General features: G+C 38.9%; 55 protein-coding genes, 1 tRNA gene and 13 pseudogenes (1 of these 69 running past the window's edge). 51 read left to right on the top strand and 18 right to left on the bottom strand.

Annotated elements, in window-relative coordinates; translation table 11 throughout:
* Nucleotides 1–200 precede the first annotated feature (200 nt).
* From JCM19043_RS06865 to JCM19043_RS18375, 10 genes are all read left to right on the top strand, one after another.
* Entirely contained in the window at nucleotides 201–1142 is a 942-nt protein-coding gene (locus JCM19043_RS06865; RefSeq protein ID WP_062321172.1) for a VOC family protein, read from the top strand.
* Nucleotides 1143–1219: 77 nt separating this feature from the next.
* Nucleotides 1220–1843, top strand: coding sequence for a nitroreductase family protein (locus JCM19043_RS06870; protein WP_062321174.1), 624 nt, complete (start codon nucleotides 1220–1222; stop codon nucleotides 1841–1843).
* A gap of 143 nt (nucleotides 1844–1986) precedes the next feature.
* The gene (locus tag JCM19043_RS06875) at nucleotides 1987–2415 is read left to right on the top strand and encodes a LacI family DNA-binding transcriptional regulator (protein ID WP_062321176.1); all 429 of its coding nucleotides are present in this window, start codon (nucleotides 1987–1989) and stop codon (nucleotides 2413–2415) included.
* Nucleotides 2397–2975 carry a trehalose repressor gene (locus JCM19043_RS06880; protein WP_062321178.1) on the top strand — a complete coding sequence of 193 codons (579 nt, stop codon included), beginning with the start codon at nucleotides 2397–2399 and terminating at the stop codon, nucleotides 2973–2975. The genes JCM19043_RS06875 and JCM19043_RS06880 overlap by 19 nt, the downstream gene beginning before the upstream one ends.
* 137 nt (nucleotides 2976–3112) lie before the next feature.
* Nucleotides 3113–4489 carry a PTS transporter subunit EIIC gene (locus JCM19043_RS06885; RefSeq protein ID WP_062321179.1) on the top strand — a complete coding sequence of 459 codons (1377 nt, stop codon included), beginning with the start codon at nucleotides 3113–3115 and terminating at the stop codon, nucleotides 4487–4489.
* 203 nt (nucleotides 4490–4692) lie between these two features.
* Entirely contained in the window at nucleotides 4693–5655 is a 963-nt protein-coding gene (locus JCM19043_RS06890; RefSeq protein WP_062321285.1) for a carbohydrate kinase, read from the top strand.
* A gap of 29 nt (nucleotides 5656–5684) precedes the next feature.
* Nucleotides 5685–6296, top strand: coding sequence for a hypothetical protein (locus tag JCM19043_RS18135; protein ID WP_062321181.1), 612 nt, complete (start codon nucleotides 5685–5687; stop codon nucleotides 6294–6296).
* A complete protein-coding gene (locus JCM19043_RS18140; RefSeq protein ID WP_062321182.1) occupies nucleotides 6272–7120 on the top strand; it encodes a GH32 C-terminal domain-containing protein in 849 nt (282 codons plus the stop codon). Before JCM19043_RS18135 ends, JCM19043_RS18140 begins: the two co-directional genes overlap by 25 nt.
* Nucleotides 7121–7304: 184 nt before the next feature.
* Nucleotides 7305–8036 carry a type I 3-dehydroquinate dehydratase gene (gene aroD / locus JCM19043_RS06905; RefSeq protein ID WP_062321184.1) on the top strand — a complete coding sequence of 244 codons (732 nt, stop codon included), beginning with the start codon at nucleotides 7305–7307 and terminating at the stop codon, nucleotides 8034–8036.
* 368 nt (nucleotides 8037–8404) lie between these two features.
* On the top strand, nucleotides 8405–9613 hold the full coding sequence (locus JCM19043_RS18375; protein ID WP_062321186.1) for a C40 family peptidase: 1209 nt from the start codon (nucleotides 8405–8407) through the stop codon (nucleotides 9611–9613).
* Nucleotides 9614–9745: 132 nt separating this feature from the next.
* Here the strand turns inward: JCM19043_RS18375 and JCM19043_RS06915 are convergent, their stop codons facing one another.
* On the bottom strand, nucleotides 9746–10606 hold the full coding sequence (locus JCM19043_RS06915) for a DegV family protein (protein WP_062321188.1): 861 nt from the start codon (nucleotides 10604–10606) through the stop codon (nucleotides 9746–9748).
* 177 nt (nucleotides 10607–10783) lie between these two features.
* Here JCM19043_RS06915 and JCM19043_RS06920 point away from each other — a divergent pair.
* From JCM19043_RS06920 to JCM19043_RS06935, 4 genes and pseudogenes are all read left to right on the top strand, one after another.
* A pseudogene (locus JCM19043_RS06920) lies at nucleotides 10784–11628 on the top strand (YitT family protein).
* A gap of 336 nt (nucleotides 11629–11964) precedes the next feature.
* Nucleotides 11965–12282: a PDZ domain-containing protein gene (locus tag JCM19043_RS06925; RefSeq protein ID WP_062321190.1), complete on the top strand. Its 318-nt coding sequence runs from the start codon at nucleotides 11965–11967 to the stop codon at nucleotides 12280–12282.
* Nucleotides 12283–12374: 92 nt separating this feature from the next.
* Nucleotides 12375–14249 (top strand): sensor histidine kinase, encoded by a 1875-nt coding sequence (locus JCM19043_RS06930; protein ID WP_197274763.1) that lies wholly within the window; start codon nucleotides 12375–12377, stop codon nucleotides 14247–14249.
* A 10-nt stretch (nucleotides 14250–14259) separates the two neighbouring features.
* Nucleotides 14260–14907 carry a response regulator transcription factor gene (locus JCM19043_RS06935; protein ID WP_062321194.1) on the top strand — a complete coding sequence of 216 codons (648 nt, stop codon included), beginning with the start codon at nucleotides 14260–14262 and terminating at the stop codon, nucleotides 14905–14907.
* 51 nt (nucleotides 14908–14958) lie between these two features.
* Here the strand turns inward: JCM19043_RS06935 and JCM19043_RS17445 are convergent, their stop codons facing one another.
* From JCM19043_RS17445 to JCM19043_RS18755, 3 genes are all read right to left on the bottom strand, one after another.
* Complete coding sequence (locus JCM19043_RS17445) at nucleotides 14959–15120, bottom strand: NifU N-terminal domain-containing protein (RefSeq protein WP_231631436.1); 162 nt, start codon at nucleotides 15118–15120, stop codon at nucleotides 14959–14961.
* 123 nt (nucleotides 15121–15243) lie between these two features.
* Complete coding sequence (locus JCM19043_RS18750; RefSeq protein WP_369813801.1) at nucleotides 15244–15747, bottom strand: HAD hydrolase family protein; 504 nt, start codon at nucleotides 15745–15747, stop codon at nucleotides 15244–15246.
* A gap of 53 nt (nucleotides 15748–15800) precedes the next feature.
* Nucleotides 15801–16064: an HAD-IIB family hydrolase gene (locus tag JCM19043_RS18755; RefSeq protein ID WP_369813802.1), complete on the bottom strand. Its 264-nt coding sequence runs from the start codon at nucleotides 16062–16064 to the stop codon at nucleotides 15801–15803.
* A gap of 166 nt (nucleotides 16065–16230) precedes the next feature.
* On the opposite strand from JCM19043_RS18755, the gene JCM19043_RS06950 reads away from it, so the two are divergent.
* The 3 genes and pseudogenes from JCM19043_RS06950 (at nucleotide 16231) to JCM19043_RS06960 (ending at nucleotide 17395) form a co-directional block, all read left to right on the top strand.
* Complete coding sequence (locus JCM19043_RS06950) at nucleotides 16231–16485, top strand: alpha/beta hydrolase (RefSeq protein WP_062321196.1); 255 nt, start codon at nucleotides 16231–16233, stop codon at nucleotides 16483–16485.
* Nucleotides 16482–16979, top strand: a complete 498-nt coding sequence (locus tag JCM19043_RS06955; RefSeq protein ID WP_062321198.1) for a prolyl oligopeptidase family serine peptidase — start codon at nucleotides 16482–16484, stop codon at nucleotides 16977–16979. The genes JCM19043_RS06950 and JCM19043_RS06955 overlap by 4 nt, the downstream gene beginning before the upstream one ends.
* 105 nt (nucleotides 16980–17084) lie before the next feature.
* Nucleotides 17085–17395 (top strand): annotated as a pseudogene (locus JCM19043_RS06960) (metal-sulfur cluster assembly factor).
* Between the two features lie 71 nt (nucleotides 17396–17466).
* Here the strand turns inward: JCM19043_RS06960 and JCM19043_RS06965 are convergent.
* Nucleotides 17467–18162: a Crp/Fnr family transcriptional regulator gene (locus JCM19043_RS06965; protein WP_062321287.1), complete on the bottom strand. Its 696-nt coding sequence runs from the start codon at nucleotides 18160–18162 to the stop codon at nucleotides 17467–17469.
* A 53-nt stretch (nucleotides 18163–18215) separates the two neighbouring features.
* Nucleotides 18216–19033, bottom strand: a pseudogene (locus JCM19043_RS06970) (undecaprenyl-diphosphate phosphatase).
* A gap of 72 nt (nucleotides 19034–19105) precedes the next feature.
* Here JCM19043_RS06970 and JCM19043_RS18380 point away from each other — a divergent pair.
* Nucleotides 19106–19465 carry a hypothetical protein gene (locus JCM19043_RS18380; RefSeq protein ID WP_156321357.1) on the top strand — a complete coding sequence of 120 codons (360 nt, stop codon included), beginning with the start codon at nucleotides 19106–19108 and terminating at the stop codon, nucleotides 19463–19465.
* Nucleotides 19466–19544: 79 nt separating this feature from the next.
* Here the strand turns inward: JCM19043_RS18380 and JCM19043_RS15980 are convergent, their stop codons facing one another.
* The gene (locus tag JCM19043_RS15980) at nucleotides 19545–19712 is read right to left on the bottom strand and encodes a DUF2929 family protein (RefSeq protein WP_082394462.1); all 168 of its coding nucleotides are present in this window, start codon (nucleotides 19710–19712) and stop codon (nucleotides 19545–19547) included.
* A 207-nt stretch (nucleotides 19713–19919) separates the two neighbouring features.
* Between JCM19043_RS15980 and JCM19043_RS06975 the strand changes: the two genes are divergently transcribed.
* The 4 genes from JCM19043_RS06975 (at nucleotide 19920) to JCM19043_RS06990 (ending at nucleotide 23348) form a co-directional block, all read left to right on the top strand.
* Nucleotides 19920–20861, top strand: coding sequence for a beta-ketoacyl-ACP synthase III (locus tag JCM19043_RS06975; RefSeq protein WP_062321200.1), 942 nt, complete (start codon nucleotides 19920–19922; stop codon nucleotides 20859–20861).
* A 127-nt stretch (nucleotides 20862–20988) separates the two neighbouring features.
* Nucleotides 20989–22230, top strand: coding sequence for a beta-ketoacyl-ACP synthase II (gene fabF, locus JCM19043_RS06980; RefSeq protein WP_062321202.1), 1242 nt, complete (start codon nucleotides 20989–20991; stop codon nucleotides 22228–22230).
* A 140-nt stretch (nucleotides 22231–22370) separates the two neighbouring features.
* On the top strand, nucleotides 22371–22574 hold the full coding sequence (locus JCM19043_RS06985; RefSeq protein WP_231631431.1) for a hypothetical protein: 204 nt from the start codon (nucleotides 22371–22373) through the stop codon (nucleotides 22572–22574).
* A gap of 45 nt (nucleotides 22575–22619) precedes the next feature.
* Nucleotides 22620–23348 (top strand): DUF3603 family protein, encoded by a 729-nt coding sequence (locus JCM19043_RS06990; RefSeq protein WP_062321204.1) that lies wholly within the window; start codon nucleotides 22620–22622, stop codon nucleotides 23346–23348.
* A gap of 98 nt (nucleotides 23349–23446) precedes the next feature.
* Here the strand turns inward: JCM19043_RS06990 and trpS are convergent, their stop codons facing one another.
* Nucleotides 23447–24442 (bottom strand): tryptophan--tRNA ligase, encoded by a 996-nt coding sequence (trpS, locus tag JCM19043_RS06995; protein WP_062321206.1) that lies wholly within the window; start codon nucleotides 24440–24442, stop codon nucleotides 23447–23449.
* Nucleotides 24443–24966: 524 nt separating this feature from the next.
* On the opposite strand from trpS, the gene JCM19043_RS07000 reads away from it, so the two are divergent.
* The 3 genes from JCM19043_RS07000 to JCM19043_RS07010 are packed head-to-tail and all read left to right on the top strand — an operon-like array spanning nucleotide 24967 to nucleotide 26616.
* A complete protein-coding gene (locus JCM19043_RS07000) occupies nucleotides 24967–25332 on the top strand; it encodes a helix-turn-helix transcriptional regulator (RefSeq protein WP_062321208.1) in 366 nt (121 codons plus the stop codon).
* Entirely contained in the window at nucleotides 25332–26318 is a 987-nt protein-coding gene (locus tag JCM19043_RS07005; RefSeq protein WP_062321210.1) for a permease, read from the top strand. Before JCM19043_RS07000 ends, JCM19043_RS07005 begins: the two co-directional genes overlap by 1 nt.
* A 58-nt stretch (nucleotides 26319–26376) precedes the next feature.
* A complete protein-coding gene (locus JCM19043_RS07010; protein WP_062321211.1) occupies nucleotides 26377–26616 on the top strand; it encodes a thioredoxin family protein in 240 nt (79 codons plus the stop codon).
* A gap of 187 nt (nucleotides 26617–26803) precedes the next feature.
* Here the strand turns inward: JCM19043_RS07010 and JCM19043_RS07015 are convergent, their stop codons facing one another.
* Entirely contained in the window at nucleotides 26804–27157 is a 354-nt protein-coding gene (locus JCM19043_RS07015) for a DUF3899 domain-containing protein (protein ID WP_062321214.1), read from the bottom strand.
* A gap of 351 nt (nucleotides 27158–27508) precedes the next feature.
* On the opposite strand from JCM19043_RS07015, the gene JCM19043_RS07020 reads away from it, so the two are divergent.
* From JCM19043_RS07020 to pepF, 11 genes and pseudogenes are all read left to right on the top strand, one after another.
* Nucleotides 27509–28675, top strand: a complete 1167-nt coding sequence (locus JCM19043_RS07020; protein WP_369813803.1) for a peptide ABC transporter substrate-binding protein — start codon at nucleotides 27509–27511, stop codon at nucleotides 28673–28675.
* A complete protein-coding gene (locus JCM19043_RS18760; RefSeq protein WP_369813812.1) occupies nucleotides 28654–29223 on the top strand; it encodes an ABC transporter substrate-binding protein in 570 nt (189 codons plus the stop codon). Before JCM19043_RS07020 ends, JCM19043_RS18760 begins: the two co-directional genes overlap by 22 nt.
* Before the next feature lie 153 nt (nucleotides 29224–29376).
* Complete coding sequence (locus JCM19043_RS07025; protein ID WP_062321216.1) at nucleotides 29377–30306, top strand: ABC transporter permease; 930 nt, start codon at nucleotides 29377–29379, stop codon at nucleotides 30304–30306.
* Nucleotides 30306–31450, top strand: a pseudogene (gene opp3C, locus JCM19043_RS07030) (oligopeptide ABC transporter permease). Before JCM19043_RS07025 ends, opp3C begins: the two are co-directional and overlap by 1 nt.
* Before the next feature lie 16 nt (nucleotides 31451–31466).
* Nucleotides 31467–32537, top strand: a complete 1071-nt coding sequence (locus JCM19043_RS07035) for an ABC transporter ATP-binding protein (protein ID WP_062321217.1) — start codon at nucleotides 31467–31469, stop codon at nucleotides 32535–32537.
* Nucleotides 32534–33465: pseudogene (locus JCM19043_RS07040) on the top strand (ABC transporter ATP-binding protein). Before JCM19043_RS07035 ends, JCM19043_RS07040 begins: the two are co-directional and overlap by 4 nt.
* A gap of 181 nt (nucleotides 33466–33646) precedes the next feature.
* Nucleotides 33647–34896 (top strand): annotated as a pseudogene (locus JCM19043_RS07045) (putative glycoside hydrolase).
* A 189-nt stretch (nucleotides 34897–35085) separates the two neighbouring features.
* Nucleotides 35086–35664 (top strand): GNAT family N-acetyltransferase, encoded by a 579-nt coding sequence (locus tag JCM19043_RS07050; RefSeq protein WP_062321219.1) that lies wholly within the window; start codon nucleotides 35086–35088, stop codon nucleotides 35662–35664.
* A gap of 399 nt (nucleotides 35665–36063) precedes the next feature.
* Nucleotides 36064–36459 carry a transcriptional regulator SpxA gene (gene spxA / locus JCM19043_RS07055; protein WP_062321221.1) on the top strand — a complete coding sequence of 132 codons (396 nt, stop codon included), beginning with the start codon at nucleotides 36064–36066 and terminating at the stop codon, nucleotides 36457–36459.
* 197 nt (nucleotides 36460–36656) lie between these two features.
* Nucleotides 36657–37337: an adaptor protein MecA gene (mecA, locus tag JCM19043_RS07060; RefSeq protein ID WP_062321223.1), complete on the top strand. Its 681-nt coding sequence runs from the start codon at nucleotides 36657–36659 to the stop codon at nucleotides 37335–37337.
* Nucleotides 37338–37589: 252 nt separating this feature from the next.
* A complete protein-coding gene (gene pepF / locus JCM19043_RS07065; RefSeq protein ID WP_062321225.1) occupies nucleotides 37590–39401 on the top strand; it encodes an oligoendopeptidase F in 1812 nt (603 codons plus the stop codon).
* A gap of 424 nt (nucleotides 39402–39825) precedes the next feature.
* On the opposite strand, the gene JCM19043_RS18765 is transcribed toward pepF, so the two are convergent.
* The 3 genes from JCM19043_RS18765 to JCM19043_RS07075 all read right to left on the bottom strand — a co-directional run bounded on the left by JCM19043_RS18765 (nucleotide 39826) and on the right by JCM19043_RS07075 (nucleotide 41399).
* Nucleotides 39826–40011: a hypothetical protein gene (locus tag JCM19043_RS18765; protein ID WP_369813804.1), complete on the bottom strand. Its 186-nt coding sequence runs from the start codon at nucleotides 40009–40011 to the stop codon at nucleotides 39826–39828.
* A 29-nt stretch (nucleotides 40012–40040) separates the two neighbouring features.
* Nucleotides 40041–40721: a ClpXP adapter SpxH family protein gene (locus tag JCM19043_RS07070; protein ID WP_369813806.1), complete on the bottom strand. Its 681-nt coding sequence runs from the start codon at nucleotides 40719–40721 to the stop codon at nucleotides 40041–40043.
* 114 nt (nucleotides 40722–40835) lie between these two features.
* Nucleotides 40836–41399 (bottom strand): CYTH domain-containing protein, encoded by a 564-nt coding sequence (locus JCM19043_RS07075; RefSeq protein WP_062321227.1) that lies wholly within the window; start codon nucleotides 41397–41399, stop codon nucleotides 40836–40838.
* Between the two features lie 141 nt (nucleotides 41400–41540).
* On the opposite strand from JCM19043_RS07075, the pseudogene JCM19043_RS07080 reads away from it, so the two are divergent.
* The 4 genes and pseudogenes from JCM19043_RS07080 to JCM19043_RS16370 all read left to right on the top strand — a co-directional run bounded on the left by JCM19043_RS07080 (nucleotide 41541) and on the right by JCM19043_RS16370 (nucleotide 43885).
* Nucleotides 41541–42181, top strand: a pseudogene (locus JCM19043_RS07080) (GTP pyrophosphokinase family protein).
* Nucleotides 42178–42982 (top strand): annotated as a pseudogene (locus tag JCM19043_RS07085) (NAD kinase). The pseudogenes JCM19043_RS07080 and JCM19043_RS07085 overlap by 4 nt, the downstream one beginning before the upstream one ends.
* Nucleotides 42954–43403 carry a hypothetical protein gene (locus JCM19043_RS16365; RefSeq protein ID WP_156321358.1) on the top strand — a complete coding sequence of 150 codons (450 nt, stop codon included), beginning with the start codon at nucleotides 42954–42956 and terminating at the stop codon, nucleotides 43401–43403. Before JCM19043_RS07085 ends, JCM19043_RS16365 begins: the two are co-directional and overlap by 29 nt.
* 44 nt (nucleotides 43404–43447) lie before the next feature.
* Nucleotides 43448–43885, top strand: a complete 438-nt coding sequence (locus JCM19043_RS16370; protein ID WP_062321229.1) for an RluA family pseudouridine synthase — start codon at nucleotides 43448–43450, stop codon at nucleotides 43883–43885.
* A gap of 155 nt (nucleotides 43886–44040) precedes the next feature.
* Here JCM19043_RS16370 and prpE read toward each other — a convergent pair whose 3' ends face one another.
* Nucleotides 44041–44793 carry a bis(5'-nucleosyl)-tetraphosphatase PrpE gene (gene prpE, locus JCM19043_RS07095; RefSeq protein ID WP_062321232.1) on the bottom strand — a complete coding sequence of 251 codons (753 nt, stop codon included), beginning with the start codon at nucleotides 44791–44793 and terminating at the stop codon, nucleotides 44041–44043.
* 287 nt (nucleotides 44794–45080) lie between these two features.
* On the opposite strand from prpE, the pseudogene JCM19043_RS17455 reads away from it, so the two are divergent.
* From JCM19043_RS17455 to JCM19043_RS07125, 5 genes and pseudogenes are all read left to right on the top strand, one after another.
* Nucleotides 45081–46786 (top strand): annotated as a pseudogene (locus JCM19043_RS17455) (DegV family protein).
* Nucleotides 46787–46860: 74 nt separating this feature from the next.
* Entirely contained in the window at nucleotides 46861–47256 is a 396-nt protein-coding gene (locus JCM19043_RS07110; protein ID WP_062321238.1) for a DUF2177 family protein, read from the top strand.
* A 275-nt stretch (nucleotides 47257–47531) separates the two neighbouring features.
* Nucleotides 47532–48846, top strand: a pseudogene (gene mgtE, locus JCM19043_RS07115) (magnesium transporter).
* Between the two features lie 151 nt (nucleotides 48847–48997).
* Entirely contained in the window at nucleotides 48998–49777 is a 780-nt protein-coding gene (gene fabI, locus JCM19043_RS07120) for an enoyl-ACP reductase FabI (RefSeq protein WP_062321240.1), read from the top strand.
* A gap of 186 nt (nucleotides 49778–49963) precedes the next feature.
* Complete coding sequence (locus JCM19043_RS07125) at nucleotides 49964–50263, top strand: hypothetical protein (RefSeq protein ID WP_062321242.1); 300 nt, start codon at nucleotides 49964–49966, stop codon at nucleotides 50261–50263.
* Between the two features lie 31 nt (nucleotides 50264–50294).
* Here JCM19043_RS07125 and JCM19043_RS15990 read toward each other — a convergent pair.
* Nucleotides 50295–50743 (bottom strand): annotated as a pseudogene (locus JCM19043_RS15990) (CotY/CotZ family spore coat protein).
* 166 nt (nucleotides 50744–50909) lie between these two features.
* On the opposite strand from JCM19043_RS15990, the gene JCM19043_RS07130 reads away from it, so the two are divergent.
* A complete protein-coding gene (locus JCM19043_RS07130; protein WP_062321244.1) occupies nucleotides 50910–51182 on the top strand; it encodes a hypothetical protein in 273 nt (90 codons plus the stop codon).
* An 11-nt stretch (nucleotides 51183–51193) separates the two neighbouring features.
* On the opposite strand, the gene JCM19043_RS07135 is transcribed toward JCM19043_RS07130, so the two are convergent.
* The 4 genes and pseudogenes from JCM19043_RS07135 to rodA form a co-directional block, all read right to left on the bottom strand.
* Entirely contained in the window at nucleotides 51194–51826 is a 633-nt protein-coding gene (locus JCM19043_RS07135; RefSeq protein ID WP_062321246.1) for a DUF421 domain-containing protein, read from the bottom strand.
* 57 nt (nucleotides 51827–51883) lie between these two features.
* On the bottom strand, nucleotides 51884–52309 hold the full coding sequence (locus JCM19043_RS07140; RefSeq protein WP_062321248.1) for a GNAT family N-acetyltransferase: 426 nt from the start codon (nucleotides 52307–52309) through the stop codon (nucleotides 51884–51886).
* A 41-nt stretch (nucleotides 52310–52350) separates the two neighbouring features.
* Entirely contained in the window at nucleotides 52351–53481 is a 1131-nt protein-coding gene (gene ftsW, locus JCM19043_RS07145) for a putative lipid II flippase FtsW (protein WP_369813809.1), read from the bottom strand.
* A pseudogene (rodA, locus tag JCM19043_RS07150) lies at nucleotides 53465–54621 on the bottom strand (rod shape-determining protein RodA). Before rodA ends, ftsW begins: the two are co-directional and overlap by 17 nt.
* 175 nt (nucleotides 54622–54796) lie before the next feature.
* Here rodA and JCM19043_RS07155 point away from each other — a divergent pair.
* From JCM19043_RS07155 to JCM19043_RS07170, 5 genes and pseudogenes are all read left to right on the top strand, one after another.
* A tRNA-Val gene (locus JCM19043_RS07155) sits at nucleotides 54797–54869 on the top strand.
* Between the two features lie 463 nt (nucleotides 54870–55332).
* Nucleotides 55333–56061 carry a DUF1576 domain-containing protein gene (locus JCM19043_RS16775; protein ID WP_197274764.1) on the top strand — a complete coding sequence of 243 codons (729 nt, stop codon included), beginning with the start codon at nucleotides 55333–55335 and terminating at the stop codon, nucleotides 56059–56061.
* A 40-nt stretch (nucleotides 56062–56101) separates the two neighbouring features.
* Nucleotides 56102–56652, top strand: a pseudogene (locus tag JCM19043_RS16780) (DUF1576 domain-containing protein).
* A complete protein-coding gene (locus JCM19043_RS07165) occupies nucleotides 56649–56990 on the top strand; it encodes a hypothetical protein (protein ID WP_062321252.1) in 342 nt (113 codons plus the stop codon). The pseudogene JCM19043_RS16780 and the gene JCM19043_RS07165 overlap by 4 nt, the downstream one beginning before the upstream one ends.
* Nucleotides 56991–57045: 55 nt before the next feature.
* On the top strand, nucleotides 57046–57671 hold the 5' portion of the coding sequence (locus tag JCM19043_RS07170) for an SDR family NAD(P)-dependent oxidoreductase (protein ID WP_062321254.1). It continues 91 nt past the right edge of the window; the window shows 626 of its 717 coding nt (coding positions 1–626); its start codon is at nucleotides 57046–57048; the stop codon falls past the right edge of the window.

Genomic DNA, 57671 nt, shown 5'->3' on the forward strand with positions numbered 1-57671 from the left:
TGATTTAAAACCTATCGTGTCTAGTGCTAAACTTTGGGAGCTCATGTTGAGCTCCTTTTTAGTTTATATAAAATATCTTGAATTCGAAATAAAAATCTTTACTTTACCTATACGTCACGTGTATGATAGTGACAGATAACATTATATAATCGGAAAAATCACGAGGTAGAATACAATTTTAACAAAAGGAGCATAAACACATGACGCTGATATTAGGACACCACCACTTATCAATGATCACCAAACAAGCGCAAAGAAATCATTACTTTTATACTGACGTCCTCGGTATGAGACGCGTGAAGTTAACCGTTAATCAAGACGAACCATCCATGTATCATTTATTTTATGCTGATAGAGTCGGGACACCCGGTACGTCACTGACATTTTTTGAAATACCTGCGGTCGGTAAAACCTATCGAGGCACAAATGCAATCACAAGAATCAGCTTAGTTGTCTCCTCACAAGAAAGTCTCACCTTTTGGCATGATCGGTTAAGGGCTCGTGGAATGGAGATAGAATCTGTATCATCTTATGCAGGATATAACGCACTGTTGTTTGAGGACCCAGAAGGATTACGCTATGCCCTTGTCGTTGCAGAGTCAGAGGCGTTGCGTGCACATGCCCCATGGGATGAGACGGATGTGCCAGAAGCCCACCAAATTAAAGGTATTGGACCGGTTGAAATTACCGTTCGCGATGGGGATAGGATAGGCCAGACTTTGGTCGATATGTTTGGAATGACCAAGGTAAGTGAAGGAGAACAAGAGACCGTTTACCGAGCCGTACTAAATGATATCGCAAGTGAAATCATTATTAAACAACAGGCAGGCGAAGTGGAAAGACCAGGTCGTGGGAGTATTCACCACTTAGCTTTACGAGTAAAAGATGAAGCCGCACTAAGGCAAATAGAAGACAAGATTCAAGAACGCTTTCAGTCGTCTGGTGTGATTGACCGTCATTATTTTAAGAGTCTTTACGTAAGAGAAACGAATGGCATTTTGTTTGAGGTGGCTACCGATGGGCCAGGGTATCTCGTGGATAGTGATGAAGCATCATTAGGTCAAGGGTTAGCCCTTGCGCCAAAACTTGAACCACAAAGAGAAGCGATAGAAAAAGCGCTCATACCAATAGATGACAAATAAATCAAATAATAATGAAAAAATGACGATAAAATCAATATAAAATATGAATAATGAGACGCAATAAGGGGAGTAAACATATGACAGAGTTTCAAACACTTATAAAAGAACGCCGTTCAGCTAGTAATTTTGTGGAGGGGTATGAGGTAACTCAAGAAGCATTAATGAACATTTTCGAGATTGTTAAATACGGCCCATCAGCCTTTAACTTACAACACACGCACTATATTACTGTACTTGATCCGTCGATGAAAAAAGCATTAAAGGAAGCAGCCAATAATCAACATAAGGTTCAAACCGCATCTGCGGTCATTATTGTGACCGGCAGTAAAATAGCGCACGAACAAGCAGGGACAATTTACGAAGGTTTACACTCACTCGGGATCTTAAACAAACAAGAATATGACCTGATGGTGAGTGATACGGTTAATTTCTATCATGCTGGTGGAGAAGTATTTAAGCGTGATGAAGCTATCCGAAACGGGTCATTGTCAGCGATGCTGTTTATGTTGGCAGCAAAAGATCAAGGGTTTGATACGTGTCCTATGATTGGTTTTGATCAACTAAAAGTCAAAGAATTGTTAGAAATTGATGATGATCAAGAAGTCGTTATGATGATCACGTTAGGGAAAGAAAAAGTGTCCAGTAGAAAACCAAGAGGATACCGTAAACCAACGAGCGAATATGTGACGTTTATTAAGTGAAACGATAAAAAAGTCTGTTGCAAAATGAAAACGAATACATTTTTTCTTAAAAAACGGTTGACACATCGATATGATTTGATATAATATAATTGTGAAATCGATTTCAGTTATTTCACCAATCAACTCAATGAGAGGTGAAACGTATGCGTATTAAAGATATTGCCAAACTTGCAGGTGTTTCACCTGCGACTGTTTCAAGAGTCATGAACAACAATGGATATGTAAAAGAAGAAAAGCGTGAAGCGGTATTGAAAGTGATCAAAGAGGTAGACTATCAACCGAATCCTATCGCGCAATCACTGAAAAACCAAAAATCACACATGTTAGGTGTCATTGTACCGAAAATTAGTACCGAAACGGCCAGTCGTGTGGTGGCTGGTGTGACAGAAGTCGCAAAGGTACACGGTTACCAAGTATTAATCGCCAATACAGATTTAGATATCGAGGAAGAAATCAATTATTTAAAGTTTCTTTCGAATAAATCTGTCGATGGGATTATTATGATGGGAACAGAAGTGACCGATCGCCATTTAGCCGTAATGGATAAGTTGCTGTGCCGATTGTTATTTTAGGACAAGAAGTGAAAGGGTACACATCGATTATTCATAATGATTACGATGCAAGCTTTAGTATGACCGAGTATCTCATCAAACAACATCATCGCGAGATTGCTTTTATCGGTGTTGATGAGAAAGATGAAGCGGTTGGTGTCGTAAGAAAAAAAGCGTATCTAGATTGCTTGAATAAATATGCTGTTAAAGTTGACAGCAAGTTAATGGCTATAGGAGATTTTGATATCGATACAGGTTACCAGATGATGCAACAAATCTTAACGCATAAAACCCCAACGGCCGTATTTGCGGTAACGGATCACTTAGCGATTGGGGCGATTCATGCCTTACTTGATGCCGGACTTCGCGTGCCAGATGACGTTTCTGTTGTCGGCATTGGTGATATTAAACTGGCAGCCTATTTAAACCCACCACTGACAACCGTGCATTACACCTTTAAAACAAGTGGTAAAATGGCCGCTGAAGCTGTCTTCGAACTAATGGAAGATGACACAAAGCAGGGCAAACGATTCATGACCACGTTTGAGTTAAAAACGCGGGCATCGGTAAAAGCTATATAAAAAGAACCATCCGTTCTTTTTTAAAGAAACATGAAATCGATTTCAGTTAATCAATTAAAACAGGATTAAGATGTCTCATACTGGGGAATATCAAGTATGTCATCATATATTTTTAATCAAACTAGGAGGCGAACAAGATGAAATATCAACAAACGCTCGACAAGTTATTTGAAGTTGTTGGTGGTAAAGACAATATTAAGAATTATGAACACTGTGCTACGCGCTTACGGATTATTTTAAAAGATGATAGTAAAGTAGACAAAGCGATGGCAGAAGAAATTCCTGAATCAAAAGGTTATTTCTTTAACACAGGCCAACACCAATTTATCTTCGGGACAGGCAAAGTAAATGCGGTCTATGCAGATTTAAAAGCAGTGATGGGTGACAGTGATAGTGAAGAATCAAATGGTAACTTTAAAGAAGATGTGTATAAAAATCTAAATCCTGTTCAGCGTGTAATTAGAACGTTAGCCGACATTTTAGTACCACTTATTCCAGCCTTAGTAACAACGGGTTTGCTTATGGGGATTAGAGGACTACTCCTTGAACTAGGTGTTGAAATTGGTGATACCGGCTTAGCGTTATTTGGGATGCTGACTGATACTGCTTTTGCCTTCTTACCAGTATTGATTGCGTATAGTGCGACAAAGAAATTCGGTGGTAATCCAATCATTGGTATTGTTGTCGGTTTAATGATGGTCGCACCGCAATTACCAAACGCATGGGCAGTTGCTGGTGGTGATGCTGAAGCGATGACCGTATTTGGCATTGATTTAGTTGGTTATCAAGGTTCAATTATCCCAGCCATTATTGCTGGTTGGATGATTTCAAAATTAGAAAAAGTTTTACGTAAAGTAGTACCTGAAATGATGGATTTAGTTGTGACACCATTTATTAGTTTAACAGTGACGATTACTGTTATGTTATTTATCTTAGGACCTATTTTACAAACTGTTGAACACGGTGTCATTGAATCTATTATTTTCTTAATTGAGGCTCCATTAGGTATTGGATATGTTATTTACGCAGCATTCCAACAATTACTTGTTATTACCGGGTTACACCATTCATTATCCATTATCGAAATTAGTTTGTTAAATGATACTGGACAGAACGTTCTTAATACACTTGGTACTGCAAGTATGGCTGGTCAATTTGGTGCAGCCATTGCTACTGCACTCTTATTGAAAAACAAAATTAAAAGAAGTAATGCATTGTCATCAACAGCATCAACGCTATTCGGCATTACAGAGCCATTATTATTTGGGGTAAACTTACGTCACTTCAGAATCTTTGTATCTGGAATGATTGGAGGAGCAGCAGGTGGTTTAGTGACATCACTATTAGGATTAGCTGGTACAGGGATGGGTATCACATTTATCCCAGGTTTATTACTATACACAAGTAGCCTTTGGATGCTAGCGCAATATCTAATTGTAATTGCTGTAGCCTTTGTTGTAGGCTTTGTTCTGGTAAGAATTCAATCACAAAGTATTGCAAAAGAGATAAATTAAAAACAGATTTATTAATGCGAATAGGGTATAGGGCATCTGCCTGTACCCTTAGTGTTGTTCAAGTATACCAATAAACATAGCGTGTAAATCACTATAAATAGGGGTATAACTTAACATAGCTTATGTAAAAGTAGTCTAAAGAGAAGGTTAAGTGTTTGAATAAGAAGAAAGTTATAGATGTTAAAATGAGAGGGATGACTGTAATGAACGACGTATATAGTATTGGTGAAGCACTGATTGATTTTATTCCAAGTGTGACGGATTCAGATTTAAAAGACGTGTCTAGTTTTAAACGGGTGATGGGTGGCGCGCCGGCAAATGTTGCGATGACGGTGAGTAAGTTAGGTGGAAAGAGCCGGTTTATCTCTAAACTAGGTAAAGATGCCTTTGGTGATCATATTACGGAACAATTAGAACAGTATGGCGTTGATACGACGTATTTACTAAAAACAGACGAAGCGAATACAGGGCTTGCGTTTGTATCATTAAAAAAAGACGGGCAACGAGATTTTTCATTTTATCGTAAGCCTAGTGCTGATATGTTACTGAGTGATACAGAGGTGAAAGATATTCCTTTTAATAAAGGTGACCTGTTACACTTTTGTTCAGTCGATTTAATTGAAGCGCCAGTAAAGTATGCTCATAAACAAGTGATTGAAGATGCGATTCGCCAAGGAGCAACGATTAGTTTTGATCCTAATGTCAGACTCCCACTTTGGCCAGATGAAGCAAGTTGTAAAGAAGCGATTCAGTCATTCTTGCCACTTGCTGATATCGTCAAAGTATCGGATGAAGAACTCACGTTTATTACAGGAATTAAAGATGAACAAGAAGCTTTACAATCTCTATTTAAAGAACGGGTCAAATGTGTCATTTATACAAAAGGTAAAGACGGCGCCGTTTTGTTAATGAAAGGTTTTAATGTCGCACACCATGGTTTTAAAGTTGAGGCGATTGATACAACTGGGGCAGGAGATGCGTTTATTGGCTCGTTTTTATATCAATTAGCTGAGCTAGAAAAAATCACTGACCTAACAGAAGAAGGTGCGCGCGATATGTTAACCTTTAGTAATGCTTTTGCGGCACTCACAACAACAAAGCACGGGGCGGTTGAGTCCTTACCAACGATTGAAGCGACCAAAGCATTCATCCATCAACAGAATTAAAGAAAGAAATAGGACAGGGGGATGTATCAATGAATCCATTACATGACGAAATGAAACAACGCTATAAAGCAATGATGGCATCGTTTGAAGCGAATGATCAAGATCCTTATCGGCTGCATTTTCATGTGATGCCACCGACAGGTTGGCTGAATGATCCGAATGGCGCTTGTCAAGTAGACGGTCTCTATCATCTCTATTATCAATACTCACCGTATGATGCGGCGGGAGGTTTAAAATATTGGGGGCATTATACATCAACTGATCTCGTCCACTTTGATGATGCAGGACTAGCGTTATTACCTGATCAACCGTATGACCTCCATGGTGTCTATTCAGGTAGTGCGTTTGAAGAAGATGGTGTGATCCATTATTTTTACACCGGAAACGTGAAGCATTTAGGTGACCATGATTATATTACCTCAGGACGAGAACAAAATACGATTCATGCCGTTAGCTATGACGGCGGGATGACAATTCAAAATAAAGAGGTTGTCATAGATTCAAAAGATTATCCAGCCGTATTCAGCAACCATATTCGAGACCCGAAAATCAGAAAAATTAATGGCATGTACTATATGATTCTTGGTGCACGCAATCGTCACGATGAAGGCTGGTTATGTTGTATAAATCCGTTAACTTAAAGGATTGGGACTATCATGGTCCTTACTTTGGTCCAGAGGTAGGTATGGGCTATATGTGGGAATGTCCCGACTTTTTCGAGTTAAACAATAAAGAAGTATTAATCGTCTCACCTCAAGGTATGGAGCCAGATGGCTTATTGTATCAAAACGTCTATCAGTCAGGGTATTACCTTGGAGAGATGGATGAAGAACACGTCACATTTAAACCAACCAGTCACTTTTATGAACTGGATCATGGTTTTGACTTTTATGCACCACAAACATTTGAAGATGAACAAGGCCGGCGAATTATGTGGGCCTGGATGGGCTTACCTGATGCCGATTATGATAATCCGCTTGACTATGACTGGCAACATGCGATGACACTACCGCGTGTCTTAACGGTGGAAAACCATCAACTTATGCAGCGACCACATCCAAATTATCAAACACTTCGTCATAACGAAGACCGTCGTCAGCTTCAATTAAGTGAAGGCGCTTATGAATATTTCACTGGTAAGGTCGCAGAACTCCTTGTGACAATTGAACAAGTAAAAGATTTGAGTATCACCATCCGGTCAGATGTGACGTTATCGTATGATGATGACACGAAACAATTGACATTAACACTCGGTGACGCTGGTAGAGGACGTCAAACACGTGCCGTTGACTTAACCGCCTTAAATCAACTTCAGTGCTTCGTTGATCATTCGTCATTAGAAGTGTTTATCAATGATGGTGAACAGGTGATGACCACACGGATGTATCCAAAAGCTGATGAAGAAAAGCTAGAATTAACAGGTGACGTCAAAGGGACCGTTACCCATTGGTCACTACAAAAATAATCGTCACCCTTAATCAACAGACAAACAGCCATCAACCAATGGTGGCAGTTTGTCTGTTTTTAAGGTACAATAAAAACTCAAGTGTCAGAATAATCAAAACATAACTGAAGCTATGACTAAAAAGACAAGCAGCATAATTAATTAAGAGATATGAGACACACATACTCAAGGAGAGGGCTAAACGATGAAGATAAAACATATATCATTTGATTCTAAAACAACACCAAAGGTTTGTGTGGCGATTATTGCTACAACAGAGGCAGCGTTTATTATGGATTGGCAAGAGACGAAACGAGAAGATATTGATGTCATCGAGTGGCGGGCAGACTATTTTACGGGTGATGATTCAGCGATTCTTACCTTATTAGAAAAAGAACACCGCCCTGTCATATACACCATCCGAACGAAAGAAGAAGGCGGGGAACTGCCGTATCAAAAAGATCAGTACATAATCCGCTATAAACAAGCGATTGATTCAGGTGTGATTGATGTGATTGATCTTGAATGGGCAAGAGATTATGAAGGAAAAACGATGTTAATAGATTATGCTAAAGCAAAAGGCGTCAAAGTGATCACGTCCTATCACGACTTTCATTCAACACCAAGTTATGAAGACGGTAAGAAGTTACTTAGCGCTCTTGCTAACGATGGTGGTGACATAGTGAAATTAGCTGTGATGCCAGAATCCAAACAAGATGTCCTCACGCTGCTAGCACTAACTGTGGAAGCAGAATATTTAATCACTCAGCCAGTTATTACGATGTCCATGGGAGAACAAGGAACAATTAGTCGTCTCCTCGGGGAATGGACAGGCTCCATTTTAACTTTTGGTTCGGTCTCACAAGCATCCGCTCCCGGTCAATTATCTGTCACTCAATTAACACACTCCCTTCAAGACTTACATCGTTATTTCTGATTGTGTGTCATGACACACCCAGTGAATGGACGTTAACCCTTATAGATCGAGGGATATCTTCCATTCGCTGGGTGTTTTTCTTGTGTTCAATAATCGTCCGCGGACAAAGGGATAACCGTATCATCATATTTATATCAGGAAGATTTCATTATACGAAAGGAGACAAAGTCGCTTGTTAATTATCTGATAATTATGGGTTAGGTACAAACTTTGTAACATAATTGTAATACAATTAAAATTGTCCTGACACCTTTGCGTGTTATACTAGCGTCACTGAGGAAATTAACGAAAGAATCTTGGTAACGTTTACAAATCAAGGTTCTATAACTAATATATGACAAATTATAAAAAGAAATGAGTGAATGTCTGTGTTTGGTAAAAAAATTCTCGCAAGTCTTATCGTCTCATCAAGTCTCTTATTTGCATCGCCTTTATTAAGTGATAGTGTATCTGCAGAAACAGAAAGTGAGCTTAAACAGGAACGTGAAGAAGTACAAGCAAAGCTCGCTGAAAAGAAAGCAGAGTTAGAAACACTACAAGAAGAAATGGTCGCACTTGAAGACCAAATTGAACGCACGAATGAAGCGATTGAGTCTAATGAAACGACCATCACAGAAACAACAGAAGCAATCGAAGAAACAAAAGCTGAAGTGACAACTTTAGAAGAAGAGATTGCTAATTTGGAAGAAGATATCGAGAAACGCCGCGATATTTTAAAAGACCGCATGGTCGCACTTCAAAAAAATGGCGGAACAGTGAGTTATATTGAAGTCATTTTTGGTGCTGAAAGCTTTTTAGATTTTATTGAACGTGTCACAATGATTAATAAAATTACTCAGTCAGATCAAAAACTATTAGATCAAATCAGTGAAGCACAAGATGTGGTTGAAACTAAAAAAGTAGAAGTAGAAGATAAATTAACATCACTTGAAGCAACAATGGAAGAATTAGAATTGATGCAAGCGCAATTGGAAGACCAAAAGGCGCAACATCAAGAAAATATCGATACATTAACAGAACAACAAGAAAAAAGTGAACAATTAGTAAGAGACTTAGAATTAGAAGCAAGTGATCTTACGCAAATGATTGAAGATATTCGTGCACGTAACAGTCAAGCACAAACGTCAACGAGTGATCCTTCGCAATACACAGACGATTCTTCATCTGCACCTACGGTAAGTGCAGGTAGTGGGAATACAAGTAATATCATTTCAGCTGGTTACAAATACATTGGTAATTCAACATATAAATTCGGTGGCGGACGGTCACAATACGATATTTCACGTGGGTTATTTGATTGTTCAGGTTATGTCTCTTGGGCATTTAGACAAGAAGGTATTCATATCCCAAGTAGTACATCAGGCTTGCAATATACAGGGACGAAAGTTCCTTACAGCCAAGTTCAACCAGGTGATATCGTCTTCTTTAACACATATAAGACAAATGGACACGTTGGTATCTACGTCGGTAACGGTAAATTTATCGGTTCTCAAACATCAACAGGTGTAGCAATCGCAGATATGACATCAGGTTATTGGGCAAGTAAATTTAGCGGTCATGTACGTCGCGTGAACTAATAAGGTTATTATAAAGCCGTAAGAGTGAAACATGCTCTTACGGCTTTATTCGTATTAATGAATAAAGAAACACATGAAAAAACCTCGCTTCTTAAGATGCGAGGTTATAAGGATTATTTATAAGGATTATAATTAGTGCACGGGTTTACTTGGGAAAAAGATTGCAATCGTACCTGGGCCGGTATGTGAACCAATGGCAGCACCAATCATACGAATCTCAACAGCTTTAACACCGAAGCGTTCTTTAATTTCATCTGCCAACATTTCAGCATTGTCTAAACAATCACTATGGCTAATACCGACAATCTGATCTTTTAAATCAATACTGCGTTCTTCCATCATATCGAGCAAACGTTTGTATGCTTTTTTTGTACCGCGTATCTTTTCTAAAGGAATAAGTTTTCCATCAGCAACATGTAAGATTGGTTTGATTTTAAGCAATGTCCCCATAAAAGCCGCCGTTTTAGAGACGCGTCCACCGCGGTAGAGATATTCCAAATCATCAACTGTGAAGATATGTTCCATATGTTCCGCATAGTACTGGCTTTGAGCAACGATTTGATCAATAGATTGCCCTTCATTTGCTAATCGCGCTGCTTCTTTTACGACTAAGCCGTAACCAAATGAGGCAGATAGCGTATCAATCACCCGAATATCTGCTTCTGGGAAGTCATCAAGGACCGCGTCTCGTGCGATCGTAGCTGATTGATAGGTACCAGATAAGGCAGAAGAGAAAGCTAAGTAAAGGCAGGTATCCTTGTTTTCAGCACATTGTCTGAATACGGTTTCGAACTGATCAGGTGTAACTTGAGAAGTTTTCGGACTTTTACCCTCTCGCATTTCATCATAGACGTACAGTGGCTCAATATTTTCACCATCTAAATAAGTTTCTTCATTAATTAAGACTGAAAGACTGACACGGGATATGTTAAGTGATGAAAAGTCCTCTTGACTGAGATCACTTGCTGAATCCGCGATAATTTTAACTGTCATATATATTCCCTCCTTAAGGACGAGTAAAAAAAGATTTGCATCCTATTACTATCTAGTTTATAGTGTAGGGTGGTGTTCGTCAAAGGTTTTTGCTAAATTCGTTTAAAGTGTAAAGAATTGTGAAATAGGGAAACATTTAATATAGATGATTAATGAAACGTATAGGAGGGAACTGACGTGTTTTTATTTGAGGTCAAACGAATCGTGATTGTGATTATAGGTGCACTGATTAACGCCATTGCGCTTAATTTCTTCTTCATTAGTGCCGATGTATATGCGAGTGGTTTTACCGGGGTAGCACAACTGTTATCAACGGTATTTAGTCAATTTTTTAATATTGATTTTATATCAACAGGGATTTTACTCTTACTTTTAAATATTCCTATCTTTCTGATGGGGTGGTTTAAAGTAGGGAAGCACTTTACGTTATATAGTATGTTATCTGTCGGTATGTCTACCTTCTTTTTAGACTTATTCCTGTTTATAGCTTTTCTGATGACATTATGTTAAATGCTGTATTTGGTGGGGTCCTCGGTGGTTTTGCGGTTGGAATCACGCTCAAATGGGGGGCATCAACGGGTGGTTCTGATATTTTAGCGATGATTTTATCGCGAATGAAAGATCGTCCCATCGGTATTTACCTTATGATTGTCAACGGGATTATTATCTTCTTCGCCGGCTTGCTTAATGAGCCAGAGAATGCGCTTTATACGTTACTTGCCCTCTATGTTGCGACGCGGGTCATTGACGGAATTCATACTCGTCATGAAAAAGTAACGGCGATGATTGTGACGAAGAAAACAGATGAGTTATCAAGTGCGATTCATGAACAAGTGGTACGAGGTATTACCATCTTACCAGCTAGAGGCGCATATACGAAGGAAGATAAGTCAATGTTAGTCGTTGTTATTACCCGTTATGAATTGTATGATTTAGAACGGATCATTTATGAAACAGACCCTGAAGCGTTCACTAATATTGTACAAACAGCCGGTGTATTTGGCTTCTTTAGAAGAGAATAGAAGGGAAAAATACACAGTTAATAACTTGCTTAATTGTAAAACCGACACCACGTGGCGGTAATTTTTATTAAATTGTCGGTTCAATATTTACTTAGCTATGCTAAAATAAAAGGGAAGTAAACACTATGTCACTACATAGGAAACACATTACCTCCCCTAATGGCTATATTTCGACAATTCGGTAATGTTAAGGTAAAAGCTCGTGGCGATTATGTCCCCCGAGCTTTTTTTCTGTCTATAAAAATTATTAGCCGCATAATACTTATGAAGCTAATAGTCAATGTGTGCTACACTAAAACAAGCAAATACATGGTTGGGAAATGGAGCTTACAGGTTATGGGAAAACGTTTAAACTTATCTTATTCACAAATCATGATGGTGATGACGGTCACTACTATTATTATTTTTAGTTATTTATTTTTTAATAATTTACAGCCTTTTACCGGCATCAGTGTAGGTGAAACAAGTGAGTCACATACATATGTCATTACCCACTTGCATCGTTTAGGATGGGGAAAAGCCGTTGGTTTATCAGAAGGCGATCTTATTGTGTCAATTAACGACACCCCACCTAGTCAGCATGAAACGATTATAAGAAAGATGAAAGTAGAACAAGTAGACACACTCACGATTGAACGGATGATCGTCAATTAAGTTACCGCGTGAGATATGTACCGGATATTTTCCTGCAGTACTTCTTTTATTTACTTTTACCGAGTGTCTATTTTCTAATCAGCATCTTTTTTGTGTATATTAATCTGAAGCGTAAGGACACGGGATTAAGTATGCTGTTGATTACGTTAACGATGTTTATTATTAGTGTGGCGTACAACGCCTCTAGTTTACAGATCAAATTATACCCGATAGCTGAGCTGATTTTAATCATCAGTTTTTTAATGGCACCGAGCTTGTTCTTTCATTTTGTGTATCAATTTTTCAAAGAGAGACGAGCGGTATGGTTTAGTTGGTGGATGGTCCAGTCACTTTATTTATTTAGTGCTGTTACGATTGTGTTTGCTTTATTCGTTTATGATCAACTCGCTGTCAATGACTTAATCTTACCGGCCTTTAGTATCAGCGTATTCTGGATTCTCGTTCAAATGATCACTGGTCTCACGCAATTAAAAAAAGAATCGGATAAGGATACGCTTTATGGCTTATTTTATGCGATTGGTCTTGGCGTCTTGCCCTATATCTTCTTTTATATCATTCCTTACTTTGTGCTAGGTGAAGGCATTATCCCTTTTGAATATGTCAATGTGTTTTTCTTCTTTATTCCAATGGGTCTAATGTATATGATTTTAACCAATCAACTTTATTTATTACGGGTACAAATCAAAAAGCTGCCATATTATCTGATTTTGTCGACATTTTTATCTGCCGTCATTACTTTACTTCATTTAATGTTGTTTGAAAGTTCCTTTCAATTTAGAAAAGAATTTAGTTTATTTTCATACACTTTGATCATTATTTTAGGATTATTTTTTGCGAAGAAACAATTAGAACATTACTTTAAACCACAACTGTTCGTCTCGGCAAACGATTTTCAAGCGAGTTATTACCGTTTCAGTACACAACTACAAACGCATCATACAAGGGGAGATGTGATTCAAAGCTTTGTGAGAGAAATAAAAGAAGTCATCCCGCTTGAACATTTTAAAGTACTTAAACACCGATCGATGACGATGCCTCATATTAAGACGCATCGCTTACCAGACCGTTATATACCACTGCTTAACTTTTATGTTAATCAGCGCCTCGTTGTTGGTCGACTTAATGGCCGTTTTGGTCTTTATGCGATTCCTATCAATAACTATAAGGGCGAATTGTTTATCTTTTTCTTCCAGCCAAAACAAGTGTTAAATCAGGAACAATTAAACTATGTCACGACCCTCGTGCAATTTGTAGATTTAGCACTTAAAAACAGAACAAAAATCGAAGATTTATTAGAAGAACTCGAACAAGCGAAACATCATGATAATATGGAGTGGTTATCGCGATTGCTATTTGAATGGTCCGAACTTGAACGTAAACAACTCGCGCTCGATTTACATGATACTTTTTTACAAGATTTAATTGTACTCAAGCGCGACTTAGAAAGCTTGCGTAAATCAAATAGAAGTCGTACCGAAGAATACAAAGCGATGGAAGAGCGGATGCAAGACATTATTTTTGATATGAGAGAAACAACGCGTCATCTATATCCAACCATTCTTGATGAAGTTGGGTTGCTTGAAGCAATCAAAGAACTGATCGAGAAATTCGAGCTTCAGTGCAATAGCAAACTATACTTGGACACCAATTTAGAGCCCTCTTTTTATCAGTCTCGTTTTATTCAATTACTTGTGTATCGTGCGGTCCAAGAGCTCTTAACAAATGCCAATAAGCATGCAAAAGCAAGTAAAGTTAACTTAACTATTAAGCATGAACAAACAGGTATAAAGATTGATTATAAAGATGACGGCGTCGGTGTTGATTTAAAAAAACAGTCATCCGATGGGGTTCATCACTTAGGTTTATTTGCATTAAATGAACGTATTAAAAGTTTTAAGGGGACGTTTGAATTTGAATCAACGGTAGGTAAAGGCGTCACTGTGCACATTTATATTCCATATAGTTAGGAGAGAAGCTATGCCATATCATATCTTACTAGTCGATGATCATAAGATTGTCGGTGAAGGAACGAAACGTTTATTAGAAGAAACAGGAGATTTAATGATAGACTATGTCTCAACAGGTGAAGCGGCCTTGTTGAAAATGACGACCTGTTTATATGATTTATATATTGTCGACTTGCATATGCCTCAGATGAATGGCATCGAATTAACTCAAAGTATTAAAGATTATCATTCAAGTGCCCGTATTTTAATCTATACCGGCTATGATACGACCGCTTACTTTAATAAACTTGTTCAGTTAGGTGCCGTTGGATTTATTAGTAAGAACTTTTCCAATGATCAACTGATTTATGCTGTGATGTGTGCGCTGAATGATTTGGCTGTTATTCCACAGGAATGGTTAAATGCGTTAAAGCGAGATGGGCAAAAAGTGATGGTTGGTAGTGGTCGACGCGTGTCTTTAACTGAAGTTGAGCATGACGTCTTACGCTATGTTGAGAAAGGTTACTCAAATGATGAGATCGCCTCAGAAATTCATGTGAGTAAACGAACCGTTGAGCGTTATTTAACGAAAATTTTCCAAAAAATGCACGTCACCTCACGTGCCGATGCGATTACAGAAGGTAAACGATTAGGGATATTAGTTGAACTGGATTTTTAAATATTAACAAAGGACTAAGACAAGCATCTTAGTCCTTTGTTTGGAAACGTATTAGTCGGTTTCCTCGCCTGCCAAACCAAATGCCGTCATCACAGCCGTTACACTAGGGATTAATTGATCCCAATGTACATTTGGTTCTTTAATGATGGTAATAAACGTTTGGTAACCGAAAACATGGTTGACCCCGTCAAGTGTGAGGAGGTCGTTGAGAATCTGATAATCACTGACTCACCTTTATGGACGGGATAACTATCTGTTCCGTCAAATATTTGGTTCGGGGACGTGAATTTCATCGCGAGTGGATTAGGGGTCTTTTCAATCAAAATGGACATACAATCACTCCTTATCAAACTCAAAATAAGCTTCTAAGAATTGTGCTACACCATCATTGTCATTTGTGTCGGTCGTTTCATTGATGACGGCATTAAGACAATCATTACCATTAGCCATTTTCACACCAATGCCAGCGTAATCAAGCATCTCTATATCGTTATCCTCATCGCCAAAAGCAATGACATTAGCTTGGTCCACATGGTAATAGTGGGCGATTCGCTTTAAACCGACCGCTTTATTCATGCCTTCACGGACGATTTCAATCATATTCCAAGGCGCACCCCATCGGCGATGTTCAATAACGTCCGCGTGATCATCATCAAGACGCTTGCGCAACGCTTCAACGTGGTGATCTTTCGGATGAATTAAGATTGATGTTGGATCACTCGTTAAGCTATTTTTTAAGCTACCAATTTTAATCGGATCTTTTTCTTTTTGGGTGTGCAGGATGGTCATAATCTCTTCATCATAGCGGTCGAGATAGACGTCATCTTTTACTTCAGCCATAATATTATTGACTTCAAATTCGTAACATGTTTGAATGATTTTCTTCGCGGTTCTTATCCTAATGGGGAATGCAAAGCTTCCCAATTTTTATCTGTTGGGTGGTGTAACAGGGCACCATTAAAATTCACCATTGGTGTATCAAGTCCGAGTTCATGATAGTAATCAATGCTGGCCCGGTGTGGTCGACCTGTCGCAATAACAACAGTATGACCAAGGGCACGCACTTGATCAATCGCGCGTTTATTTCTGGTGCTGATGGTTTGTGTTGATGTTAGTAACGTTCCATCTAAATCTAAGGCTATTAAATGTTTTTTCATATTTTTTTCACTCTCCACTTCTAGACATAAGTGTAAAGAAAAAAAAGGCCGCCTGTAAAGTAAATATCTCGTAAAAGGTTATAAGTGGTAATTTTTATGAGGGCGTGATAAAGTAAGAGAGAAAAAGAGCAATATAAAAGGACAAACAGATGAAAGAGGGATGTTGATGCGTGTTGAAACAATCGAACTAAAAGATCAAAAACTTACAGTGTGTCAGCCTAACGTCAATCATATGATGCCGATTGAAACCATTGTCTATTACCACGGTGTTGGCGGTGAAGGTATCGATGAGTTGCCTCTGGCGTATCAATTAGTCAAACAAGGGTATCGTGTGATTTTACCTGATGCTTATTTACATAGTCGAGCTAATCGGGCTTCTCGCTCGACACAAAACGCGCGTTTTTTGAGATTATCGATGTGACCAGTCAACGCCTTGCGGTGATTTATGATTGGATCAAAGAGAAGACAGGAAAGGATGAACCCACGTTATATGTCGGCGGGACAAGTATGGGTGGCATCATTACCGCCATGAGTCTGACACAGTACCCGTTTATTAAGAAGGCAGCGATGTTGATGGGGAGCGCAAAACTGGTTGACTTCTATCATTATATTACCGCTGAATTAAAGAAGGGTGATTTTCCCCTGTCTGAAACAGAAGAACAACAGTTATTACGGCATTTAGCCACACGCGACTTGAGTCAAAATATTGCTGCGCTGGGCCACCGGGACCTTTTCATTTGGCACGGTCAAGCGGATGACTATGTCCCGTTTCATTTAACCGATCAATTTGCGCAGGAGTTAAATGACCATACTGACTATAAAGGTCATCTGACCTATGTAAAAGAACCAAATCAAGGTCATAGAGTCAGTCGTTTAGCCAGAGAAGCGTGTTGTCAATTCTTTACGCAATCATAAGGATCGGATGAATTAAGCGAAAGTCATTTAAATTTGATAAGAAATTGTATATACTAAAGATAAGTTTTTCAAACAAAAAGTAAAGAAAGATGGAGGGATCTAACAATGGATGAGGCACTACAAGAAAATATGCTGGGCGCATTGGAAAATGTCATTGACCCTGAGCTAGGAATAGATATTGTTAATTTAGGTCTTGTATATGGCGTGGACTTAAATGAGGAAGGAACAGCGGTTGTGACGATGACATTAACAGCATGGGATGTCCACTCGCTGGACACATTGAAGCGGATGTGAAGCGTGCGCTAATGGAATTACCAGAAGTTAAAGACACAGAAGTGAATATTGTTTGGTCGCCACCATGGAGTAAAGACCGGATGTCACGTTATGCTAAGATTGCCTTAGGTATACCGGATTGATTGAATAAAGAGAACCCGATTTGGGTTCTCTTTTTTATGGACGTATAAAAAATCAGGTTGATGATGCGAGATTAATTGATCGTGCATAGGACGACAGGACATTGATCGCAATTAATGGCTTGCTTTAAAAAGTCCAAGTCATGAATGATCAGTTGTTGGTTCTTTTCAGAAATAACCCTTTGCTTCTTTAAATCACTCAATAGGCGATTGACCGATTCGCGTGAAGTGGCACAAAAGTTGGCCAATTCTTGATTCGTAAATGACTGCGTTAGGTGAATGCCATCTGCTTGTTCTTGACCATAGCTGTTGCTTAAACGAATCAATATTGAATAAAGGGCTCCTTTTTTTCCATGCAAGACGAGGTCGCGAAATTTTGTTTGATCTTTCCTATACATGAGTTGTGTATAGTTTAGTAAGTCCAGTAAGGCATCAGCGTCTTGTTTTAATGCTTGTTTTAACACATCTTGTCTATAGACAGCTAATGTCGCTGCTTCTGTCACTTTTGCGTCGACTAAATACTGGGTCGAGGCATCGGTGACGAGGACTTCTCCAATTAAATCACCCGGTCCTAAAAACCGTAAAGATAATTCTCGACCGTCAGGTGTTGTTTTTGTGATGAGCACTTGGCCGGTTCGAATAAGATAAAGGTCGGTCACCGCATCGCCTTGTCGAAATAAATATTGGTCTTTAGATAAATCAAGTGTATGATCAGGCTGATTGAAATACACTGTTGTATCTGTATGGAGATTATTTATGCGTGGACACATGGCCAATGACGCTCCCTCCTCTTATTTGGTAGTTGTGTGAATGAATAAGCGTCTTACAGCATGAAAAAGGCAAATGAACCGACAATGAAACAATAGATAGAGAAATAAATTAAGTTACCACGTTCCATTATATGCATAAACCAACGTAACGAGAAATACGTGGCAATAAGTGCGGCGATAAATGCAGCTGTATAAGGTAAAACCATTGCCCCTGCACCTTCGCTAAAGATATCAGAGACTTTTAAAATGAAGGTGCCAAGCGAGACAGGGATGTAAAGCAAGAAAGAAAAGCGTAAGGCGGTTTCTTGTTTCATCCCGAGTAACATAGCCGCAACAATAGTCGCGCCACTGCGACTAATACCTGGAATCAAAGCCACTGACTGGCTTAAACCAACGATAATTGCATCTTTTAGACTGAGATCACGATCTGATTTTTGCCCTTTAAGTTACGAATAATAAATAATGCAATCCCGGTGATGATTAACGTCAGACCGACCATGTTGGCGCCGGCGAACGTTTCTGCGATGACATCTTCAAATAATAAACCAATCACACCCGCAGGGATGGTGGCGATGATTACATACACAATAAACATAAAATCTTGTTTCATTGCCGTCGTTTTTTTCGTTTTGCTGAACATGAAGGCTAAACCATTCGTTGCTAGTCGAATAATATCGTGTCGATAAATGACTAAGACAGCTAGTAATGAGGCGAAATTAACGAGGACCTCAAAGGTTAAGCTCTCCATTTTTAAATTGAATAAGTCTTGTATAATGACCAAATGGCCACTCGATGAAATGGGGATAGGTTCAGTCAATCCTTGGACTAAACCAAAAAACAAGTAAAACAAAACTAATGAAAATATCGTCATAATTATTCCTCCATAGTGTCACATGTTTTTGGCCTCGTCATATTCTAATGTATATGAGAGGAGTGACATGTGATGCATCAATATTCTAAGTTTGATCTTGAACCGTATGTAAATCGCTACGTATGGGTTGAAACAACTGAGGGGAATAGGTTACAAGCTTATGTGCAAGCTGTTGATGACCAATTCGTTGAATTGGTTATTATGGAGATAATCCGTCTAACGATGGGTGGGAGAGAAATCGACCACCGTATCACCGACCACCTAACCAACCGTGGCAACCGTACCACCGACCACCGTATAATCCACCCTATAACAGACCGCCATACCACCGGCCACCGTATCACCGACCACCTTATGGTTCGCCTTATCACCGGCCGCCGTATTATCAACAATCACCTTTTGCGCCGTTTCTTTTGCCGCTTGCAGCCTTAACCGCTATTGGATTATTATTTTAATCAAAAAGGCCAAAGCTACTAGCTTTGGCCTTTGACTAAAATAATCATCTCTAGCGCTAGTCTTCAATGTATTTCTCACCAATAAAGAAGCCGATGAGCGTAAATACAGCCGTCAAAATAAGGACTGGCCACCATTCAAATGAAGAGCCGGCCATGCTTGATAAAACGTAACCAAGTAGAACAGAAATAAAAAATGACCAAACCATTAAAATAATTACCCGCATGTTGTCACCTCATTTATATAAAGATTATAACTAATATATTCTAGCAAACTTTTAATGAAAATGAAATGTTTCCGTTTAACAATTTCATTGTTTAATGAAGAATATGCGAGAAACTGCTTAAAAAAGCTTGATTTTACTCTCGTTATTATATATATTAGTACCAAGTCTTAATATTTGATTATAAATATAAGTGAGGAGTATTTAGATATGACAGCTGGGATTTTAGGGTTAGGGCATTATGTGCCTGAACGCATCATGACAAATAAGGATTTAGAGAAAATAGTGGAAACATCAGATGAGTGGATTCAATCACGAACAGGTATAGAAACAAGACATATTGCAAGTGAGAATGAAGAAACATCAGATTTAGCCTATGAAGCGAGTGTACGGGCCTTAAGTGATGCAGGTATAGATGGGGAAGCGTTAGACTTAATTTTAGTAGCGACGATTACCGGGGATATGGCGTTTCCTTCTGTAGCGTGTCAATTACAAAAACGGCTAGGTGCGACAAAGGCCGCAGCAATGGATGTCGGAGCTGCCTGTGCTGGTTTTATGTACGGGATGATCACCGCTGCTCAGTTTATTGAAAACGGCGGCTATGAAAAAGTGCTTGTTGTTGGAGCAGAAAAACTATCTAAAATTACCGATTGGACCGATCGTAATACGTGTGTATTATTCGGTGATGGTGCCGGTGCTTGTGTTATGGGGCAAGTGGCAGAAGGTTACGGAATTAAGTCATTTGAATTAGGCGCAGATGGTACAGGAGACACTGCTCTTTATCAAGAAAATGAATTGATTCGAATGAATGGCCGTGAAGTCTTTAAGTTTGCCGTACGTCAAATGCCTGAATCAAGTGAGAATGTTGTCTTAAAAGCCGGCTTAACAAAAGATGATGTTGACTTTTTAGTTCCACATCAAGCTAATGTCCGGATTATGGAAGCGGCGCGTACGCGTCTTGATATTCCAAAAGAGAAAATGGCGTACTCGATTAACAAATACGGCAATACCTCAGCTGCATCGATTCCAATTGCGTTATCAGAAGAAGTGCAAAATAACAAGATTACCTCAGGTGACAATGTTGTATTAGTTGGCTTTGGTGGCGGTTTAACATGGGGTGCCGTGCTCTTAACATATGGTCGTGGAGACTGATTTCAACATAAGTTTACATTGACGTGTTCTTTCGATAAAAGCGTATCTAAACAGTTCTGAATAAACGACCCCTTTTATATGTAATGAGCGTAACAGAATAATTCGATAGTAAAGGATGGATTAATCAATGACGAAAAATCGTGTAGTTATAACAGGTATGGGAGCCATGACACCGATTGGCTCAACAATTGAAACGTTATGGTCGAATTTACTCGCGGGTGTAAGTGGTGTTGGTCCACTCACGAAAGTGAACCCAGATGATTTCCCATCAAAAGTGGGGGCGGAGTTAACCGACTTTGATCCGACAATATATATGGATAAAAAAGATGCCAAACGAATGGATTTATTTACTCAGTATGCGCTCGCAGCAGCAACGGTAGCGGTAGAAGATGCAAAATTAACGATTGATGATACAAATGCTGAACGTGTGGGTGTATGGGTTGGTTCGGGTATCGGAGGACTAACGACATATGAAGAACAGTTCCACAAGTTTGTTGATAAAGGGTATCGTCGCGTAAGCCCATTCCTCGTACCGATGTTAATTCCTGATATGGCCGCTGGTCAGATATCCATCCACTTAGGAGCAAAAGGGATCAATTCATGTACAGTAACTGCTTGTGCAACTGGGACCAATTCGATTGGTGATGCATTTAAAGTAATCGAGCGTGGTGACAGTGATGTCATGATTACAGGTGGTGCTGAAGCGCCGATTACGAACCTAGCCGTCGCTGGTTTTGCGAGTGCAAAAGCTTTATCGTCAAACCCAGATCCAAAAACGGCAAGTCGTCCCTTTGATCAAAACCGAGATGGTTTCGTCATTGGAGAAGGCGCGGGTATTCTTGTGTTAGAGTCACTTGAACATGCGAAAAAGCGTGGGGCCCACATTTACGCAGAAATTGTCGGTTACGGGGCAACAGCAGATGCGTATCATATTACGGCACCAGCACCACATGGTGAAGGGGCAAAGCGCGCCATGCTTCAGGCCATCAATGATGCAGGTATTCTGCCGTCAGATATTCAGTATATTAATGCCCACGGCACGAGTACACCGCTAAATGACAAGTTTGAAACAGAAGCGATAAAAGGCGCGTTTGGTGAGCACAGTCAACAGTTATTGATTTCATCAACGAAATCGATGACCGGTCACTTACTCGGGGCAGCTGGTGCGGTGGAAGCCATTGCCTCAATCAAGGCCATTACGGATAGTGTCATCCCACCAACAATTAATCTGGAAACACCAGACCCAGACTGTGATCTCGATTACGTTGCCAATACAAAACGCAAAAAAGACATCACGTATGCTCTGAGTAATTCACTCGGTTTTGGTGGGCATAACGCTTGTCTCGTCTTTAAGAAATTTAATGATTAATGAAATGATAGGATGATTTTAACGAAAAAAGTGTCTCTCGTCTTGATTAAGATGAGCGGGACACTTTTTTTGCATAGTCTAGGCGTTCTGGTCATAAGATACAGCAAGTGAGTCACTAATGATTAAAGGAGTTAGGAAAAGTGGTGGTCTTTTTAATAGGGTTTGGTTTTATGGTTCAAGGTGGGGTGATGGCTATTTTATATTTGAATCTCATGCCACAACCGTTTGATCTAAAAACGTATGTCACATTTATGGTGCAACAAACGACGTGCCAATTATTTTTCGTTGGCTTACTTATGGTACTCATTGGAATTAAACGATTGGATCGCTATTTTTCGGATTAAAAACCTCCAACTTGTAAATACTACGACTAAAGGGAGGAACTTGTCATGTCCTGTGTGCATCACGTCAAAGTGAATTGGTTTGAAGCGGAAACAGAACCATTAATGATCAGTCCATATTACGAATGGCGAAAAAGAGATTTTTTAGATACGTATCAGACATTGCCCGTCCTATGTCTTGAACCCTCGACCTTTCACCTTATTGAAACGAGTCTGGCGCCTCTTCCAAAAGAATTGATGCGGCGTATGTTTCAATCGAGCTATAAGCATCACCATCGCTATGATTTTGGTGCGATTATTTGTGATCAAACGGCGGTATTGGCGATAGATACGTTAGGTTATGACTTCCCGTTATTAAAATCGAGGCTCACGCCGATTAAAGAAAAACAAGTCCTTACCATGTGTCAAACGCTTAAACCTTGTCAATACCAAATAGAAAAACAGCGAGAGACGCCTTCGATTTATCATTTAACGCATCCGCACCTTGTTGGCTTAACGCGTAAAGAAAGAGAAATAAAAAGTTTGTTGCTGTTTATGTTGGAACAATTAACCTTAAATGAACAGTATGAGGCGCTCACTTATTTTACGACGCTGTATTATCGACTAAAAAAGCGACCAGCAAAAGATTTCGGGCCAAGCTTTCTAGAAGAGTTAAAGACAGGGTATACAGCAGTACACGAGGAATTAGTTAAAAACATGTTGCCACTTGATGCCTGTTACCAAGAGTTATACGAAGAGGCGGTCGTTGAAGAAACTTTTGAGCATTTTCAATATTAACGTTAAAAAGAACGGACCGAGAGCGTTGTCTCGGTCCGTTCTTCATATTGACTGTCGCATTGCCGTTATAGTGTCAGGCTAGATAATTAGCTTATTGCCTACTTACTTTTTCTGACGCGACCGAGCCCCATAGCTTTTTTAGCTTTTGCTAAAGTTTTATCAGCGACACGACTAGCGGCATCTCGCCCTTGGTCGAGAACCTCATCTAGGGTGTCGGAGGTAATGATGTCACTGTAACGTTGTTGGATAGGTTCAAGTACGTTGACTACCGCATCAGCGACGTCTTGCTTAAATTGACCATACCCAACGCCCGCGTACTGTTGTTCTAAATCTTTTATCGGTGTATTTGTTGCGCTTGAAAGGATTGTCAACAAGTTCGATACGCCTGGCTTATCCGTTGGATCAAAACGGACAACGCCTTCTGAGTCAGTGACGGCACTTTTAATTTTTTTAATGATTTTTTTCGGTTCATCTAACATGTAGATCGTTGCTTTTTGATTTTCGTCAGACTTACTCATCTTCTTCGTTGGCTCTTGGAGTGACATGATCCGAGCACCAACTTCAGAAATTTTCACTTCAGGAACAGTAAAGATAGCGTTATATTTCCGGTTGAATCGCTCAGCTAAGTCACGCGTTAATTCTAAATGCTGTTTTTGGTCATTCCCAACAGGCACAAGATTGGTATTATATAATAGAATGTCCGCCGCCATCAATGGTGGATAAGTGAGTAGAGCAGAAGAGACGCCTTCTTTACCTGCTGATTTATCTTTAAATTGGGTCATGCGTTCTAATTCACCGATATAACTTTGGGTTTGCATAATCCAACCGAGTTGAGTATGCGCGGACACTTCTGATTGAATAAATAACGTCGCTTTGTCTGGGTCGATGCCACTCGCGAGATAAAGTGCGGCCAGTGAGCGAATGTTTTCGCGAAGTTTTAGTCTGTCTTGTGGAACGGTGATCGCATGTTCGTCCACAATACAAAAATAACAGTCATAATCCTCCTGTAGTTCAACGAACTGTTTCATCGCGCCTAAATAATTGCCAAGTGTTAATGTGCCACTTGGTTGAATCCCTGAAAAAATAGTTTCCATACCTGTTCACCTTTCCTTTGTATCAAATTGTTGTGATAAAAATAAAAACAAAAAAACATGCCTAAAAGTATCCAAGGGACGATAAAACCGCGGTACCACCCTTGTTACCTCTAAATGCATGAGATCAACTTGTCTGTTAACGCCAGAAATACGGTGCTTATTTCTAAACACATGTTCAAAAGTTCCCACATTATCATCCTAAAACACCTGCTTACACCGTCCAGGCTCGCTAACGTTTCCTTTGGATAATAAACCAACTTTGTCATAACAATTATCGCTCTGAGATTCAGAGTTATCTTTCAATGACAAAATTATAGCACAACCGATGACAAAAGAAAATAACAGAAAACATGAAGGGAGATAAAGTGAAGGCAAAGTGGCTAAGACACCGCTAGAGGTTACAAGCTTTTTAGAGAAGCAAAAAAGTGTCGCGTTATCAAAAAGTCAAAACTACAAAACTAAAAAAGTAGTTGTGTTATGCTTCACATGGTGATATACTTTCTAAAAAGAGAGGGGATGATGATTTGGGAAATCAACATGTTATTAGAGAAAATGACCAGTTAGCGATCGATTACATAGCGGGATTACAGACATTATCAGTCGTAGAAGATGAAACGACTCGACAGCTGTTTGCCAAGACATTTAAAGCCTTTGGCGATGACACGCGCCTGCGATTGATTAGCTTTTTAACGATCGCGCCTGCCTGTCTTTGTGAGATGGTCGATGCGTTAGACATTGCGAACTCGACGATTTCACATCACTTAAAAATTTTAGAACGTGGCGGTGTTGTACAAAAAGAAAAAAGAGGCAAATTCACCGTTTATGAATTAGCGGACAAGCCATTAGTTAAGGCCTTACTTCACTTATTAAAGCAGGAGGAGGGAAGATAATGGTTTTCTTTCAGTGGATGAATGATCAATTATTTAAAATGACGTGGTTATACGACCTTGTTGAGTGGCTCGTTGAGGGTGTTTTTGGTTTATCAATGTCATCACGTATAGGTGAAAGTGTCCATTTCTTTATATATGATACGGTCAAGATTTTCATATTGTTGACGGCCGTTATCTTTTTTATCTCTTATATTCAGAGCTATTTTCCACCAGAACGAACGAAGCGTTTACTTGGAAATGTAAAAGGTTTTTTAGGCTATGTGATAGGGGCGTTACTCGGAACACTCACACCATTTTGTAGTTGTTCCAGCATCCCTATTTTTATTGGGTTTACGTCAAGTGGTCTACCTGTTGGGGTCACGTTTAGTTTTCTTATATCCTCACCTATGGTTGATTTAGCTTCATTCATTATGTTGATGAGTTTCTTTGGTCTTAAATTTTCCGTCATATATGTTGTCGTGGGATTAATACTGGCTGTTGTTGGTGGTTATATTATTGACCGATTAGACCTTGGGCGTGACGTTGTGCGTTACGAAACAGCGTCGGATAAACCGCTTGATGAATTAACGCTAAAAGACCGGATTGATTTTTCTATTCAACAAGTGAAAGAAATCTTTCAACGGGTGTGGCTGTATGTATTAGGAGGGGTATTCATTGGGGCTCTTATTCATAACTGGATTCCAGAGAGCTTGATTACCTCAATCTTAGGTGAAGACAATCCATTTGCCGTAGTGATTGCGACAGTGATCGGTATGCCGATTTATGCTGATATTTTTGGTACACTACCCATTGCTGAGGCTTTAATTGCAAAAGGGGTAAGTGTTGGGACGATTCTTAGCTTTATGATGTCGGTTGTTGCCTTATCATTGCCATCACTGATTATGTTAAGTAAAGTTGTTAAAGGTAAATTAATGGTGGCGTTTGTTTTCATCATGTTTGTTGGGATTATATTGATAGGCTACTTATTTAACTTTTTAAATGTGTAAGCGACATCCACACGTATCAATAGGTGTGGTAAATATATATACAAAAGGAGAATGACAGATGAACATTAAAATTTTAGGACCAGGTTGTAAAAACTGCAAGAAATTAATGGAGAACACAGAAGAGGCTGTTAGAGATTTGAATGTAGAGGCAACCATTGAAAAAGTGGAAGATTACGGTGAAATTGCGCGGTTAGGTGTATTAAAGACACCAGGACTGGTGATTGATGGCGACGTTGTGAGTGAAGGGAAAGTTATTGCCGCCAAATCAATTAAAAAATTGATTGTAGACAAGAGATAAACGCATGCTTAAATAAGGCTAGTTGTTGACTTTGTATTGCAAGAAGACGACGGTCACAATATAGAAAGGCTCGGTCGTAGTTGATACGACCGAGCCATTTTTTATTTTTTTGTTCGAAATTTAAATTATCTTTTAATCACGGATTATGTTAATGAAGTTGTTGCCCTATAGAAACATCATTTCTAAACTAATTAAGCAAATAAAAGACTAACAGTAATAGATTACTTAACAGAAAGAAGAGGGTTTGATATTTAAAAAAATGAACAACGGGCCGTTTAATTTTTTCAGATACAGGTTGAAACTCAGTCTCCATTGATCCTGGTCTGTTTTTACTTCTAAAAACGCGATGCATGCCATAAAGAAAACCGTCAAAAAACCGCGCATGCAGTGTAACAAGAGATAAATAAATCAATAAATGAAACAAAAAGATGTATGTGGTCGTATTAAACAAGGTTAAGAACGATTCACTAGTTGTAAGACTAAACAAAACTAAACCTATCAGTTGTAATAAAAATGCAATGCCTTGTATGTGTTTTTTCATTTGTTACCTCCATCTTCAATAAAACTAGACTCATTATACCACAAGTTATCATTCGTAAACAGACAGACACAAATGTAAGACTGTCATCAATAATCCCTTGATGGCATTGGATTCATCCAATGAAAAGATAAGTAATGCCATTATATTCAAGTTCAAACCCGAACGTTCAATAGTAAAAAAGGACTATTTTATTTTCGGTAAAAGTTGTTATATCAACACTTTTGATATTGTATGTTTATAATTTTCTAAAAAATCAGTGCATTATTTGAAAAAAGGTAGTATAATTCAAATTGCAGTATTATTCATCTGCGGAATATTTAGAAAATTAAAAATAGGGGAGGTCTTTCCAAGATGAAGAAAAAGAGCTTATTGCTGCTAATCCTCGGATTAGTCATGAGTATGTTTTTAGTTGCGTGTGGTGGAGATGATACATCAGACAGCGACAATAGTGGAAATGATGGAGGTTCAGATTCAGAACAAGACGATTCAGGTTCTGATGACGCTGGCTCAGCTAGTGGAGAACAAGTACTTAATTTAATCGAAGCATCACAGATCCCAACAATGGATTCTGTTATGGCAACGGATGCAGTGGCATTCCAATGGTTAAATGAAACAATGGAAGGTCTATATCGTTTAGATGAAAACACAACACCAGTTCCAGCGATTGCTGATGGTGACCCAGTTGTTTCTGAAGACGGTTTAGAGTGGACAGTCACACTACGTGAAGATGCTGTATGGTCAAATAGTGACCCAGTGACAGCACATGATTTCGTTTTTGCATGGCGCCGTGCCGTGAACCCAGAAACTGGTTCTGAATACGGTCCATTCATGATGAACGGTGTGCTTAAAAATGCTGAAGCCATTTCAAACGGCGAAGCAGAAGTGGATACTTTAGGTGTTGAGGCTACAAGTGATTACGAACTTAAAATTACTTTAGAAAAGCCAGTACCTTACTTCCACAGTTTATTAACATTCGGTACTTACCTACCTCAGAACGAAGCATTCGTAACTGAAAAGGGTTCAGATTACGCACTTAACTCAGAGAACTTATTGTATAACGGACCATTCGTGTTAACTGAATGGAATCCAACAGGTGAAAATGCTAACCAATGGACACTTGTTAAAAACGAAGATTACTGGGATAAAGATAATGTAAAATTAGAAAATATCAACGTTAGTATTGTAAAAGAGACTAGTACTGGTGTAAACTTATACAATACGGGAGAAATTGACCGCGCAGGTTTATCTGCTGAGTATGTAGCACAGTATGCTGGTACTGAAGATTACAGAACACTTGGTGAAGCGGTATTATTCTACTTGAAGTTTAACCATGACAACGAATTTTTATCAAACATTAATGTACGTAAAGCGATTGCGATGACTATTGGTAAGCAAGGTCTTGTTGATGTTATCTTAGCAAACGGTTCATTAGTTTCAATGGTGCGGTACCATCAAGCTTTACTTCTCACCCAGATACTGGTGAAGATTTCCGTGAAATCAATGGCGATCTTATTGTAGAAGATAAAGAAGCAGCAAAAGAATACTGGGCAACAGCACTTGAAGAGTTAGGCACTGATACTGTAGAACTTGGTTACCTTGGTGGTGACAGTGAAGTTGCACAGGAAATGGATGCTTACATCAAAAACCAACTTGAAGGTAACTTAGAAGGTTTAACTGTTGAAGTAACATCTGTACCATTTGAAGAACGTATTTCACGTGATGAAAACAGTGAGTATGATATCCAAAACTCTGGTTGGGGTCCTGACTACCTTGATCCAAGTACATGGTTGAACATGTGGACATCAGATTCACCTTACATGACAATGAACTACAACAATGAAGAATACGATACGTTAGTTCACGAAGCAAATAATGAATTAATTACAGATTTAACAGCACGCTATGAAAACTTCTTAGAGGCTGAGAAAGTATTAATGGAAGATGCAGCTATTGCACCTCTATACCAACGTTCTCGTGCATATCTATGGCGTCCATCTGTAAAAGGTGTTATTTCTAACCCAATGGGAGCAGATTTCACATATAAATACGCTTACATTGAAGAGTAAAAAATAACAGCTGCGGAAGGCCAAGACTTGTTCTTGGAAGAGAGTGTACTGCCTTTTTAGGGCATATACTCTCTTTTTCCGTGTTAAGATAAAGTTTGAATTGTTTGAACTTTCTTGTAGAATAATCAATAAAATTGATTAGGAGGGAAATTTATGGGTAAGTACATTGCAAAACGAGCAGGATACATGCTGATTACTTTATTTATTATCGCCACATTTTCATTTATCCTCATGAAGTTGCTCCCAGGTTCTCCACTAACTGCCGAACAAAAGGTGACAGCCGCACAACGTGCGATCATTGAAGCGAAGTATGGATTAGATCAGCCAATCCTAATTCAGTATTTCAAATATATCGGTAACTTAGTGCAAGGTGATTTAGGGGTCTCATTCCAACTGAAAAACCAACCTGTAACGAGTATTCTAATGGCCGGTGTTCCCGTATCCGCGCAATTAGGTATTTGGGCGTTATTTATTGGAACATTCTTTGGAATGTTATTAGGATTATTGGCATCAATTAAGCACAATACGATTTTTGATTATGGAGCAAACATTGTTTCCGTATTAGGGATTTCAATTCCCTCATTTATTTTTGCAGGATTACTGCAATACTTTGTCGGAGTGAAATGGGGATTACTCCCGATTGCATTCTGGGGTACACCAGAGCAAATGATTATGCCAATCATTTCGCTTTCGATTTTCCCAATGGCCATTTCTTCACGATTCTTACGGACAGAAATGATTGAGGTATTGGGATCAGACTATATGGTCACTGCGAAAGCGAAAGGTGTATCAAATTTTGCTTTAATCTTTAAGCATGCGTTACGTAACGCTTTGATCCCACTGATTACCGTCATGGGACCAATGGCGGTGAGTTTAATGACAGGGACACTTGTTATTGAACAGATTTTCTCGGTTCCTGGTTTAGGGGAACAATTTACACGTGGTGTTTTAACAAACGATTATTCAATTATTATGGGGACAACGTTATTCTTTGCGTTCTTCTTCATCTTAGTTATTTTAATTATCGATTTACTTTACGGTATAGTCGATCCACGTATCCGTTTAGCTGGAGGTGACGATTGATGAGTAACGAACCAAATAAAGACTTGTTTGTCATGGCGAAAGACCGTGAGGATACAAGTGAGAAAATTAATCGTCCAAGTTTGACCTTCTGGCAAGATTCTTGGATGCGATTAAGAAAAAATAAAGGTGCCTTATTTGGCATGATTGTCTTAATTTTAATCGTCTTAATGGCCATCTTTGGCCCTATCTTTAGTTCACACGGCTTAGATGATCAAGACTTATCTCTCTCAAGAATGCCACCTAAAGTGCAAGGATTAGAGAACTTCTCTTGGTTGGGACTTGATGGTAAAAATCGAGAAACATTTGAAGCTGATACGATTGAATTAGCGGAACAACGCGCGTTAGCCCGTTTCCAACAGCCAGATACAGAGTTTATTGAAGCTGAAGTGAAACAAGAGCCGAACAATGAAACAGGTGAACTGGCTGTTGTTGAGTATGCGTTTGATAAATATGCGGCTCAAGGTGTCGACGAGTACTTCTGGTTTGGTACCGATACACTTGGTCGTGACTTATTCACACGGGTGTGGTTAGGAACACGTATCTCGCTATTAATTGCCCTAGTTGCAGCGTTCATTGATATGCTTGTTGGGGTTGCTTATGGTGGTATTTCTGCTTACTTTGGTGGACGTACGGATACCATTATGCAGCGTATTATCGAGGTCTTAATCGGGATTCCAACTTAGTTGTTGTTATTTTAATGATTATGATCTTAGACCCTGGTATTGTGGCGATTATTATCGCCTTAACGATTACAGGTTGGACAGGTATGGCCCGGATTGTACGTGGCCAAGTCTTAAAACTTAAAGGACAAGAATTCGTGCTTGCTTCACGTACATTAGGTGCTAGCCATACGCGAATTTTGACGAAACACCTCATTCCAAACACAATTGGTTTAATTATTATCAATGCGATGTTTACGATTCCGAACGCCATCTTCTTTGAAGCATTCTTAAGCTTTATCGGTTTAGGTCTACAAGCGCCGGATACATCGCTCGGTACACTAATTAACGATGGATTTAAAGCACTTCAAGTAAATCCATACATCATGATTTTCCCAGCGATCGTTATGTCACTCATCATGATTGGATTCAATATCCTAGCAGATGGTCTACGTGATGCACTCGATCCGAAAATGAGAGAATAGGAGGTAGAAAAAAATCATGGAAAATATTTTAGAAGTTAAAAATTTGCATGTTTCTTTTGATACCTACGGTGGTGAAGTGCAAGCGGTTCGTGGTGTTTCTTTTGATTTGAAAAAAGGTGAAACACTCGCGATTGTAGGTGAGTCAGGTTCAGGTAAATCAGTGACCACACGTGCACTCGCGAAACTGATTCCTTCACCTCCTGGACGCATCAAAGAAGGTGAAATATTATTTGAAGGTAAAGACCTTGCGACGTTAAGTGAACGTGAGATGCAGAAAATTCGTGGAAAAGATATTTCAACGATTTTCCAAGATCCCATGACATCCCTTAACCCAACAATGAAAATAGGCACACAAGTCATGGAAGGGTTACTCAAGCACAACAAAATCAGTAAAAAAGAAGCGCGTAAGCGTACACTTGAATTACTTGAGCTTGTAGGATTACCTGAACCAGAAAAACGTATTGATCAATATCCACACCAGTTCTCTGGTGGACAGCGTCAACGGATTGTCATTGCAATTGCTTTAGCTTGTGGGCCAAAGATTTTAATTGCGGATGAGCCAACAACAGCACTTGACGTCACAATTCAAGCGCAAATCTTAGAACTAATGAAAGATATTCAGAAAAAAGTAGATAGCTCCATCATCTTTATTACCCACGACCTTGGTGTCGTTGCGAACGTAGCCGATCGTGTAGCGGTTATGTACGCGGGTAAAATTGTTGAAATCGGAACAGCTGATGAAATCTTCTATAATCCAAAACACCCGTACACATGGGGGTTACTTGGCTCTATGCCAACACTGGATAATGAAGAAGAATCTCTGATTGCTATTCCTGGTTCACCACCAGACATGTTGAACCCTCCGATAGGGGATGCCTTTGCGACTCGTAATGAGTATGCGATGGAAATTGACTTTGTCGAACAACCACCGATGTTTAAAGTGTCAGATACACATTACGCAGCGACATGGTTGTTACATGAACATGCCCCTAAGGTGGAACCACCTTTAGCGGTTCAATCGCGTATGAAAGACAATCTACATGCGAACGTGCCTGAAGAACGTAAAAAGGAAGGTGATCGTTCATGAGTAAAGAAAAATTACTAGAAGTTAGAAATCTTAAACAACACTTTAAAACCGGTAGACACTCAGTTGTTAAAGCGGTTGATGGGATTACCTTTGATATTTTTAAAGGGGAAACCTTCGGTTTAGTAGGTGAGTCTGGTTGTGGTAAGTCAACAACGGGTCGTAGTATTATTCGTCTTTACAATGCGACTGACGGTGATGTCTTATTTAAAGGTGAAAGTGTTCACGGTAAGAAAAATAAAGCGGATTTAAAAACATTCAATCAAAAAATGCAAATGATTTTCCAAGATCCTTACGCGTCACTTAATCCACGTATGACAGTTATGGATATTGTCGCAGAAGGGTTAGATATTCACGGCTTAGTGAAATCACCTAAGGAACGTCAAGCGCGCGTCTTTGAATTGTTAGAAACCGTTGGTTTGAATAAAGAGCACGCGAACCGTTATCCTCACGAATTTAGTGGTGGACAGCGTCAGCGTATCGGTATTGCCCGCGCGCTTGCGGTTGAACCTGAATTTATTATTGCTGATGAACCTATTTCAGCACTTGATGTATCGATTCAAGCACAAGTGGTTAACTTGCTTAAAGACTTACAAGATCGTTTCGGTTACACGTATTTATTTATTGCCCACGATTTATCGATGGTAAAATACATTAGTGATCGGATTGGTGTCATGTACTTCGGTAAAATGGTCGAGATTGCGGATAGTGATGAACTTTATAAGAATCCAATGCATCCTTATACTCGCTCACTACTTTCAGCGATTCCACTACCAGACCCTGACTATGAGCGCACACGTCGTCGTGTGGAATATGATCCAGAAAAAGATCATGATCATAGTGAGGACCCAGAGTTCAGGGAAATTAAACAGGGACACTGGTACTCTGTACAACGAAAGAATTCGAACAATACAAAAAAGAAATGAAATAATGTGTGGCTGCGATTAACGCTTCTGTTAGTCGCAGTTTTTCTATTATTTTAACTATTTGGTTGCGGATGGTGTGACTTTAGACTATTTTTGACATCATTTTTAAACAATGGTTTCTTTTCAGAGGCAAATCAGCTAAAATAGACAAGAGAGTCACTTAATAAATTGCGGGGGTTATACATAATGAAACAACTAAGAATGTTAGCTATTTTTGTCTTCAGCTTAGGGGTCTGGTTGGGTGCAAACACAGACGTTGCTTTAGCAGAAGAATCAGAATCACTCCATGTCACCTTTAGTCCTAAACGAACCATTACGTTAGATCAAACGAGTAAACAAGCAAGCTTACAACGATTTCGCTTTGATTCTGGTTACACATTTACTTACCCAGATGCTGTTCGTGGTATTTATTTAACGGGTCACTCAGCAGGTGGTAGCCGCTTTGAGACATTGATTGACCTGCTTAATAACACCGAGCTGAATGCGATGGTGATTGATGTAAAAGACGACCATGGTAACTTAACCTTTAAACCAGATGAATCCTCACCGTATTATGATATTGCTAGAAATTATATTGCGATCCTAAAGCAATGATGGATGCTTTAGAAGCCAATGATATTTATCCTATTGCTCGCATCGTTGTTTTTAAAGATACCGTACTGGCAGAACAACGTCCTGAACTATCATTTAAAGATGGTGGGCGCGTATGGAAAAACAACCGTGAAGAAGCCTTTGTGAATCCATTTATGAAAGAAGTATGGGAGTACAATGTAGACATTGCAAAATATGCCGTTGAAATGGGCTTTATGGAAATTCAATTTGATTACGTCCGTTTCCCAGAAGGGTTTGAGCGCCGTGATGAAGAACTCATTTACTCTGAAGGGGATTATGAGGATCATGAATTAAATAATATTAAAAAACGTGTGGAAGCTGTGTCTAACTTCGTAGAATATGCGAAAAACGAATTACATGACTACGGTGTTGATGTATCCGTTGATATTTTCGGTTATGCCGCAACCGTTGAAGAAACACCAGGGATTGGTCAAAACTTTAGTAGAATCTCAGAGCATGTTGATGTGATTTCATCGATGATTTACCCAAGTCACTGGTCAAATAATTACTTTGATATTCCTGTACCAGATAAAGAACCATACCGTCTAACAGACGAATATGCAAAAGTAGAGAATGAGGTGTTGTCAAACCTTGGTGATGACGCACCAACCTCACGTCCGTGGATTCAAGACTTCTCTGCCCCTTGGCTTTATAGTGGCGCAACTTTTACTTACGGTAAAAAAGAAGTCGAAGACCAAATTCGTGCGCTGAATGAAAATGGTATCAATGAATTCTTATTATGGAATTCTAGTAACAAGTACACTGAAGGTGTCGATTATACCCAATTAATTAGTGTGTCTTGGTCGAGTATGATTATGAGATGACATTTAAGCCATTCGCCTGTCTGATTTGTGCATTCAAGAGTAAAGCTCGCCTTTCTTAAGTGAAAGGGAGCTTTTTTAATGTAAGCTTGAATAAATGGCTAATTAACGGTATATAGTGTGAGAGTAAGTTTTTTAAATGATAAGGCTTTTGTTATAATACAAAAGGATAGTAGAGAGGGGATGTTTTTAATGGATTGGTTTGAAAAATTAAATGAGTACTTTCCAGTACATGAAATGAAATCAAAAGAGCATATGGAAATGTTATTGCAAGAACGTGGGGATGTCTATTATAAAGATGAATCAGACGATCACGTGATGATGTATGCTGAATTTGATGAGTTTATCTTTATCGACTACTTATACGTTGCTGGTCATACGAGAGGTAAAGGTGTTGGTCACCAATTGATTGAAAAACTAAAACAAAAAAATAAACCGATTATTTTAGAAGTTGAACCTGTGGATTACAGTGATACGGATACACAGAAACGTTTACATTTCTATAAACGGGAAGGTTTCACTCATGCCGCATCGATTGGTTATAATCGACGGTCTTTAGCAACGAATGAGGATGCACCACTTGAGATCCTTTACTGGTCACCATCAAATCAAGGTGAAGAAGCTATTTACCAACAAATGCGCCATATGTATGAACATATTCATACATATAAAGATGAAGAAATCTATGGTAAAAGTTATCAGAAAGCGGATGAAGTGCTTACTTATGGAGATAATGTTAAAAAATCAAATATCCTTGATGACTTAAATTAACTAAGTGAGCACCTTAATCATAAAACGGATTAGGGTGCTTTTTAATAGAAGCATTCCCCACCGTTAACAATGAAAACCATAACTGAATGCATAAAGCGGCTTATCTTGATTTCAAGATAAAACCTTGCCTTTCTCAACTAACTGCCTTATAATAAGAAAAGGTTAAAAAAGTTTTTTAAAAAATATGTTTAACCTCTCACAAGGGTGGGAATAGTTATACCAGTATACACGTTATATACATGGATTTGTGTAATTTTCATGTAAAGTGAGGAAATACCCTATCCAATGAGTATACCTTTGCTGTATACTAGGAGTATAGAGATAGATTATAATTATTTTAATCTAATAATTAGCCGTATACAAATGATTTGACTATATAAAATTGAGGAGTGATGGTTGATGGTAACACTTTATATCTCACCAAGCTGTACCTCTTGTCGTAAAGCTAAAGCATGGTTAGAAGAACATGATATTCCTTACCAAGAGCGCAACATTTTCTCAGATAATTTATCTGTAGATGAAATTAAAGAAATTTTACGTATGACAGAAGATGGTACGGACGAAATTATTTCAACACGATCAAAAGTTTTCCAAAAGTTAGACGTGGATATTGATCAAATGCCATTAAAAGATCTCATTGATGTCATCAAAGATTATCCTGGTATTTTACGACGTCCGATTATCTTAGATGAAAAGCGTCTTCAAGTAGGTTATAATGAGGATGAAATCAGACGATTCTTGCCACGTAAAGTAAGAACGTTCCAATTACGTGAAGCGCAAAAAATGGTCAACTAACGAATAGTTGAAACAAGACGCTACCTTTTGGGTTAGTGTCTTGTTTTTTTGTGTGTATCGAGTGACAAGTCGTCATAAATACGATAAAATAGATATTCAATAGCAAGAACTACTAGCTTAAGGCAGGTTTTTTTCGGGTATGGTAATATATAGAGACATGTTTTACCACCACCTTTTCAGAAGGGAGAGAAGAGAGAATGAAAATAGAAAGAATCAATGACAACACGATTAAATTTTATATTTCTTATATGGATATTGAAGATCGTGGTTTCAATCGGGAAGAAATTTGGTACAACCGGGAACGCAGTGAGCAACTCTTCTGGCAGGTGATGGAGGAAGCTGATCACGCAGAAGAGGATTTTGAAATTGAAGGGCCGCTATGGATTCAAGTCCAAGCTTTAGAAAAAGGATTAGAGATTACTGTGACTAAAGCACAAATGTCTAAAGACGGACAAAACTTAGAAGTACCTGTCGACCAGATGGTATCTCAAGATCATATTCAAGAGAAAATCGAAAGTTTATTGGAACAAGATCATATCGGTGACCATTCTAATCATGACGATCAAGACCAAGAGGATTATAAGATTTTACCGAATTTAGTAAGCTTCAAAGATTTTGAAGACGTGATTCATTTAAGTCATGCGATTGATGCGGAGTTCATTGATCATGCGATCTACCACTATAAAGATAAGTACTTTTTAATTTATACGTTTGATGATGTGCATTTGGATGATATCGCTCAAGATGGATTAAAGAGCACCATAGAGGAATTCGGGACGAAGTCAAAACAGTCCATCGCTTTAATCTTAGAGTACGGCAAGCCAATCTTCGAAGAAGATGGTTTAACAGCTATGAAACATCTTTTTACTTTATCATGATAGATTACCCCTAACGGTGCCTATTAGTCGCTGTTAGGGGATTTTTGTGTATATAAGGTGATTTATATGTGGTCGTTATTTTCTCTATCATGTCATGGAAGTAAGAAGTGGGCTTAGTCATGGATGTTAAGATCATGGTCTAGAGACTTAAAGAATGACAGAAGTGAGGTGTTAAAAAAATCACAATAGTCGAATAAATGCGGGTATATTTGTTATAATGAGTAGATAAGATAAACGAAGGAGTGGAATAGGATGAGTCAAAAATTAATGACACGTGACCAGCAAAAAGAACAAGACACGTGGCGACTAGAAGATATTTTTGAAAGCGATAAACTATGGGAAGAAGAGCGTCTAGCTCTACAAAAAGAACTGGATAAGTATGAGGTATATAAGGGAACGCTGGGTGATTCAGCGGAGCGTTTGTATGAGTTATTTGTCTTTGATGATCAGATTTCTTTGCGCATGGGAAAACTTTATACATATGCCCACATGCGCTATGACCAAGATACAACGAATGCGCATTATCAAGAGCTTAACCAAAAAGCGCAAATGTTGTTAACTAAAGCTGTCAGTGACACAAGCTTTATTGTTCCGGAAATATTAAAGATGGATGAAAATAGACTAAAAGGTTTTATTGAGCGTCATGACGGATTAAAAGGCTATGATAAGGTCTTACGTGATTTAAATAAGAAACGTCCCCATACATTATCTGAAGCAGAAGAAAAACTATTAGCGAATATGAGTGAAGTGACAAATGGGGCCAGTCAAACGTTTGGTATGTTAAACAATGCAGATTTAACGTTTCCTGAAGTAACGAATGAAGACGGAGAATCGATTGAGCTAACGCACGGGCGTTATATCAACTTCTTAGAGTCCAAGGATCAGAAAGTACGACAAGATGCCTATACGGCGATGTATGAGACGTACGGGAAGTTTATTAATACATTTAGTGCGACGTTAGGCAATCAAGTGAAAAAAGATAACGTCTATGCGAAAGTGAGACATTATCAATCGGCTCGTGAAAAAGCACTCACGTCTAACCATATTCCAGAGACCGTCTATGACCAGCTCGTTGAGGCGGTCAATGAACGACTTGATTTATTACATCGCTACGTGACCTTAAGAAAACGCATCTTAAAGCTTGATGAGCTGCATATGTATGACATGTATACGCCCCTTGTGTCAGATGTTGAGGTGACATACACCTATGACCAAGCACAAAAACTAATCATTGACGCTTTGGCTCCAATGGGAGAAGAATACGTATCCAGACTAAAAGAAGGCTTTAATAACCGCTGGGTAGATGTGTATGAGAATAAAGGTAAACGTAGTGGCGCTTATTCATCAGGAGCCTACGGTACCAATCCTTATGTGCTAATGAATTGGCAAGATAACTTAAACAATGTCTTTACGTTAGCGCATGAGTTTGGCCACTCTCTCCACAGTTACTATACGAGAGAAAACCAACCGTACCGTTACGGGGACTATTCTATCTTTGTAGCAGAAGTGGCCTCAACATGTAATGAAGCGTTATTAAACGAATACATGTTGCAACAAACCGATGATTTAAAACAACAATTGTATTTATTGAATCACTTCTTAGAAGGGTTTAGAGCGACCGTGTTTAGACAAACGATGTTTAGTGAGTTTGAACATCTGATCCATACGTTAGACCAACAAGGAGAAGCGCTGACGGCAGATCGACTCACAAAAGAATATGATCAATTAAACCGTAAGTATTTCGGGGAAGATGTTGTATATGATGAGTATATTGGTAAAGAGTGGGCGAGAATTCCGCACTTCTACTATAACTACTACGTCTATCAGTATGCGACGGGTTATAGTGCGGCTCAAACATTAGCTCACCAAATTCTTAAAGAAGGTGAACCAGCGGTTGAGCGCTACTTAAGCTTTTTAAAGGCAGGAAGTTCGGATGAACCAATCAATGTCTTAAAACAAGCAGGTGTCAATATGACCGAAAAAGCACCGATTTTACATGCGTTAGATGTGTTTGAAGAAAAATTAAATGATTTTGAGGCGTTACTTGAACAACTTGAAGCCTAAGTGTGATTTGTAGAAAGAATAAACCAGGTGAGTCGCTAAGACTCGCCTGGTTTTCATACGCTTAACATGTTCTTATAAAGCACAATAATTATAACAAGTATGACAATTTTGTGAAATTTCTATAGAACGCTTGCGCAAGTTGGAAAACGTTGCTATAGTAGTTTGTGAGATGTTTAACAAACAAAACCCCTTTGTTTGATCTAAAACTTTCTCCCATCCCCCCATGACGATCGGTCATGGCATCATACGCACACATTGTGTGCGTATTTTTTCTGTCTTTTTTTCTTCTGTTCTTTCTTCTTTTTTTCGCATCTATCAAGTTTTCAATATGTCTCTCATAGTCAAAACAATATTAAATAGGGTAAGTAATTTCAGTTAGCTAAAAAACCTCCACACGCTTTACCAGCGTAAATGGAGGTTTCGTTTAGTTTTCTAAATAACGCCAATACATGCCGTGCTTAACAGGGACATGTTCAACAATGCGTTGTAACTTAAGTTTTTTCATTTCTTTACAAGCTTTTTCGACAGGCCAATCAAAGATAATAGCTACTTCAACGGAGCTTACGAATTTAAAATAACGAATAAAATCTAGTAATGCTGGTTTCTCCATTGGATAGACATCATGTTCAAGTAGTTGTTTTAAAACTTTGACATAAATCTCATACGGATAGCGCCGGATAATTTTAACCCTTCATCTTCGTCATCTTCATTAAAGAAAACGAGTGATGGAGTGTGATCGACATCCATTTCTTTTGTAAGATTTAAATCGCATCTAAGCGCTTTTTTTGCCGTGTCAGAATGTAAATCGCGTTTGAATTCATCGATATCTAGATGAACATCTTGAGCAATCTGAATCAACTCATCGTCTGTCGATATGTCAGTTTTGTATAAAAACAGTTTTTCTTGTACTTTTCTTAAATAACGACGACCAGCTTTAATGCCTTGTAGTTCCGCGGTTTTGATCGCAATGGAGACATTTACAGGATAACTCACAGGATTTTCAATCCAAAGATCCCCGTCGCAACAAACGCCTGTGACACAAGCCGTCTTTTCCCATTGAGCTTTTAATTTTTTCGGTGTGTGTAAGTCATCTTGATAAATGTATGACCATTTCCCAGTAAGAATCGGTCTAATCGTAAAGAAACGCCCATACTCTAATTGAAGTTTACGCATAATTGGGTCAAGTGACCAAGCTTCCGGACAGAGTGGGTCGGTAAACATGTAAATTTCAATCGGTTTTTTTAAGAGATCAAAGAAGCTATACTGTGCCTCTTTAGGTTGAGTGTGATTATGCTTAGGCCCAGTTTGGTTTACGCTCACATCGATTCTCCTTTCCTACAAGATATCATTAAACAGTAGTGTTTAATATCCTTATTGTATCAGTCCCATTGAAAAATAGGCAACTAATATGATTATGACAGCTATCCTTGTTATTTAAGACGGCATAAAATCGTGCGATTTATTTGGCGTGTCTTTTTTAGTAAGAGAGAAACGTGTCAATATATCTTGCAGACGTTGTTCTGTTAACTCTAGAGTAGGCCCTTCAATTTCTAGTTCATAATCAACATGATGAAGATAATGACTCTCATCAAGCACGACGAGGACATCATCTTTTCTGACCTCTATCCGGTTAGTTTCAAGTGTTCCGCCGAATTGTAGCGCATCAAGTGAAACACCGAGGTCGAGAAGCCGCGTCGCAATCGTTGGTTTAAGCTCACCGGTTCCGTTAATGAGTCGGTCAGCTTCTTCTTTTGTCAGCACGGCGTGTGTTTCGAGTAACCCATCTCCGTGTGGCTCTTTAAGTGTCAAAACGTACTGATCGCCTTTTTCACGAATCCTTAAAGCAGATCCCGTTTGTTTTAATTGAAAGTCAGGCGTTTCAAAATAATGATTGATTTGTTTTTGAGGTGTGATATCGGTCAGTGATAAGCCGTTAATTAACCGAATGTACTCATCTTTCGTTAATAAATTTTTGCGTTCAATTTCTAATTCTTGCATCGTGTCAGTCCCTTTAGCTTTTTCTCTTAGTATAAGGAATATACAGTGATCTGTCGAGATTTACAGCTTGTAAAAAAGGAATATGGTACAATAAGGTTAGAGACATAGATTGACGAAGAGGTGATGGACATGACGGAAGAAATGAATTGGTATCAACTACTTGTCCCTTATACACAAGTGGTCGATGAGCTAAAAGTAAAATTAAGAGGGATGCGCAAACAGTTTGAAATCGAGAAAAAACACTCACCGATTGAACTAGTGACAGGACGAGTAAAGCCTGTCCAAAGTATGTTGGATAAAGCTAGGCGTAAACAATTAAGCGATGACCAAATAGAAGAGGTCTTACAAGATATCGCAGGCGTCAGAGTCTCTGCCAATTTGTAGATGATATCTACACAATTGTTGACTTATTAAGAAAACGCGATGACTTTCATATTATTGAAGAGAAAGACTACATAAAAAACAAAAAAGACAGCGGATACCGCTCATATCATGTCATTATTAAATATCCTGTCCAAACGATTCACGGAAAAAAGTTTGTGACGGCTGAAATACAAATTAGAACATTAGCTATGAACTTTTGGGCCACTAATGAACATTCTTTGAACTACAAATATAAAGGACAAATACCGGCGGATATAAAAAAACGTTTGAAAAAAGCAGCTGAAGCAGCCTTTCAACTCGATGAGGAGATGGCAAAGATTAAAGATGAAGTCCAAGAAGCACAGTGGATTTTTAATCAAATTAGACCGAAATTTAGGAAGGCGGGGGAGAAGGAATGAAACGATTTGTTGTAACATCTAAAGGTGATGATAAATCGAATGCAATCAAGACCATCCTTGATCAGTACTTAAGTGACTTTGACTTAATTATGGATGAAGAAACACCTGACTTAGTGATCACCGTTGGTGGGGATGGGACGTTTTTACATGCGGTCCATCAATACTTTCACCGATTAGAAGACACGGCTTTTATTGGGGTTCATACCGGTCACTTAGGGTTTTATGCAGACTGGTTACCAGATGAAATCGAGAAATTAGTCATTGAAATTTCAAAAGAGAAATTCGAACTTGTTGAATATCCACTACTAGAAGTAAAAGTTTTTAAAAACACGCGAAAGAATACAAAAGGTACTTAGCTTTAAATGAAGCAACGGTGCGAAAAATCGAAGGATCTGTCGTGATGGATATTAATATCAATGGAGAACTTTTTGAGCGTTTCAGGGGCGATGGCTTGTGCATGTCTACCCCATCAGGCAGTACGGCTTATAATAAGGCGCTCGGTGGGGCAATTATTCATCCATCGCTTTCAACGATGCAATTAACTGAAATGTCATCGATTAATAATCGGGTTTACCGGACGATTGGCTCGCCCCTTATTTTTCCGAGTCACCATGTGGTGCAATTTAAACCGGTCAATGAAGCGCAAAGCTTTTTGATGACGATTGATCATTTAACGAAATCCGTTGACCATGTAAACTTACTTGAATGTACGGTAGCCAAAGAAAAAATAAAATTTGCGCGATTTCGAACATTCCCGTTCTGGAAACGGTACATGATTCCTTTATTTCAGATGAACGGTAGTGACAAAATGATTCGATTTATTGTAGAAAAAGAGGGGTTAAATGTCCGTGACTATTTATTATCGGAAGTCCATCTATCACGTCAAACATTAAAAAAGATCAAGTTTCATGGTGGCGCTATTTATGTTAATAATGAGGTGTCTAATGTCAGAACGCCCGTTAAAAAAGGGGATGTGATTGATTGTCTGTTGCCAAAAGAAGAGCGGTCTGCTAGTTTATATCCGGTGGAATTACCGCTTGATCTTGTGTATGAGGACGACTTTATTCTCGTGATTAATAAACCAGCACATTTGCCTGTTGTGCCAACGATCGGTAACAATACGCCTTCACTAGCGCACGGTTTAATTCATTATTACGATCAAAGTCAGTTGCCTTACACGGTCCATATCGTAACGAGACTTGACCAGGATACCTCAGGTTAGTACTCGTAGCCAAACATCAACTCGCCCATGGTTATTTCCGAGAAATGAAAGTAAAAAGGCGCTATTTAGCTTTAGTTGAGGGAATATTTAGAGATAAGTCTGGGATCCTTACATTACCGATTGGCCGAAAAAACGGTTCTATTATTGAACGCTGTGTGGATGATTTCGGGAAATATGCAGAAACGGATTACCGCGTCGTTGAAGAAAAAGACAACATGAGCTTATTAAATATTGAATTAAAAACGGGACGAACCCACCAAATCCGGGTGCATTTTAGTCATGTACATCATCCGCTCATTGGTGACACATTGTATGGAGGAACGAAACAATATGCCAACAGACAAGCGCTGCATTGTTACCACCTAGCTTTTACACATCCTTATACAAATGAAGCGTTATCATTTACCGCGCCGTGGCCTGATGACTTACCAGGGATTAAAGTAGATGTGTCAACGTTAGCGGCGGCACCTCTTATTGACTGACGTATAAGTGATTAAAGAAGTACTCATTGTATAGGAATCTTTAATTAACGATAATTAAACGACCGCTCAATCAAGCTTTTGATTAAGTGGTCGTTTTACTTTTGAGTAGATGTCGCTCGTTATTTTCATCAGTGATTGTTGGTAGTACTTATAGCTTATTGTGATGGGTCATTAAAATCGGTGAAGCGGTCCGGTTGAAATGGTTGACGTGATGGAACAGACACCATTGTTTGTTCTGGTATACGTATAGCCATTAATTTATTCCCGAAAATACAACCAAGATCAATGTTAACAGTATTGTTAGTTATATACGGTTTGATAACAGGTGTGTGGCCATAAATAACGAGGGTCTTACCACTATGATACGGTGTCCAATCCACTCTAATAGGACGGCCGTCAGGATGGTGCTCTTTCGGTTTAGGACCATATAATACAAAGGCTTTCACATGTTTATTTGTCTCACCAATCATATGATCAAGAATCCCCGCATGACTAACGACCACGTTTAAGTGTTTGTCATAGTAGTAGAGGGGGGCTTGGTCATAAATGGTCATGAATTTTTGTTTAATCGTGGCCTGTTCCTGTTTATTCAGTTGGTTGTATTCCTCAACGGTCGTTTCTAATCCATGTTTAATCTCAACGTTATTGCCGAGGAAATAACGGTATAACTTATTACAATGATTGCCTGGGACATACACCGCTATCTGATCATCGATGACCAGTTGATACACAAGGGTAATCACCTTTAATGAAGCGGGACCTCTGTCAGTTAAGTCACCAACAAAGGCTAAGCGTCGTTGGTCTTTATGAGTGAATCGGCCATTGATTTCTTTGTAACCGAGTTGATCAATCAATTCAACTAACTCATCGTAACATCCGTGAACATCCCCAATGACATCCAGTGCCATATCATCGCCTCACTTTCTTTTCTAAGTATCACTTGACTAACGATCCTTTAGTATTTTACCATATTTATCGTGAGTTATTCACGAGGAGCGATCGAACATGTAGTTTAACAATAAATAAAAACGGGAATAACCTAGATGAATTAACAAGATAGTTTTTACAAAAATTAAACAGTCTTGTTAATATTTTTACGTCAAGAGTTAACAGGGGGACGATGATGGATACTATTACACACGAAACACTTTACCAGAGTTTACTTAACGGGGCAAAAGAAGTCATGCATAACCGGATGTTTCTAAATAAAATAAATGTCTTTCCGGTCGCAGATGGTGATACTGGCAGTAATCTTTTTTCCACGATGCAAAGTATTGTCTTTCATGCTGAATTAAAAGAAGATGCGAAATCAACGTTAGAATCCATTGCTGATTCAGCTATTATTGGCGCAAGAGGGAACTCAGGTTTGATTTTCGCCCAATATTTCCAAGGGCTAAGCGAAGCGATGAAAAATGATACGGATATCACAAAAGAAGCTTTTATTGCAGCAAGTAAGGCAGGAATGGACTTTGCCTATCAGGCGATTGAAGAACCGGTTGAAGGGACGATGCTAACGATTATGAAGGCGTTCCATGAAGCTCTTAACCAGGCCAATCAACAGATCAGTGCCTTTGATGTCTTGATTGAAAATGCATTAGCCCAAGTGGATATTGCGGTCGATCATACGACGGATCAACTAAAAATTCTCAAGCAATCATCCGTTGTTGATTCAGGCGCTAAAGGGTTTGCTTATTTTGTAAAAGGATTTTTAGATGGCTTAAAAGGTAAAATGATCATTGATGATGCACTGACAAGTGAAGAAGTCTTACCAGCAATCGAACATGAACACGAAGAAGCAGCCCTACATTACCGGTATTGTACCGAAGCCCTTATTGAAAAAACAACAGATTTACCAGATTTAAAAAAGGTTCTGCATGACTTAGGTGATTCCATTGTCCAAGTCAACGGCAAACAAAAGGTGCGTGTGCATGTTCATACGAATGAACCGAGTGAGATGTTTAAACGGTTAAGTCATTACGGTAAAATACTAGAACAGAAAGTAGATGATATGGTCGGTCAATATAACCGGATCCATCACAGAAAGTACCAAACCGTGATTGTGACAGACTCCATCGCAGATTTACCACAAGAGATTATTGATGATGAGCAAGTTCATGTGGTTCACTTATCCATTCTTGTTGGAGATGAATCGTATTTAGATAAGTTAACCGTTTCAAATGAACGACTGTTTGAACTTGCTAAAGAAAAAAAGACCCATCCAACGTCTCTCAACCGACAATTAAAAGTATTGAGAATACGTATCGCTATTTACTCTCATACTATGATAATATCATCGTCTTTACGGTCGCAAGTGCCTTAAGTGGGACATACAATGTGTTTAAGAAAGCAGCGACTAACTTTACTCATGAACAATCACGTATTCATGTGATTGATACGAAACAAAACTCTGTCGCAGAAGGTTTGCTAGTGTGGGAAGCGGTTCAACGATTAAAAGAAAAAACACCGGTTGAACAATTAATCGCAGCGACAAAGCAATCGATTAAACGGTCTAAAATTTTAGTCAAAATCAATACGCTCGACAATATGATTGCTTCAGGTCGTTTAAGTGTGAGGGCTGGCTCTTTGGCGAAAAAAGTCGGATTACGTCCGATTATCACCCTAGATGATAGGGGGGATGGTGGCATATTTAAAATTGCTTTCCATCCTGATAAAGCTTTAAAGAAAATTTTAAAACAAGTAAAAAATCTAGATGAGACAAAAGGGATTCAACATTATGCCGTCACCTATGTCGATGATCGGTCACTTGGAGAAGCTTTTTCCGAAGCATTAACTCAGACGTTAAATAGACCACCTGTCTATATGACAAAGAGTTCAGGCATTATCGCGATGGGCGCAGGTAAAGGCGCCGTTGCTGTTAGTTATATTACGAAAGACGAATAAATAAAGAAAAGAGAACCAACAGACAAACCATAAGTATCAGCAACACCAATCACTTATAAAAAAGGAGAGATTCGATGCGTTTTTTCATTATATATCTTATTACGTTTGCAGTCTTTATTGTGATTGATTTGATATGGTTAGGCTTCATTGCAAAAAATTTGTATCAAGAGCATATCGGATTTATTATGAGTAAAAAGCCCAACTGGGTAGCGGCGATTGTGTTTTATCTCATTTTCATTTTTGGTTTAGTCTATTTTGTCATTAATCCAGCGCTTGATTCAGGTAGCTTTGTCGAGGCGTTACTACGCGGGATGTTGTTTGGGTTTATCACCTACTCGACATACGATTTAACAAATCTTGCGACACTTGAAGGATGGCCAATCAAAATTACGATTATTGATTTAATTTGGGGGACGTCTTTAGGTGGTTTGGTCTCAAGTATCAGTTTCTTGTTAGCACAATATTTATAATCTTACTAATCGATTAGAAAGGTACGTATACATGAACAACTATGTATGTATACCTTTTGTCGTCTTAGTAGAGATAGCCTCAGTGTGATTAAAATAGTCTCTGATGTTTATAGGTAGGAAAAAGAGGGAAAACATGTTAAAGTGTTTTCTTTTCTTTTTTTCAACCTAGAAGTTATGCTAAAATGAAGTGTTAGAAAAGATAAAGAAATACGGGTAAGGAGGGCATTCTTGTGGAAAAATTAGATCAAGATGAAAAAGAACCATTATATACAGAGATTGAAGAGGCGCTAGCCATAGAAGACATTCATGCTTTCGCGATGAGTTTTTGGACATGCACCCGTATGATCAATCTGAATTATTTGAGGAGTTAAATGAAACTGAGCGGCATTTGGTTTATAGCTACTTATCACCAGAGGAAATGGCCGATGTCATTGAACATATCGACAAAGACCGCGTTGGAGATGTGATTACCGAAATGAACCCGACGTATGCGGCTGAAGTTTTAGCTGAAGTGGCAACGGATGATGCGGTCGATATATTAAATGACTTAGACAAAGATAAAGTCGCTAGTTACTTAACTATTATGGAAGAAGAAGCAGCGGATGAGATTAAAGATTTGTTGCACTATGAAGAGAAAACCGCTGGTAGTATTATGACAACAGAATTCGTCGTAGTAACGACGGAGATGAATGTTAAACAAGCCATGCGTCATTTACGCCAAGAGGCACCTGATGCTGAGACGATTTATTATATTTATGTCGTTGACCAAGACCGCAAACTAGTAGGGTTATTTCATTGCGTGATCTCATTATTGCCGATGGCGCCGAAATTATTGAAGATTTGATGAGTGACCGAATTGTATCGGTTTCTGTTGGGGATGACCAAGAACAAATTGCACAAATGATGCGTGACTATGATTTCTTAGCGCTACCAGTTGTTGATTTTCAACATCATTTACTCGGTATTATTACCGTCGATGATATTATGGACGTTATGGAAGAAGAAGCCAATGATGATTACTCAAAACTTGCCGGTGTTGACGTTGATGCCGCAGAATTAACTTCGATTCAAGCCGCGAAGAATCGGTTACCTTGGTTGATTATTCTCATGTTTTTAGGATTGTTTACAGCCAGTATTATTGGCCGTTTCGAAGCGACGTTAGATCAAGTGGCGCTTCTGGCGATTTTCTTACCGTTGATTGCCGGTATGGCAGGGAATACAGGGACTCAAGCACTTGCCGTTGCCGTACGTGGTATAGCCACAGGTGAGTTTCAAAAGCAGGGCCTATCTAAAATCGTTATGCGTGAGTTAACGACGGGTGTGATTATAGGTGTCACTTGCGGCTTGTCAATTTGGGGGATTATCTATATCTGGCAAGGGACACTCTTTTTAGGGTTCGTTGTTGGTTTATCGATTATGACGACGCTACTAGTGGCGACTGTCTCAGGTGCGCTTGTCCCGCTATTGATGCACTACTTTAAAGTCGATCCTGCTGTCGCTTCAGGGCCATTTATTACGACGATTAACGATATCATTTCAGTCGTGATATATTTCGGTTTAGCGACCATGTTTATGCAATTTTTAATTTAGCCAACGATTTAGCAAAGTAAACATATAAGCCATGTTCAGAATAGAGGCGGATGCCTCTATTTTTTTAGAAAAAAAGATTGCCAAATGACGGGGAATTCGTTAATATAGTACTAGGTACTAATAACACGTAATAAAACCGGAGGTTATTTATATGAATTTTTCTTTAGAAGGACGCACCTATGTCATCATGGGTGTAGCAAATAAACGCTCATTAGCTTGGGGAATTGCGAAGGCACTTGACGAGGCAGGGGCTAATCTTATCTTTACCTACTTAAGTCCACGCTTTGAAAAATCCGTACGCGAGCTAGCAGCAACGTTAAATCAGGACGTTCAACATTTCTATGAATGTGATGTCAGTGACGATCAGTCAATTGATCAAGCATTTGAGAACATCAAAACAGATGTTGGGGTTATCCATGGTTTAGCGCATTGTATCGCTTTTGCGGATAAAGACGATTTAAAAGGTGAATTTAAACAAACAAGTCGAGAAGGATTTTTAACGGCACATAATATTAGTGCCTACTCATTGGTTGCGGTATCACGTGCAGCGGAGCCATTAATGACAGAAGGCGGTAGTATTGTGACACTGACGTACCTTGGTGGAGAGCGTGTCGTTCAAAACTATAACATTATGGGTGTAGCTAAAGCGAGTCTAGATGCATCAATGAAGTATTTAGCTAATGATTTAGGTAAACAAAATATTCGTATTAACGCCATTTCAGCTGGACCTATTCGTACCTTATCAGCAAAAGGTGTTGGCGACTTTAATACAATCTTAAAAGATATTGAAGAAAAAGCGCCACTTAGACGGACAGTCACTCAAGAGGAAGTTGGATCAAATGCTTATTATTTACTCAGTGATTTATCTAGTGGTGTGACAGGTGAAATTATTCATGTTGATTCTGGCTACAGCATTTTAGGTTTAGTTTAATAAGTATTTCCTATTTTTAATAATGATAGACAGAAAGCTTAACCGGTTTGGGTTAGGCTTTTTGCGTTTGATCAAACAAAATCCTTTAAATAACCGCATCTCCACTTTACAGTCTGCATAGACTGATGGTGAGGAGGGGAAAGGTAATGAAAAAAAAAACGGGTATCATTAAACCAATTAGAGACATTGGATCAATATATAAAAGCGTCGCATCAAGAATCGGTAGTGGAAGAAGTAGCCTTACGGCCACTGAAAGATCATGTTGAATTAGAAAATGAACGTGTGATACAAGAATTAGCAACCTTAGTAAAACCGACGCGTTTAAACTTAAAACATGAAGTCAAGTTAAAGCTATTTAATGGTGAGGAGATGATAGGGGTACCAGTGTCATTAGACGAAAAATCACTCCTATTCGATTCATTAAGAAAACAGGTGACAGTACCATTATCTGATATTGAGTCATGCCGTATTTTAGGCATAAAATAACCCCACAATGTTGAGTTGTGGGGTTTTCAACTTAAAGGGCACGAATAGCTGGTAAACATGTAATATGGCAAAAACACTCAGGATCCACAGTAATACAAACACCAGTCCCACGTAATTTTTCTGTTTTTTGTTCAACAGGCGAAACGGGATCAAGTGCTTCTTGACATTGGTCACGTAACAGTTCTAATATGCAACAATGACGGTCGACTGATTTTACTCGGAAGTAGTAGCTTGAGAAGACATGTTCAATTTTTTTCGGCTTAGCCCATAGCCTTTGAACGGTTGACAGTTACGGCAGTATAATAACACGGGTACAGTATCGTAGTGACAGCCCTCTTGATGTGAGCCGAATAAATCTGATATCGATTGTTCACAGCTCGAATCACAATGACAAGGACCGAGTTTATTTTGTGCTTCAGCAATTTCGCGCAAGACATTTGTTACGCAGTGATCGCCTTCAAATGAAGTTCCACAAGCCATAAGAAAACTCCTCTCTCTTTCAATTAACCATTAAGGTTACTGATAGTATATGAAGTGGCCAGAGAAGTGTGTGTATAGTCAAAAAAGTTTCTTTTTTAAAAGAATCGGGTATAATGTAATTAACAGAAGATTTAAATTTTATGTCTATAAAAAGGGGATGACAGCTATGGGTTATGTACTTCCGATTGATCAATATGTCTATCAAGCTTACCATAACCGCGTCATTGGCCAAGAAGTTGAGCCGTTTAAGCTTGATCAACTCGAACGAGTGCCATCGATTGAGGGAAAGCATCACTCAGGTCAATCGATTGACCGGCATCTTTTCCATCAAGCGAAGAAAGATAAAGCGCAAGTATTTGACCGTGAAAAAAAATCACCCCTTCAGAAATTACAACAAGACCTTACTGGAAAAGGACAATACATTGATGCCTTTATTTAATAGCTATGAGCCTAACGCCACTGGATGGCTAACGGCTCATTTTTTGTATATTCACAGCTAAAAATATTCTCGTAATCAGTGATGCCTTGTTGTTTAAGCGTACGTTTTAACCAGATGTCATCTTTACCGATGACGCGTAAGTTATTATAAATAATTTCACCATCATTAATTAAATTAACTGGTAATACTTTTATGGGATCTGATTTTTTTAAGACAGATATTGTCCCATCAGTTTCTAAAATAGCAACATTAACATCTTTTATTTGAAAAACATCTTTCATGCGAAGTAAATGCTGGAGTTGATTAAAATCGAGCCGATTTCGCTTCATCATCTCACGGTCGATTTTACCATTTTCTATAATGATATCGGGTTTCCCTTCTAAAAAATGACGAGTTCCCTTATATTTTTGCGTAACAATCTCGATAATCATCATCAGCCCCCAGATAAATAAGGCGAACATCACCTGTAACAAATTCGTTTCTGGATCATACAGTGCGTTACCAACGAATTCCCCGAGTATGAGAGCCGAAATAAAATCAAAGGCGGTGAGTTGCCTGATTTGTGTCTTGCCTAAAACTTTTGTGACAAACAGTAATAAGATAAACCCGAAGCTTGTCTTTAAAAACAGCTCGAACCATAACATGAAAAATCCCTCCCTAGCTTGATATTATAACCAAGACAGAGAGGGAATATGCTTCTATTAAGATAATGTTTTTTCCATCGCAACGTGGGCAATAGTTGCTTCGTAAAAGACATCAGAGGTAATCGTATACCCAAGCCGTTGGTAAAACCCTGTCGCATGTTTTTGTGCATGTAAGGTGCTTATCGTTAGCCCAGCGTCTCTCATAAATGTTTCTGTTTTAAGCATGAGCTTTTTTCCGAGATGTTGACCACGATAAGCTTTTAATACGGCCATTCGTTGAATCTTACCTCTATTGTTATTCGGTGTAAACCTAAGACAAGCAACAGGTTGGTCGTTGACATACCCAACGATATGTGTGGCAATCTTATCTAATTCGTCTCGTTCAATTGATGCGTCGACGCCTTGTTCTTTAACAAATACGTCGTGACGAACAAAGAAGCCGTCTTGTTTTTGTTGTTCAGTTGTAGCTTTGATGATGTTCATAGTTATTCCTCCCACACTCTATCGGGTAGTAAAAGCGAGCATTAGCTCACTGTTTTTTTACGTCCTGATACATTTATTAATAGACCTGATGCCACCATCATAATGACGAGAGAAGTCCCGCCGTAACTGATAAAAGGTAACGGAATCCCGGTAATGGGCATTAGACCAGACATCGCGCCAAGGTTGATGATCGCTTGAATAATGATTTGAAAAGTAATCCCAATCCCAAGTAACCGGTAATAATCATTGTGAGCTTCGTTGGCGATTTTAATCCCACGGAATAAAATGATTAGATAACAGCCGACAACAATGGTGATCCCGATCACCCCGAGTTCCTCTACAATGACGGACATGATGAAGTCGGTATGAGCCTCTGGTAAATAGCCGAGTTTTTGAACGCTATTTCCAAGTCCAGCACCGAATAAGCCACCAGTGGCGATGGAAACGTATGAACTAGCGAGTTGATAACCCGCCCCTTGTAAATCTTCAAAAGGTTTCATGAAAGAGGTGATCCGCTGGAGACGGTATGGTTCAGCAATAGCGAAAAGCGTAGCAAGTCCAGCGCCTGTCAGTATTAATCCTATGATATGTCTGAATTTTACGCCGCTAAAAATAATAATGGCTCCACAGATAGCCAGTAAATGAATAGTGGTTCCAAGGTCAGGCTGCGCCATAATAAAGCCAGCAACAATTGCAAATAAAATAAGTGGAGGCATGACGCCGTAAAAGAATTTATCAAAGTACTCTTTTCGCTGGGAGTAGAACTTGGCAAAATAGATAACCATAAATATTTTAACGATTTCTGATGGTTGAAAGACAACGCCTAAATTCACCCAACGTCTCGAACCATTACGAACGACACCGAGTTGTGGTGTTAAGACAAGAATAAGTAACACGACACTAATGAGAATAAGCCAAGGGCTTATTCTACCTGCAAATTTTAATGAGACGAAGCTACTAATAAACATCAGTACAAGACCGGCAATAAAAAAGATCAGTTGGCGTTTGAAAAAGTGTAAGCCGTCATTGTAATCAAGTTCTCCTAGTGTATAACTAGATGTATACACCATGATCAGTCCAAAGATGGATAAAGTGACAATGGCACTGATTAATATAAAATCAAATTGTTTTATTCTTTCTAACATAAACACCCCTCTATTCTTCTCCATCATTTCCAAACATATATGTTTTCGTTCGGAGATGAACACTCGTGACGATCCAATCGCTAACATATTCGTCAACAGTGCACTGCCGCCGTAACTGACAAAAGGTAAGGCTAAACCAGTAATGGGCATTAAACCAATGGTCATCCCGATGTTTTGAAAGATTTGAAATGTTAATAACGCAATGACACCGACACAAATGTACATGCCAAATAATGAATTGGCATGTAGAGCAATCGTGATAATCCGGTAAATGAGTAAAAAGAATAATACTACGACCAGACTTGTCCCGATAAAGCCGAACTCTTCACCGATGACCGCAAAAATAAAATCCGTATGCGCCTCGGGAATATGTCCACTTTGGACTTGATAGCCTTCTTTAAAACCTGAGCCTGATAATTGACCGGAACCTATACCGAGTAAGGCTTGTTGAAGCTGATAACCAAAACCACGTGAATAACCTTCCGGGTCGAGCCAGCCATAAATTCGAGCCATTTGGTGAGAAGCAACGAAGCGTTCTAATATGTCTCGTTGATATAGAAATAAATAGACAAGCGCCGCGAACCCAGTAAGGCCTGTCGCAACGAGAATACCTAACAGTTTCAGTGATAAGCTAGAAATTAATAGTAACGCGGTTACTGAAAAAAGAATCATCAATGTGGTACCTAAATCGGGTTGTTGCCAAATAAGATACAACGGAATCATCGTAAAAAGTAGTATTTTAGCTAACACCCAAAGACTAGGCTTGAAATCTAACCGATACTTTCCAATTTTACTGAGAATCATCGCAATATGTAAGACGAGAAATATTTTCATGAACTCAGATGGCTGAATTTCGGTAACTTTCACATCAATCCAGCGCTGTGAACCATTACGTTCAACGCCGATAAATTCAACTAAAACAAGTAAGAAAATACCGCCTAAATAAAACAGCCATGTCCATTTTTCTAACAGTTCAAAGTCAAAAAAAGCGACGACCATCATGACAATCAGTCCTAAGAAGATAAAGACAAGTTGGCGTTTAATAAAAAAAGTAGGGTCTCCGGAAGCATATTGACCAGATCCGCTATAAATCGCTAGTAAGCTGATCGTGAATAAACAGCCTAAAATAAAAACAATCGTATAATCGATTGGGAGTTTCTTCTGCATAACCATTCCTCATTTTCTAATGAATTGCTTGTTTTAAAAATACATCTTCACCTATCATACCAAAAAAGTGAAGGGTTGTGGGGAGTCATCGGAATCATTTTGTTAAAAAAGTTGTTGACAAACACGTCTACTTTTTATATGATTTACTTACGGTTTTTTTAACCGCTATAATTTTGACTTCGTAGCTCAGTTGGGAGAGCATCACCTTGACAGGGTGGGGGTCGCTGGTTCGAGCCCAGTCGAAGTCACTACCGAGAACCCTTGATATACAAGGGTTCTTTTAATTTTAATGTTACTTTTCACTTTTAAGTTGCTCACTTGGATAGTCAATTGCTAGACTAGATGGAGTAAAGCATCGTATTATTTTACGCGTATTTTTTGACTGAAATGTTACGCTGCATACAATACAAACATTTTAGCGATGAGGCCCATGCTCCTTCTAAGGACGGGGCTATTTTTTTGCCGTGAAGCACGATGGCTTTACAAATGGCTAACGTTTAGCTAAGAACACGTCGTAATAAGGGGTGATGAGTAGTCATCAGTACGATGAAAATGATGAAAGATAAGATTTCTAGAGCGTAATTAAGGTAGCGTATTTAATGACTGAGCACTGAAAGTGCATGTATACTAGTGTTAAAAACGTGTTTTAAATGGGATGAAAAAAGGAATGGTAAAACAGATAAGACACATGTCAACAAGGGGGAGTTTACATTGGAGAATTGGAGATGGTTTAGAATACTCAGGCGTAAAAACATAGAACTAGCAAATGATCGGGGCCTTAAAGTAGATGATCCAATTAAATATGCGGTGATCAGTTTTTTTGCGCTATTAATTCTTTCAAGTGGTTTTATTTTTAATACACCAGCGGAAATTATCACAGGTTTAATTCAAATCTTAAAGAGTCCGAGTATATTGATTACCGACTATATGGTTGTTGGTAATATCGGGGCGAGTTTTTTTAATGCGGGACTGTTGATGCTTGTGACGATTGCGCTTGCTTATCGCAATAATGTACATATGAACGGCCCAATTATTGCGGCAGCTTTTACGATTATGGGCTTTGCTTTCTTCGGAAAGAATGTCTATAATATCATCCCTATTATATTAGGGGTTTACTTACGGGCGCGGTACCAAAAAACGGTATTAGGCAAGCTGCTGTTACCAGCTTTATTTGGAACGGCTCTGGGTCCGTTAGTTAGCCAAGTAAGCTTTGGTTTTGGTTTTGAGCCGTATTTAGCCATCCCGTTAGGGATCGGTTTTGGTATTGTGGTCGGGTTTATTTTACCACCACTCGCCAATCACTTTATTCCGTTTCACCAAGGGTTTAACTTATACAATATTGGTTTTACCGCTGGGATGATTGGGATGTTGATGATGGCCATCTTTCGTTCTTTTAATCTAGAGACACCGGTCGTTTTTACTTGTAAAGGAAGGGTATAACCGGCCCTTTTTCATCTATTTCTCGCTATTCTTTTTTATTATGTTAGTATTAGGACTTATATTTAACCGATTTAGAAGGAGTTCATATAAAAAGCTCCTACAACATTCTGGTCGATTAGTCACCGACTTTGTCTTTCTAAATGGTTTTGGTGTGAGTTTAATCAATATGGCGTTACTTGGTTACTTGTCACTCGGTTATATTATCCTCGTTGGCGGTCAAATTAATGGGCCGACCATCGGTGGCATCTTCACCGTTGTTGGTTTTGGTGCCTTTGGTAAGCATATTAATAATGTCTGGCCTATTTTAACAGGGGTCTTTTTATCCTCTTTATTAAAAGTATGGGACGTCTCATCGACAGGAGCAGTCTTAGCGGCTCTATTCGGGACAACATTGGCCCCAATCGCGGGTGCTTACGGGCACTATACGGTATTATTGCGGGTTTTGTTCATATTTCTATGGTGATGAATGTTGGCATGCTGCACGGTGGCATGAATTTATATAATAATGGCTTTAGTGGTGGCTTTGTGGCGGCATTACTTGTGCCTATTTTTGATTCACTTAATCGTAAAAAACGGAGGCGAAAAACATGACACGTGAACGGATGAAAGTCATTAAGATTGTCAACGAACTGTTAAGTTATTTCTTTATGCACCATATTATTGATGTTCAAATTGATGTCCAATATGGGAAAGAACATGTGATTATTACGATTATCGGTCAGATCAGTAAGAAACCGGATGACGTGGATGAACTGTATGACGTCCTAAACGCAGAACGACAAGTCGAATATGAAGATTATTACTGGTCCTTACTCGGCGAGCACCGCAACTACTCAGAATTAAACTTACTCGGTTCACTTGTGGATAAAGGTGAAGTGAACTATGAAGATGAGCATCTAACTGTTAAAGTATATCGGGCTAGAGATTAAATTCTTGTCTTTAAAATCATTCAATTACTTTCATCATAAGATAGGAGAGAGGTTAATGAGCCAGGTCGCATTAATTACTGGAGGCGCTAATGGGATTGGTAAGGCGCTTGTTCAAACATTTAAAGAAGCGGGTGTTCATGTTGTCTTTGTTGATGTCGATGATCATCAAGGGGAGGCACTTGCCATCGCTTGTGATGCGTCTTACTATCATGTTGATGTGACAAAACCTGAAGCAATCGAAGCTTTCTTTCGAAAGATGGACCAAGAGAAGGTGACATTTTCAGTCCTTATCAACAATGTCGGTATCACGAAAGTTCAACCGTTCTTGGAATTGAGTTATCAGGAGTTTGATGACGTCTTAAAAACAAATCTGTATAGCACGTTTTTGTTTAGTCAACATGTCGCAAGAAGAATGCCTGATGGTGGTCGCATTATCAATATCGGGTCAACACGTGCCTTTATGTCAGAACCGAATACAGAAAGTTATGCGGCATCAAAAGGGGCGATACATTCATTAACCCATGCGATGGCGATGAGCTTACAGCCACATAATATTACCGTCAATGCCATTAGCCCTGGTTGGATTGAGACAGGTGATCATCAAGCATTAACGGACGTCGATCATGCGCAGCACCCGTCTAACCGTGTTGGTAAGCCGGATGATGTCGCACGACTTGCGTT

The organism is Halolactibacillus sp. JCM 19043 (assembly GCF_001310395.1).
GTDB classification, from domain to species: domain Bacteria; phylum Bacillota; class Bacilli; order Bacillales; family Amphibacillaceae; genus Halolactibacillus; species Halolactibacillus miurensis.

What these genes read in the sequence shown, in the direction of transcription:
- JCM19043_RS06870 (WP_062321174.1), top strand. Translation starts at nt 1,220, where the DNA reads ATGACAGAGTTTCAAACACTTATAAAAGAACGCCGTTCAGCTAGTAAT.
- JCM19043_RS06965 (WP_062321287.1), bottom strand. Translation starts at nt 18,162, where the DNA reads ATGTGTCCACGCATAAATAATCTCCATACAGATACAACAGTGTATTTC.
- JCM19043_RS18755 (WP_369813802.1), bottom strand. Translation starts at nt 16,064, where the DNA reads ATGAAAAAACATTTAATAGCCTTAGATTTAGATGGAACGTTACTAACA.
- JCM19043_RS07130 (WP_062321244.1), top strand. Translation starts at nt 50,910, where the DNA reads ATGGGTTATGTACTTCCGATTGATCAATATGTCTATCAAGCTTACCAT.
- JCM19043_RS06990 (WP_062321204.1), top strand. Translation starts at nt 22,620, where the DNA reads ATGTCCTGTGTGCATCACGTCAAAGTGAATTGGTTTGAAGCGGAAACA.
- JCM19043_RS07140 (WP_062321248.1), bottom strand. Translation starts at nt 52,309, where the DNA reads ATGAACATCATCAAAGCTACAACTGAACAACAAAAACAAGACGGCTTC.
- JCM19043_RS16370 (WP_062321229.1), top strand. Translation starts at nt 43,448, where the DNA reads ATGAAAGTAAAAAGGCGCTATTTAGCTTTAGTTGAGGGAATATTTAGA.
- JCM19043_RS06915 (WP_062321188.1), bottom strand. Translation starts at nt 10,606, where the DNA reads ATGACAGTTAAAATTATCGCGGATTCAGCAAGTGATCTCAGTCAAGAG.
- JCM19043_RS07165 (WP_062321252.1), top strand. Translation starts at nt 56,649, where the DNA reads ATGACACGTGAACGGATGAAAGTCATTAAGATTGTCAACGAACTGTTA.
- JCM19043_RS18750 (WP_369813801.1), bottom strand. Translation starts at nt 15,747, where the DNA reads ATGGCTGAAGTAAAAGATGACGTCTATCTCGACCGCTATGATGAAGAG.
- JCM19043_RS07010 (WP_062321211.1), top strand. Translation starts at nt 26,377, where the DNA reads ATGAACATTAAAATTTTAGGACCAGGTTGTAAAAACTGCAAGAAATTA.
- trpS (WP_062321206.1), bottom strand. Translation starts at nt 24,442, where the DNA reads ATGGAAACTATTTTTTCAGGGATTCAACCAAGTGGCACATTAACACTT.
- JCM19043_RS07135 (WP_062321246.1), bottom strand. Translation starts at nt 51,826, where the DNA reads ATGTTATGGTTCGAGCTGTTTTTAAAGACAAGCTTCGGGTTTATCTTA.
- JCM19043_RS18140 (WP_062321182.1), top strand. Translation starts at nt 6,272, where the DNA reads ATGTTGTATAAATCCGTTAACTTAAAGGATTGGGACTATCATGGTCCT.
- JCM19043_RS06875 (WP_062321176.1), top strand. Translation starts at nt 1,987, where the DNA reads ATGCGTATTAAAGATATTGCCAAACTTGCAGGTGTTTCACCTGCGACT.
- JCM19043_RS06885 (WP_062321179.1), top strand. Translation starts at nt 3,113, where the DNA reads ATGAAATATCAACAAACGCTCGACAAGTTATTTGAAGTTGTTGGTGGT.
- JCM19043_RS07025 (WP_062321216.1), top strand. Translation starts at nt 29,377, where the DNA reads ATGGGTAAGTACATTGCAAAACGAGCAGGATACATGCTGATTACTTTA.
- prpE (WP_062321232.1), bottom strand. Translation starts at nt 44,793, where the DNA reads ATGGCACTGGATGTCATTGGGGATGTTCACGGATGTTACGATGAGTTA.
- JCM19043_RS15980 (WP_082394462.1), bottom strand. Translation starts at nt 19,712, where the DNA reads ATGCGGGTAATTATTTTAATGGTTTGGTCATTTTTTATTTCTGTTCTA.
- spxA (WP_062321221.1), top strand. Translation starts at nt 36,064, where the DNA reads ATGGTAACACTTTATATCTCACCAAGCTGTACCTCTTGTCGTAAAGCT.
- JCM19043_RS06935 (WP_062321194.1), top strand. Translation starts at nt 14,260, where the DNA reads ATGCCATATCATATCTTACTAGTCGATGATCATAAGATTGTCGGTGAA.
- JCM19043_RS18135 (WP_062321181.1), top strand. Translation starts at nt 5,685, where the DNA reads ATGAATCCATTACATGACGAAATGAAACAACGCTATAAAGCAATGATG.
- JCM19043_RS06890 (WP_062321285.1), top strand. Translation starts at nt 4,693, where the DNA reads ATGAACGACGTATATAGTATTGGTGAAGCACTGATTGATTTTATTCCA.
- JCM19043_RS07015 (WP_062321214.1), bottom strand. Translation starts at nt 27,157, where the DNA reads ATGAAAAAACACATACAAGGCATTGCATTTTTATTACAACTGATAGGT.
- ftsW (WP_369813809.1), bottom strand. Translation starts at nt 53,481, where the DNA reads ATGATGGAGAAGAATAGAGGGGTGTTTATGTTAGAAAGAATAAAACAA.
- pepF (WP_062321225.1), top strand. Translation starts at nt 37,590, where the DNA reads ATGAGTCAAAAATTAATGACACGTGACCAGCAAAAAGAACAAGACACG.
- JCM19043_RS06975 (WP_062321200.1), top strand. Translation starts at nt 19,920, where the DNA reads ATGACAGCTGGGATTTTAGGGTTAGGGCATTATGTGCCTGAACGCATC.
- JCM19043_RS06950 (WP_062321196.1), top strand. Translation starts at nt 16,231, where the DNA reads ATGCGTGTTGAAACAATCGAACTAAAAGATCAAAAACTTACAGTGTGT.
- JCM19043_RS18380 (WP_156321357.1), top strand. Translation starts at nt 19,106, where the DNA reads ATGCATCAATATTCTAAGTTTGATCTTGAACCGTATGTAAATCGCTAC.
- fabI (WP_062321240.1), top strand. Translation starts at nt 48,998, where the DNA reads ATGAATTTTTCTTTAGAAGGACGCACCTATGTCATCATGGGTGTAGCA.
- mecA (WP_062321223.1), top strand. Translation starts at nt 36,657, where the DNA reads ATGAAAATAGAAAGAATCAATGACAACACGATTAAATTTTATATTTCT.
- JCM19043_RS07110 (WP_062321238.1), top strand. Translation starts at nt 46,861, where the DNA reads ATGCGTTTTTTCATTATATATCTTATTACGTTTGCAGTCTTTATTGTG.
- fabF (WP_062321202.1), top strand. Translation starts at nt 20,989, where the DNA reads ATGACGAAAAATCGTGTAGTTATAACAGGTATGGGAGCCATGACACCG.
- JCM19043_RS07075 (WP_062321227.1), bottom strand. Translation starts at nt 41,399, where the DNA reads ATGCAAGAATTAGAAATTGAACGCAAAAATTTATTAACGAAAGATGAG.
- JCM19043_RS07005 (WP_062321210.1), top strand. Translation starts at nt 25,332, where the DNA reads ATGGTTTTCTTTCAGTGGATGAATGATCAATTATTTAAAATGACGTGG.
- JCM19043_RS16365 (WP_156321358.1), top strand. Translation starts at nt 42,954, where the DNA reads ATGATTCCTTTATTTCAGATGAACGGTAGTGACAAAATGATTCGATTT.
- JCM19043_RS07020 (WP_369813803.1), top strand. Translation starts at nt 27,509, where the DNA reads ATGAAGAAAAAGAGCTTATTGCTGCTAATCCTCGGATTAGTCATGAGT.
- JCM19043_RS06865 (WP_062321172.1), top strand. Translation starts at nt 201, where the DNA reads ATGACGCTGATATTAGGACACCACCACTTATCAATGATCACCAAACAA.
- JCM19043_RS18765 (WP_369813804.1), bottom strand. Translation starts at nt 40,011, where the DNA reads ATGGAGAAACCAGCATTACTAGATTTTATTCGTTATTTTAAATTCGTA.
- JCM19043_RS06925 (WP_062321190.1), top strand. Translation starts at nt 11,965, where the DNA reads ATGGGAAAACGTTTAAACTTATCTTATTCACAAATCATGATGGTGATG.
- aroD (WP_062321184.1), top strand. Translation starts at nt 7,305, where the DNA reads ATGAAGATAAAACATATATCATTTGATTCTAAAACAACACCAAAGGTT.
- JCM19043_RS07050 (WP_062321219.1), top strand. Translation starts at nt 35,086, where the DNA reads ATGGATTGGTTTGAAAAATTAAATGAGTACTTTCCAGTACATGAAATG.
- JCM19043_RS07035 (WP_062321217.1), top strand. Translation starts at nt 31,467, where the DNA reads ATGGAAAATATTTTAGAAGTTAAAAATTTGCATGTTTCTTTTGATACC.